Genomic DNA, 57,671 nt, shown 5'->3' on the forward strand with positions numbered 1-57,671 from the left:
GCGGCCCTCGGACCTGACCCGGGCGATCGTCTCTCGCAGCGCCTCCGGCACGAGGCCCTCGGCATCGGTCGCGACGTGCGAGACGTCGGCCTGGTAGGCCTTGAAGACGCCCAGGGCGCCCACGTAGCTGGGGGACTCGGCCAGCACGACGTCGCCAGGGTTGACGAAGAGCCGGGTGACCAGGTCGAGGGCCTGCTGGGAGCCGGTGGTCACGACGACGTCGTCGGCGCTGCCCCGGATGCCCTCCATCGCCATGATCTGCATGATGTGCTCGCGGATGGCCGGGGTGCCCTGCCCGGAGCCGTACTGCAGGGCCATCGCCCCGCCGTTCTGCGACATCACGCGGTCGATCGCCCCGGTCACGAGCTCGCGCGGCAGGGCGGACACGAACGGCATGCCGCCGGCCAGGGAGACGACCTCGGGTCGGCTGGCGACGGCGAAGAGGGCTCGCACCTCGGAGGCGCTCAGGCCGGCCGTGCGGTCGGCGTACGAGTCGTACCACGGGTCGAGGTTGGTGCCCTTGTCGGTCATGTGCGTCCCTGTCGGTCAGAGGTGGTGCCGTTCAGGATATGCCCGGAGCGGTCCGGAGACGGCGAGAGCCCGCCCAGCGGGTGCTGGGCGGGCTCTCCGGCGGTGCGTCGACTCGGGGTCGACCTACGCGAGGAACTCCGCCAGGTCGGCCTCGAGGGCCGGCTTGGGCTTGGCGCCGATGACGGTCTTGACGACCTGGCCGCCCTTGTAGACTTTCATCGCCGGGATCGACGTGATCTGGTACTGCATCGCGGTCTGCGGGTTGTCGTCGACGTTGAGCTTGACGATCTCGATCTTGTCGGCGTGCTCGGCCGCGATCTGGTCGAGGATCGGCGACACGGCGCGGCACGGGCCGCACCACTCGGCCCAGAAGTCGACCAGGATCGTCTTGTCGGACTTGAGGACGTCGGCCTCGAAGGAGGCGTCGGTGACTGCCTTGGCGCTGCTCATGGTGGTTCCTTTCGTCAGGGGGTTCGTCAGGTGTGCGGGCGGGCCGACGTCGTCGACCTGCGGTCGCGGGTCAGGCGGAGACGGGCTCCGGGGCGACCGACTCGGCGGTGTCGATGCCCTCGGCGGCGCCCTCGGTGTGCTCGGCTAGAAAGGTCTGGTCGAGGCTCGCCAGGAAGTGCTCGGCGTCGAGTGCCGCGACGACCCCGGAGCCGGCCGCGGTGGCCGCCTGGCGGTAGGTGTCGTCGACGACGTCGCCCGCCGCGAACACGCCGCGGAGGTTGGTCTTCGAGCTGCGGCCCTCGACGGCGATGGTGCCGCTCGAGGTGAGGTCGACCTGGCCGTGCACGAGGTGCACGCGGGGGTCGTTGCCGATGGCGATGAAGAGGCCGTCGAGGTCGAGGTCGCTGGTGCTGCCGTCGACAGTGTCGGTCAGCTGCACGCCCGTGGCCTTCTCGTCGCCCAAGATCGCCGTGACCTGCTTGTTGAACAGGAACTCGATCTTGTCGTTGCCCTGCGCCCTGTCCTGCATGATCTTCGAGGCGCGCAGCGTCTCCGAGCGGTGGATGACGTAGACCTTCGAGGCGAAGCGCGTCAGGAACGTCGCCTCCTCCATGGCCGAGTCGCCGCCTCCCACGACCGCGATCTCCTTCTGCTTGAAGAAGAAGCCGTCGCAGGTGGCGCACCAGCTGACGCCGCGGCCGCTGAGTCGTTCTTCGTCGGGCAGGCCGAGCTTGCGGTACGCGCTGCCGGTCGCGAAGATCACGGTCAGCGCCTCTTCCACGGTGCCGCTGCCGAGAGTGACCTTCTTGACGTCACCGGTCAGGTCGACGCTGGTGACGTCGTCGAGCAGCACCTCTGCGCCGAACTTCTCCGCCTGCTCCTGGAGCTTGAACATCAGCTCGGGGCCCTGGATGCCGTCGGGGAACCCGGGGAAGTTCTCGACCTCGGTGGTCTTCATGAGCTCGCCGCCTGCCTCGACCGAGCTCGCCACGATGAGCGGCTCGAGACCGGCACGCGCCGCGTAGATGCCCGCCGTGTAGCCGGCGGGGCCGGAGCCGATGATGATGATCTGGCGCATGGGCACCTTCCTCAGTGACGTTCGTGGATGACGGGAGAGGAACCGCGGGCTGTGCGCCCGTCTAGCCCTCGCTCGACCGTCTGGTGCAACACATCCTAGGGTCGGCGCATTCCGGCGGCCCGGGGCTCGCAGACGGCGCTCAGCGACCGGCTCGCGCGCGGCTCGTGCGCTGGTCGCGGGCAGGTCAGCGGCGAAGGAGGCGCGAGGCCAACGGGCGCACCCGGCGGATCACCGGGGCGGTCAGGTCGGTCAGCTCGGGCAGGCGGATCAGCGCCAGGAGGCCGAGGTACACGGCCGCCATGACCAGCCCGGCGACGGCGACGGTCAGGATGCCGGCGATCCGGCCCGACTGGGCGAAGCCGTCCGGGCTGAAACCTCCCAGAGCGGTGACGACGACCAGCCCGACGGCGCCGGCGATCAGCGAGAAGAAGGCGAACTGCAGGTAGCGGCGCAGCACCCAGCGGCCGTCGATGCCGCCGAGGCGGCGCTTGACCAGCACGAGGGCGACGATCGTCTGGGCCGAGCCGGCGATCGAGGTGGTGATCGCGATGGCCACGGCGACGAGCTCGTCGGGCACCACGGCGGACGAGATCAGGGTCCCGATCACGAAGATGCCCGACTGGACGATCTGCATGAAGAACGGCGTCCGCTGGTCGTGCAGGGCGAAGAAGACGCGCTGCACGACGAACAGGACGCTGAACAGGACGAGCCCCGGCATGAAGCCGAGGATGACCTGCGCCATCTGGCTCGCCCCGGTGAAGCTGCTCTCGAAGAAGCTCGCGAACGGGTAGGCGACGACGCACATGGCGACTGTCGCGAACACCATGAACATGCCGATGGTGCGGAGCGACTGTGACAGGTCGGTGCGCACGGCGCGCAGGTCGCCGCGTGAGGCGTGCCCGCTCATGCGCGTGAAGTACGCGGTCGCGATCGACACCGCGACGATGCCGTGGGGCAGCATGAAGAGCAGCCACGAGTTGGCGAGCACGGCGTTCGAGGCGCCCGTGCCGCTGCCCTCGGACGCGACGCGGCTCTGCACGAGGCCGGCGAGCTGCGTCACGAGCACCATGCCGAAGAGCCAGCCGGCGGCCTTGCCTGTGGCCCCGAGGCCGACCCCGCGCCAGCGGAAGTCCGGGCGGAACGACAGGCCCGCCCGGCGCCAGAAGAGCAGCAGGAAGCCCGCCTGCGCCAGGACGCCGAGGCTGGCGGTGCCGGCGAGGACGGTGATGCGGCCGGGCGTCCAGACGTCGACCACGGAGTTCTCAGCAGAGCCGCCGAACAGCACCATGAACACGACGAGCCCCGCGATCGCCACGACGTTGTTGATCACGGGCGCCCAGGTGAACGGCCCGAACACCTGTCGCGCGTTCAGCACCTCGCTCAGCAGCGAGTACATCGCGTAGAAGAAGATCTGCGGCAGGCACCAGTAGGCGAACGCCGTGGCCAGGGCGATCGCGTCGGAGGTGTAACCACCTTGGCCAGTCGACCCCGCCTGCTGGGCGTAGAGGCGCACGAGCAGGGGCGCGAGCAGGGTGCCGACGAGGCCGACGGCCGCGAAGACGATCGTGCCGAGCGTCACGATCTTGTTGATGAAGCGCTGGCCGCCGTCGTCGTCGTGGGTGGCGGCCCGCACGATCTGCGGCACGAGCACCGCGCTCAGCAGGCCCCCCGCGATGAGGGCGTAGATGTTGTTCGGCAGCTGGTTCGCGAGGGCGAACGAGTCGGCCGCGCGGCTCGCCGACTGGCCGATGGCCGCAGCCAGCACGGCCGTCTTGACGAAGCCGAGCACCCGGGACACCATCGTGCCCGAGGCGAGCAGCACGCTCGCGCGGCCGAGGCCGCCCTGCTGTGCGCTCACGGGCTGACACCGTTCTCGGGGGTGTCGCGGCGGACACCGGTCTCGGTGGTGTTGACGCCGGTGGCGTCCGACGTCGTGGCGGGAGCAGTCGCCGCCGCCGTCTCCGTCTCCGCCGCCGCCGCCTTCTCCTCGCGAGCGAGGCGCCGCTTGTGGAACGTCCGGTAGATGCCGCCGCCGAAGAGCACCAGGAAGCCGACGGCGAAGACCCAGGTGATCGCGGTCTCCCAGCCGGCCTGCACCGAGATCGACACGGTGGACGGCGTCGAGATGGCGACCCCGGTCGAGCTCACGAGGCTGAGCGACACGTCGACGGTGCCGTTGGCGACGGACTGCACGGGGACGCGGACGCGGGCCTGAGAGTCGGACGCGATGGTCACCTCGATGCGGTTCTGGTCGACCGACAGCAGCGAGTTCGACGGCTGCACCATCAGGTAGACGGTCGCCGCCGACGAGGTCGAGTTCTGCACGTAGAGGGGAAGGGAGGTGCGGTCGCCGAGGATCGACAAGTCGCTGCCCTGCACGATCGAGACGAGCCCCGACGTGGCGACCGACTCGGCGTCCGCGGCGGCCACCTCGGTGGCGAGCCCGTCGGGGTTGGCCCGCCACGCGTGCGAGGCGAGGGCGAGCGTCCGCAGGCGCGCGGGGCCTGTCACCGTCTGCGGCTGCTCTAGGGCGGTGGAGAAGTCGGAGACGCGGCGGTCCGCCGTCGCGAGCGTGCGCATCAGGGCGGCTCGTGCGTCGTCGACCGGCTCGTCGACGACGGTGGCGGGCGTCGGGGCGGTGGCCACCGCCTCCTGCAGGGTGCTCGCGGTCGACCACGGGAGGTCGCGCAGCGCGGCCAGCGTCCGGGTCAGGTACGCGCTGTCGGGCGACCAGCCGCGGCCGAGCGTGGCGAGGAGCGTGCGGGCGTCGCTCGGCCGCTCGCGGGCGACCGTGGCGACGCTGGCGGAGAGCTCGGCCATCGCGGTGGCCCAGGCCGCGTCGTCGGAGGCGCCGGCCGCGTCCGAGAGGAGCGTCGAGAGGACGTCGTCGGAGACGAGCCCCGTGGTGGCCCCGAGCTGCGTCGCCGCGTTCTCGGTCGCACCCGTCGAGACGTCGACGTTCGAGCTGGAGAGGATCGTCGAGGTGTAGCCGCTCGCGGCCAGGACGCCCAGGTCGGCCGCGACGACCGTGTCGGCCTCCGGCCAGGCGATGCCGGTGGACGACCACGGCCAGCTCAGCAGCGACTCGGTGGTGGGCAACGGCGGCGCGGCCGTGGGGTCGTCCCCCTGGCCGGAGCCGTCGCCTCCCCCGGTGCCCCCGGTGCCGCTGCCGTCGGCGGGCGGGTCGACCGACGAGGGGTCGGAGGTGCCGCTCGGCGAGGGCTCCGGCGTGCTGCTCGGGGTCGCCTCGGCGAAGAGCGACGGGTCGACGAGGGCGTCGAACGAGACGGGCGTCGGGATCGACGCCGCGCCTCCTTGGCTCAGGCCCGCGACGTCGGCGTCCGCGTACGCGAGCGGGAACATCTCGAGTCCGGACTGCTGCAGCTGGTCGAGCCACTCGAGCGCGGACGGCGGCGCCGAGGTGCCCAGCAGGCGGACGGACGCGATGATCATCGGGTCGACGGCCACGGCGGCCTGCGAGCCCTGCACGGCCCGCAGCTGGCGCGTCAGGGTGCCGTCGATCGACGTGTAGGCCGCCAGGGCGCTGGCGTCGAGCACCCCGTTCTCGGTCTCGGGCGTCGTGATCGGCACCGCGACGGCGACCTTCGTCGCCTGGAAGCTCTCGGCCGGGAACCACGCGACGCTGCTGCGCGCCTGGGCGAGCTGCGCGCCGTCGTCGTCGACCAGCCGGGCGCCCAGGGCACGGGCGCCCCAGCCGTAGCCGCCGAGGGCGACGGTCGCCGCGGGCACGGTCACGGAGCCGACGGTGCGCGACTGCCCCGACGGGACCTCCGGCACGTCGACGCGCGTCAGGGAGGTGCCGAGGTAGTCGCTCCCGCTCGTCGAGTCGGGCGACAGCCAGCTCGCCAGCTTGGCGCGGGTGATGAAGGCGTTCCGGTCGAGGTAGATCCGGGCGACGGACGCGGGCAGGTCGTCCTCGGTCGTGTTGGTGACGACGACGTCGAGCACGAGGTCGCGATCCGGCACGAGCACGCCGGACTCGGCGGGCGCCAGCGAGAGCGTGACGGCGTCGTCCGACGCGCTGGAGGGCGCTGACGCCGCGGCAGCCGGCGAGGCGCCGAGCCCGCCGAGCCCGCCGAGCGCCGGGCCGGCCACGGCGGGCAGCCCGACGACCACGACGAACACCGCCGTCAGCGCGGCGAGCAGGGCGTGGAGTCGTCTCATAGGCAGGGTGCGGCCGGCACGGGACGGCCGACGAGCATGCCGAGTCTAGGCAATCGAGACCGTCCGGTCGCGGTGGGCGCCCCGAGACGGGACCGTCGACGGACGGGCTCAGCCCTGGGGAGGAGGCGGTCGCCGCCCGGTCAGCCGGGCGCACTGTGGCAAAGTGGTCGGTCATGGACACCGTCGCCTCCGCAGTCGAGCGACTGGACCGACTGGCCGCCGCTCCCCGCATCGAGAAGCTCGCCGCCGCGTTCGCCGCGGCCGGCCACGAGCTCGCCCTCGTCGGCGGTCCCGTCCGCGACGCGTTCCTCGGCCGGCAGGTCAACGACTTCGACTTCACGACCGACGCCTCCCCCGACGAGATCCTCGAGATCGTCGTGCCCCTGGCCGAGGCGCACTGGGACGTGGGGCGCCAGTTCGGCACCATCGCGGCCCGCGTCGACGGCGAGGTGGTCGAGATCACGACCTACCGCAGCGACGTCTACGACGGCGAGACCCGCAAGCCCGTCGTCGAGTTCGGCGACACCCTCGAGGGCGACCTGGTGCGCCGCGACTTCACCGTCAACGCGATGGCCCTGCGCCTGCCGGAGCGCGTGCTCGTCGACCCGTCGGGCGGTGTGGAAGACCTGCTGGCCGGTCGTCTCGCGACGCCCGGCAGCGCGGTCGACTCGTTCCGTGACGACCCGCTGCGGATGATGCGCGCCGCACGTTTCGTCGCACAGCTCGGGTTCTCCGTCTCGGACGAGGTGCGCGAGGCGATCTCGGCCCGCGCCTCCACCCTCTCGATCGTCTCGGTCGAGCGCGTCGCCGACGAGCTCTCGAAGCTGCTCCGCACCGACACGCCCCGCGACGGCATCCGGCTGATGGTCGACACCGGCCTCGCCGACCACGTCCTGCCCGAGCTCGCCGCGATGCGCCTCGAGATCGACGAGCACCACCACCACAAGGACGTCTACGAGCACAGCCTCACGGTGCTCGACCAGGCGATCGGCTACGAGCGCGAGCGGCACCCCGGCGAGGCGCCCGACCTCACCCTGCGGCTGGCCGCGCTGCTGCACGACTGCGGCAAGCCCGACACCCGCAGGCTCGAGCCGGGCGGGGTCGTGACGTTCCACCACCACGACGTCGTCGGGTCGAAGCTGGCCCGCAAGCGCCTCAGGGCGCTGCGCTTCGACAACGACACGACCAAGGCCGTGTCCCGGCTGATCGAGCTGCACCTCCGGTTCTTCGGCTACACCGAAGGCGCGTGGACCGACTCGGCCGTGCGCCGGTACGTCCGCGACGCCGGCGACGAGCTCGAGCGCCTGCACATGCTGACGCGCGCCGACGTGACGACGCGCAACAAGCGCAAGGCCGATCGCCTCGGCTTCGCCTACGACGACCTCGAGGCCCGCATCGCCGACCTGCGCGAGCGCGAGGCGATCGACTCGCTCCGTCCCGACCTCGACGGCGACGACATCCAGCGGGTGCTCGGCATCTCCCCCGGCCGCGAGGTCGGCGAGGCGTACCGGTTCCTGCTCGAGCTGCGCACCGAGGAGGGGCCCCTCGGCAGCGAGGTCGCGACCGACCGGCTGCTGGCCTGGTGGGCCGCGCGCGCCTCCTAGGCCGTACTGTCGGGTCGTGCGCACCCGACCCAGCTCCGTCACGATCGCCGCCGCCGTCTGCGTCCTCGTGGTCGCCGGCTCCGCCGTCGGCATCGCCGCGTTCGGCGCCTCCCACTCGTCGTCGCGCCCGACGGCGTCGCCCGGCCGGGACGGGCACACGGTCGTGACCGTCCGCCTGTGGGACGAGACCGTCGCCGCCGGCTACGAGAAGTCGTTCGCGACCTTCGAGCGCGACAACCCGACGATCGACGTGGACGTCGAGGTGGTGCCCTACGCGGAGTACGCCGCCGACCTCGACTCGGACGTCGACGCCGGCACCGCTCCCGACGTCTACTGGCTGAACAGCGCCGCCTACGCCGACAAGGCCGAGGCAGGCGACCTGCTCGACGTCGACCAGGTGCTCGGCGCCTCGGCCCACCGCGCCTGGAGCCCCGAGGTCACCGAGCAGTACACGCTCGACGGCCGGCTCTGGGGCGTGCCCCAGCTCAGCGACGGCGGCGTGGCGCTCTACTACAACGCCGACCTGCTGGCCGCGGCGGGCGTCGACCCCGCGGCGCTCGACGACCTGACCTGGGCGCCGGGCGGCGGCGAGGGCGACACCCTGCTGCCGGTGCTCGAGCAGCTCACCCGCGATGCCCAGGGCCGCAGCGCCGCGGATCCCGCGTTCGACGGCACCCCGGTGCAGTACGGCTACAACGCCGGTGAGGACCTGCAGGCGATCTGGCTCGACTACCTCGGGTCGAACGGGGCGAGCCTCGAGAACGCGACGGGCACCTCCTTCGAGCTGGACACGCCGGAGGCGCAGGCCGCGTTCCAGTACGTGGTCGACCTGGTGCAGCAGCACCGCGTCGCTCCCCCGGCGTCGCTCACCAACGCCGACCCCGACTACAGCCGCGACCAGTTCACGTCGGGCCACATGGCGCTGTTCCAGTCGGGGCTGTACAGCCTGGCGCCGGTCGCCGCCGCGTCCGACTTCACCTGGGGCGTCGCGCGGATGCCCGCCGGGCCCGAGGGGCGCGTCAGCGTGTCGAACGGCATCGTCGCGGCCGGCAACGCGCACACGTCGCACCTCGACGCCACGGCGCGGGTGCTCGCCTGGCTCGGCTCGACCGACGGCTCGCGGTACATCGGCGCCGAGGGCGCGGCCGTGCCCGCAGTGCTCGGCGCCCAGGCCGCCTACTACGAGCACTGGTCGGACCAGGGCGTCGACGTCGCGCCGTTCTTCGACGTCGTGTCCGCGGGACGCTCGATCCCCGCCCCGACCGGCATCTGGGGCCACGCGCAGCCGGTCGTCGACCCGCTGCTCGACGAGATGTTCCTCGGCACGACGACGGTCGAGGAGGCGCTGGCCAGGGCCCAGGAGGCGGCGACCGCCACGCTCGAGGACGACCCGGCCGCGGGCGGTCGCGGCACGCCTCGCTGATCGGACGCCTGGCTGTCCGGCATTGTGCGGGGCGGGCCGACCGGCTACGCTGGGAAGGTTGCGTCTGCCCCCGGGTGGGCGCGACGTCATGAACACCCTCCTGCTGCAGAACGTCTGTAGCCGCGAAGTCCGAAGGAGGTGGGTTAGTCATGCACCAGTACGAACTGATGGTCATCCTGGACCCCGAGATCGATGAGCGCACCGTCGCCCCGAGCTTGGACAAGTTCCTCAACGTCATCCGCAACGACGGCGGCACGATCGACAACATCGACATCTGGGGTCGTCGTCGTCTCGCCTACGAGATCAAGAAGAAGACCGAGGGCATCTACGCCGTCGTCAACATGACCTCGAACTCGGCCGCCACGGTCGAGCTCGACCGTCAGCTGGGTCTCTCCGAGGCCGTTCTCCGCACCAAGGTGCTGCGCGCCGAGGAGGCCATCGCGATGGTCGCCGAGGCCAAGAAGCTCTCGGAGGAGAAGGCAGCCCGCAAGGCCGCCAAGGCACCCGCCGCAGCTCCGGCCGCCGCTGCTGAGCCGGCTGCCGCCGGTTCCGCGACGCCTGCCGGCTCTGCGACGCCCGCCGCTCCTGCGGCTCCCGCCGCGCCGAAGGCTGCCGAGTAGCCGATGGCAGGCGAGACCGTCATCACAGTGGTGGGCAACCTCACCAGTGACCCCGAGCTGCGCTACACGCAGAACGGGCTCGCGGTCGCGAACTTCACCATCGCGTCGACCCCCCGCACGTTGGACCGCGCGTCCAACGAGTGGAAGGACGGCGAGGCGCTCTTCCTCCGTGCCAGCGTCTGGCGCGAGTTCGCCGAGCACGTGGCGTCGTCGCTGACGAAGGGCTCGCGCGTCATCGTGCAGGGCCGTCTGAAGCAGCGCAGCTACGAGACGAAAGAGGGCGAGAAGCGCACCAGCTTCGAGCTCGACGTCGACGAGATCGGCCCCTCGCTCCGCTACGCGACCGCTCAGGTCACGCGTGCGGCCTCGTCCCGCGAAGGCGGCGGCGGCGGCTCCTTCGGGGGCGGCCGTGGCGGCGGTCAGCAGGGCCAGGTCGGCGGCGGCCAGCAGTCCGAGCCGTGGGGTCAGTCCGCACCGGCTCAGGGCGGCGGCCAGCAGGGCGGCGGTTCCCAGGGCGGCGACGTCTGGAACACCCCCGGCGGCGGCGGCACCTACAACGACGAGACGCCTTTCTAGGCCTCGTCGCACCTCACTTCTTCTTCATCTGAACTCGAAAGCAGAAAAACAATGGCTGGAAAGAGCAGCGGCGACCGCCGCAAGCCCCTCCGCGGCAAGGGCGGCAAGAACGCCGCTCCCGCGAAGGCGATCCGCGTCGGCGTCATCGACTACAAGGACGTCGCGACCCTCCGCAAGTTCATCTCGGAGCGTGGGAAGATCCGCGCCCGTCGCATCACCGGCGTCTCCGTCCAGGAGCAGCGCCTCATCGCCCGTGCCGTGAAGAACGCCCGCGAGATGGCGCTCCTCCCCTACGCCGGCTCCGGCCGCTGATCAGCGGCGAACGGAAGAAAGAGCAACCATGTCCAAAGTGATCCTCACGCACGAGGTCTCCGGCCTCGGCTCGGCCGGTGACGTCGTCGACGTCAAGAACGGCTACGCCCGCAACTACCTCGTCCCCCAGGGCTTCGCCGTGGCGTGGTCGCGTGGCGGCGAGAAGCAGGTCGAGCAGATCCGCACCGCCCGCACGACCCGCGAGCTCAAGACCATCGAGGAGGCGCACGACCTCAAGGCCCGCCTCGAGGCCCAGAAGATCCGCCTCACGGTCAAGACCGGTGCCGACGGCCGCCTGTTCGGCTCCGTCCGCCCCGGCGACGTCGCGGACGCGGTCAACGCCCAGGGCGTCGCGACCATCGACAAGCGCAAGGTCGAGATCCCCACGGCGATCAAGCTCGTGGGCGACCACGAGGCGACCCTGCGCCTGCGCGAGGACGTCGTCGCCACGATCACCCTCACGGTGGTCAGCGCGAAGTAGTCCCGCCCTGCGTCAGCAGCCAGCAGCACCGCAGCACAGCAGAGCGGCGGCCCCCTCGGGGGTCGCCGCTCTTCTGCGTCCCGTGGGGCCCACAGGGGCCTGCGGGAGGCGGGGGACAGACCCCGAACAGGGGGTTACGGCAAGCTGAACGCGGCCTGCGCTCGTACCGGGCACCGCACCTCCTTGTCAACTTCTCTGTGCACAGCCAGAAGTCAAATCGGGACTCTCAACCCACGGTTCAAGGAACTTTCTACACACAGGCTGACGAAAAAGAAAGTGCAGGTCAGAGGACCCTCGACCGCGTGAAGTATCTTTTTGTCCACAGGACGATCCACAGTTGTCAACAAGCACCCCCGGCGTTTCTCACCGGTTCTCCCCAGAGTTATCCACAGGTGCATTTGCTGTGGAGAACTAGGTGTCCATAAGGTGTACCGCGCTCGCCAGACGGGGGTCGCGGGGGCTCGGCACGGGGATGTCGGTGGCTCGCTGTAGAACCGTCCTGGACGACGTCCGTCGCCGTCCGGCACGCACCCGAACACCTTGCAGGAGGTCCCATGTCGATCGCTCACCTCGGCCTCGCGAGCGGCACCTCCGGCGACAGCGACCGGCAGCAGCGCAGCGACCGCGGCGGCATGGGCACCGGCATGGACCGGGTGCCCCCGCACGACCTGCTGGCCGAGCAGAGCACCCTCGGCGGCATGCTGCTGAGCAAGGACGCCGTCGCCGACGTCATCGAGACCGTCCGCGGCATGGACTTCTACGTGCCGAAGCACGAGGTCATCTACGACGCCGTCCTCGGCCTGTACTCGCACGGCGAGCCCACCGACGTCATCACGGTCAGCGACGAGCTGATGAAGACGGGCGACCTGTCGAGGGCAGGAGGCGCGGAGTACCTCCACACGCTCACCGGCGTCGTGCCCACGGCCGCCAACGCCGGCTACTACGCGTCGATCGTCGCCGAGAAGGCGGTGCTGCGGCGCCTGGTCGAGGCCGGCACCCGCATCGTGCAGATGGGCTACGCGAGCGAGGGCGAGGTCGTCGACCTGGTCAACAACGCGCAGGCCGAGGTCTACAACGTCGCCGGGGGAGTCCAGACCGAGGACTACGTGCCCCTGAACGAGGCCGTGACGGTCGCGATCGACGAGATCGAGGCGGCCAAGGGCCGTGACGGGCAGATGACCGGCGTGCCCACCGGCTTCGCGCAGCTCGACGCGCTGACGAACGGTTTCCACCCCGGCCAGCTGATCATCGTGGCCGCGCGACCGGCGCTCGGAAAGTCGACGCTGGCGCTCGACCTCGCGCGGGCAGCGTCGATCAAGCACGGCCAGGCCTCGGTCTTCTTCTCGCTCGAGATGGGGCGCAGCGAGATCGCGATGCGCCTGATGTCGGCCGAGTCGAGCGTGCCGCTGCAGAACATGCGCAAGGGCACCGTCGACGCTCGCGACTGGACGAACATCGCGCAGGTGCGCGGTCGCATCAACGACGCGCCCCTCTTCATCGACGACTCGCCCAACATGACGCTGGTCGAGATCCGTGCGAAGTGCCGCCGGCTGAAGCAGCAGCACAACCTCAAGCTCGTGGTGATCGACTACCTGCAGCTGATGACCTCGGGCAAGCGCGTCGAGAGCCGCCAGCAGGAGGTCTCGGAGTTCTCGCGTGCCCTGAAGCTGATGGCGAAGGAGCTGCAGGTGCCCGTGATCGCGCTGTCGCAGCTGAACCGTGGCCCCGAGCAGCGTGCCGATAAGAAGCCCGCCATCAGCGACCTGCGTGAGTCCGGCTCGCTCGAGCAGGACGCCGACATGGTCATCCTGCTGCACCGCGAGTCCGCCTACGAGAAGGACAACCCGCGCCAGGGCGAGGCCGACTTCATCGTCGCCAAGCACCGCAACGGCCCGACGGACACGATCACCGTGGCCTTCCACGGCATGTTCTCGCGGTTCGTGGACATGCCCAGCTAGTCACGGTTGTGTGTGGATTCTCACGCGAATCTGCCACTTCTCAACTTTGTTTGCCACACCTGAGGCACACGATGCTCATGGGAAAGCCTAAGTTCCCCTCCGCTTCACGGCAGCGAAGATTGGCGCATCTAGAACGACCGTGCCGCGCCGGACCCGGCTATGCTCGTCCCCCGTCCCTGTCACTCTTGAGCCCAACCGTCTGCATTGATGTAGCCACGGCTTGCTCACCGTCGGAGACGTTCTCGTCTGAATGTCAGTCAGCTGCTTGCTGACGCAGGTCGTCGGGTTGGAGGGTGAAAGCAGCCCACGTGTGGATACCCTTCGCGGAGAAGCGACTTGGACCGGTACCCAAGCCGGTGAGCCACTACGATGTGCATAGAATCCTGAAATGCCTCGTAGACCCAAGTACAGGATCAAACTTCCTTAGATCAGGACGATCTCGTCGGAGCCAAACCACTCATTGTCAGCGGCAAACGAGTGCACCGCTGCCGGGTCATTCGAGTAGGCAACGATGGCCAGACTTTGCATGGCTCGGCTACACGTGACGTACATGAGCCGTCGCGTGCGGTCCAAGGACGTGTCCCTTCCAGCCATCTGGTTGTCGGTGTCGGCCTTCGTGAGGGGCTTGGCTCCAAGGAGCTTCTCGTAGCTGAACATAAAGCCACGAGCTTCGAAGTCGCTAATCACCACCATTACCCGTGGGAACTCGAGCCCCTTGACGCCCTGGTGGGTGGCGAACGGCGATGCGCCCTTGATGTAGGTGCCGTAGTTAATTAGTTCACTGAAGGGGGCGGCGAGGGCGGACTGCCAAGCAGCGGTCTCCGTGGTGACGGTGTCGTCACCTCCAGACGACTGTCCTGTGACGAGTGCCGTCTGCACGGCCGGCGCAAGTACGAAGACGCTTGTGTCGTTTAGCACCATAGCGACCTCGCGCAGCGTGGGAGTTGCGTTCGCATTCCAAAGCCCGGTCAGCCGGTCGACCGCCAATTGGCAAGTCCGAAGAACTTCTCGGAGTGTTCCCGCTTGTTGGGAGGCGTCCTCGAGGACGCGTGTGGCCATGAGTGGAGAATTTTCGCGGACGATTCGAGCAATGCGAAAGTTGTCGTTCTGGCGGTGAGCCTCCATCAGAGGCTTGATTTGCTTCAGGAAGACCTGAAGGCCTGAGATCGAACCATCCAAGAGGCTCGTGCGCTCTGAGTCGAGCGAAGACAGCGCGGAGAATAGCTCCGCGAAGCCAAGGCGTTGAGCTGCCATGTGGTGTTCGAGAATTAGGCGCTTGACAACCCGGCCATCGGTTGAGTCGGTGTCTGGCTTGGTTGCAGTGGACCATCCAGGGTCGTGCGTGATCACCGCCATTTGCTGGGCTACAGCTGACTCAATTGTTTCCACGTCGGAGCTAGAGGGCGCGATGAACAGGCGGACAATACCGTTGCCTCGGTCGGCTCGGGCTTGCTGTGGGTGGTCGTCGACATCGGCTCTAATGCGGTTGCTTAGTCGGACAATGCGTTCGGGGCTCCGGTGGTTCATGACTTTCACCGGTGTGGCCCATGTGGCTGGCACGGCTTCTCCGATGTCTGTCTTCCCGTCGGTGTATATGCGTTGCATCGTGTCGCCAAAGAGACCCAGGACAAACTCCCCTTCATGTGACGCAGCCACCAGCATGAATGCTTCCAGGAGAGTCTTGTTCGTATCCTGACTTTCGTCGATGAACAGAATTGGGTGTCGCGTGATGAGGCTCTGTCCGAGTAGCGGCTTGGTCGTCAGGAGGTCCGCGGTGAGGCTAATCACCTGGGCGTGGTTTAGTGCTTCTCGACCCCGGTTCTCTCCTGCGGGATTGTAGGTAAAGCGTCGAACCTCGTCGAGAGTAGAGATGCGGTCCCGTGCGCGTTGCAGACGGTGCACGCGGTCCATCTCCTTCTTCGAGCCGGCCTTGCTCGACTGAGATTCGAGCTCGGTGATGGTCGCTTTCAGTTCAACTTCCACGCAGTGTCGGATGTCCTCCTGAAATTCCCGAATGAGATTCCAAGCGAATGAGTGGATGGTCGACACCCTGACGAGCGGATCGAAATCGAGCCTGCTGGAGATCTCAGTGGCGGCGGCATTGGTGAAGGTGATGACGGCGAGCTGCTGCCCCCGAAGGGCCAGCTCACGTCCGCGCGAAGTCGTTCCATGTCGTACGGCGTTCACAAGAGACCGCGTCTTGCCCGAACCGGCGCCGGCATATAGGAAGAAGGAGCGGGGCGCCTCCGGTGCCAGACACTCAGCTATCTCAACATCGACGTGGTCATCGACGGACGGGTCAGTCGGCATGTTCTGCAGCCTCGAGAGTGAGAGCTTCCGGCTTGGCGAGTCGCGTCGCTAGCCAGGCGAGACCCTCCTCGATGTACTGGGGCGGCGCGATCGTGTCGAATGCGGGGTCAGCGAGCACGTCGAGGGCTAGTTCTGCTTTGTTGCCGGTCTTCAGATGCTTGTGCAAGTCACTGGCGGCGGCCGTGACATCAATACTCGTCAACAAGGTTTCCTTGAACTTTTTCGTGAGACCTGCGCCTTTCAGTGTCCCGAAGTAGGTGACGTTTTCGAAAGCGAGAGCGTCCTCGAACGTCGTAGGCAAAACTTCGTCCGTGTTGGCTCTTGGCAAATTGGTCGTCACTGGTACTTGATAGGCAAACCTGACGGCGAATTGGTCATCACCCGTCAGCTCTTTAGTGTCAGCTAGGGCGCCTAGGAGAATGTCAATATCATCTCCCTGGTTCCGCCACTGTCTTAGCGTCGGGTTCCCTGTCTTCTGGCCGACGCTGCGAGCAGTCGGGGTGCTCTTACCTTCCAATTGCGGATCGATATCCGTAATCACGAGTGTCGGGATTTTCAGTGCTTCGATCAGAGGGCGCAAACGGTGAGCATGGCTTCCTCCTATCTCCAGCATGGTGACGTAGGCGTGGTGAACAGCCGGGTGTCGTTTTTCGATGAAGTGCGGTATTAGCATTCGCTCGGCCGGTCCCTCGACCAGGATCAAGGCATCGGCAAAAAAGACGTCCGCGTGCTGAATACGCAGGTACCGGGTGACGAACTGCTGTGTTTCTGTTTTTGACCCAAAAATGCTCCCTATGTTGATCACAGCTGACGTGGGAACAGGAACCTGAGTGCCCGCCTGCAGCCTCCGGAAATAGCGAAGGCTCTCGAAGGGAAGCTCGTGGGCAATGTGGCTGGAGTGTGTACTAATGACGAGCTGGGTGGTGAGGACAGTCTTGTCGCCCAGATCGGGATGCTTCCTTAGCACCTCAAATGCTTTCTTTGCGAAGACCTGTTGCACCTGGACGTGCAGGTGCGCTTCGGGTTCCTCGACAAGTACCAGGTGGATCGGTTCGATCGGGTACTCATGATTTGATTTCGCCGCTTTGCCGACGCGCATCCATCGGTCCCTAAAGCTCATTAGGCGGAAAACCATGGATATGAGGTTCTGGTAGCCGAGACCGTTCTGCCCTTCCGGCAGGTGCATGTCCCGGGTTGCCGGCCTGCCCGCGATATCCAAGGCGAAGGACACAGCGGACTCGTGATCCAGGCTTTCGGATGCGCTCAGCTTGGACGCCACACGGATCCTAGGATCAGTGACACCCGGGTAATTAAGTGTGGCCATCTCATGGAAGGCGATTTGGAAAGCTTCCTCCAGGCGAACGTCGAATTGCCGTTGAGCAACCGAAATAGTCTCGAGCGCGTTGAGATCTTCCAGATCAGGGTGATCAGAGGGGTCGAGGTGGTTTGCGTAGTACTCGCCGAGCTGCCTAGACAGCCGCGCCGTCTCAGAGATCCGCCGCGTCGTACCATCACCGCTGGGCTCGGTGACGTCACCCAAGCCGCGCTGGGCGTTGATCTCGTCAATACGCACTATGTGCTCCAGTGGGTTCGACGGCAAGGGGTCGGCGCCAGGAGGCAATGGCTGAACCCGGGCGGCGTCCCCCTCCGGTTCCTGAAGCTGGGACGGGTCGAGCACGTAGTACCGGAGCTTCATGTGCTTGTGGAAGTCGCGTGAAAGAAAGTCGACGAGATTCTCGGGCCACAACGGCAAGTCGCCGGGCTTTGCTGGTTCGCCGCTCTCGCCGTCGCCGTCGCCCTCGTCCGCGGTTTGGCTTGTGCCCGTCGGGCGCTTCTCCCGCCACTGCTCTCTCAACGAATGTCTCGTGGACCAGACTTCGCGGAAACTTCGAGCTAGTTCGACCTCATCCTCTGGCTCTAGGGCAATGCGAACACCGACCAACCCGCCCGTCCAATCCAACGTCGGTATGAGGGGGCTGACTCGATGGACTTCTCGGTCCTCCACCTCTAGCCACACATCCAGTGACGGAAAAAGACGATCCCATGTGCCGGGTTCAATGGTTGTTGTCGCATCGGAGGCGACCCAAGCTTGACCAATCTCGTTGACGTCGTGCCAGTGGGAGAGGGTGAGATCGTTCTTGCCGAACGCCCGAATGCCATCCTTCAAGAAGGATCGGAGCGCGATGAGTGCCGACGTCTTACCGCTGTTATTCGCACCGACGAGCAAGGTTGTATCTCTGGACAGATCCAGACGCACAGACACAAGCTTGCGGAAGTTGCGGATTTCGATTGCTTCGATGCGCATAACTCATGCTGACATGGGAAAGGCTGAGGGCCATGTTCAAAGGACAGAAAAATAAGACTTGGTGCGCTGTGAACAAGCAATTTCAAGCGTTTTGCATGCCCTGACTGTTCGAGGCATTCCAATTGTGCTCAAAACAGTCGAATCTTCCGTATCAGCGCGACTCCTACCCCTGGGAACACGAGATGTCTTGTCGGCCGGCCACTCGAGTAACTCATTCTTCGGCAACCTGCTTCGTGACCATGTCTGACACCCGATCAGTCGCCGGATAGCACGGCCCCTGACCGGGTCCGAAGTGCCTGAAGGACCCGCTCATCCGGCTCGTCTCGGAGCGATTCGCCACGGAGCCAGCCCTCAGCTTCCCCCAGCGCTCCACTGGGCCTGGAACCAACATCCGAAACGGACTCACCATGACTCGCATCGGCACTTCTGACCTGCCCGCAGGGACACGTCGACGGGTACCGGGCCGGGCTCATCCTCGACGAGGCCCATCTAAAAGCTCCGGTCCACGAGATGCCCGCCTTAGACATACTGCCCGCGCGACTGCAACCAGGCGGCCGGATAGACGAGCTCAATCTCACGTCCTTTCACGCGCTCCTCGAGCGCGGCGTGCGGTCAGTCGTGGGACTCGGAAAGTCGGCTGGCATCTCGGCCGAGACGGTCCCGCTTGTCGTCGCTGCACGCCCTCCGAACTACCGCACCCAACATTCATCCGACGCCGATTGGTCCGCCCTGCGTCATGACATCCGAGCGAGCAAAGTCGTCAATATCCCCGACAGCCTCGGCGCAGCCAAAACTGTCCCACCGGGTTGGGCTGATACTGAAGCCCTGTAGGGCTAAATAGGCCTCTCGGGTAGGAGCCATAGTCTGACGGACTAAGGGCGGCGTTTTCAGAGGGGGATTGATGATTGATATGAGAGTCGTGCGGAGTGACCTCTCGGAAAAGGGATGGTCACGGCAGAAGACGACCCTCGACGAGGTGCGGCGCGCTGCAACTTTGGACGGGCTGCGCGGGGCCGGCAGACCTGGCTCGAGTGAACGAGTCCTTGTGCCTTACGAGTCGGCCAAAGCTCCCCGACGTTCCCTGAGCGCGGTGTACGGATTAGGTAAGCAGCCGCTACATACGGACGGCGCGCACTTGCGTGTCCTTCCCGACGTCATTGTGCTTCATTCCGCCATGCCCTCGACGACACCTACCGTGATCTGGACCCCCAGCCGGCGCGGGGAGAACGTGATCCCGTCTGCTGCACGGCAGGGCGTCTTTACGGTTCGGGGCAGCGGCGAGAGCTTTTTGGCCTCAGCTTTTGACGAGAGCGGTCTCCGCTTCGACCCTGTTGTCATGAGTCCCGGGGACGCGTTCGCCCGCCAGACCGCCGAATACTTCCAAGACGCTCGCTCGCGTGCGCATGTTCACGAATGGGACGAACCCGACATTGCCCTTGTCATAGCTAATAGAAAGGCCCTTCACGCGCGAGACGACGTCTCAGACGCTGAGAGGCGGACAATAACCCGAATCGCCTACACGTGGGGATCGACGGAATGACGACACCTTGGGACTCCGAGGCGCTTTGGCTCAAGTCGCGGATGTTCGTCAATCGGGCCATGGACCCTGATCGTGAATTCGAAGAACAGGCTTTTTGGGCTGCCGCAGCGCTTGAGCTCCTCGGCAAGGCCGCCCTGGTGAGAATCTCTCCCATGCTCATCGCCCACCCCGATGACGACGGGCGAAGCATCTTGCTCGCAAGCGGGGCCGTCGACTACACAGGCATCTTTGGCAGCGTTCAGGCCAAAGCGATCTGGTCGCGCTGTGCGCGAGTATTCCGCACCTTCAACGAAGCAGAAGCTAGAAAAATAGCAGCGGGTCGCAACGGATACATCCACTCCACGGGGGTGGGATTTGATGCCATCCCACAGGCCGTCTGGTGGCCACGCTACTGGGCACAAGCCTTCATCCTCGTCGAACACCTCGACCGGACAATCGTCGACCTCGTGGGTCCAAGTCGGTCTCTATTGGTCACGAAGTACCTGGCCGAGAACAAGGAGTACGTCGCTCAGAGGCTCGCAACATTGAAAGAGCGTGCCAATTCCCTTCTCAGTCGACACAGGTCCGGTTCTCTGAGTGCTCGACTCGAAACAGAATGGCAACGATTTGACCTGGCGACTTACCTCTATACGGAGCCCCGAGAGTGTGTGGCCTGCGGTGCCACGGGTGAGGTCGGCGGGGACGAAGTCATCGAAAGCCACATGGAATACCCTGAATACTCAAGCTTTGACCCCGAGGACCAATTTTCTGATCCTCGTTCTATCACCTTGGACATTGCCCCATTCGAGTTCAACTGCCCCGTATGCCATCTCGTCCTGGACGAACCGGAATTGCTCGACGAGGCCGGACTGAGCGACCCCTTCCAAGCCGAAGGCGATCCCGAAGACATGTACGACGACGGCCCCGAATACGAGAACGAGTAGGTAGCCGATACGCAGTGGTCATGACGAATGTGATCATCATCAACACCGAGTGCTCCGGACTTTAGGCCCGGCTACCGGGCCCGGCGTCAACCATTCTCTTGGCCAATATTATCGAGCCTGCAAAGCTCGCCTAGTGGAAACTGTCTGGTACTCCTTTCTCCCGCAGGTGCTTGTGGCGATAGCTTCCGTGGCTGCCCTTGGCACGTCTCTCTGGAAAGAGCGGCATCCGCTGGCTTCTATCGAACGGCTGACTCAGCTGACAGACAAGATGCGGCCAGGTGCGACTCGAGATGGCCTTGCCGACTACCGGGACCAACGCGCGAGTCTTTGGCTCCTTGAAGAGCGAGCTCCTCGAGAGGGTGGGTTGTTGGGCCTCGGTAGATGGCTCGTAGCCGGATCTGCCGTGGCTTTTGTCACTTGGCTGATCCTTGCTGCACTGGCCCCCACCTCCACCGGGACCTGGACCGCGTACGTCATTGGACTCGTGCTCATCTTTGCCTCGACGTGGGCTTTTCGGAAACGAAGAAAGCACCGCCGCGCATGGATTGAGCAAGAAACTCATTGGCGACGGCTACCCCTGCCCGTAGAAGCAAGTCGCGTACGCACCTAGTCGAGCTTTATAGGATCGCGAAGAACGCCACGCACGGCACGTTCAGCGGTTGCAGTACTGGTATGGCGGCCAGTCCTGCCCACGCCTTTGGGAGAACCATGCACACTGGGGCGCAAATCTTCTTCTGGTCGCCCTCTATGCGGAAGACTGGTTAGAAGCGGCCTCTCGATCTACGGTTCTGTCAGCAGATCAAGCCACGACCCAGGGAGCAGCCTGAGGGTCTTCGCGCAAGCGTTCTCGAAGCACGGAGCTATCGACACCTAACTCCTGCGCACACCATGCACGCACTATCAGCGTGCATTCGCGTTCCACGTTGAGGATTTGTAAGTCGTCGGGCAGCTGACGATTTGCATGCTTGATTCCGTTGTAGACGCTCGCGGCACGATCATCCCAACCGGCGCTTTCGAACGGCAGCAAGTCTCCGATGTCGTCCAGTATCCGCCTGGCTCGTCCCGCAAAGGAAACGCCGCTGGCCTCCTTCGACCCCATGCCGTCTCGTTGCAACAGCTCGTACCCAAGCGCTTCAAGCCCTGGTCCTACTTGAGCCAACACAGCGGCCGGACTTGCGGACCGCAAGGAAATGCTGCTGACGATCGGGTCGATCGCCCGCTGGAAACGGTCCCGCAATTCAAACCATTGCCTCAGGCCGCGAATACCCAGCTCTTCGTAGGTCACTAGGTGCCGGCGCTCGGCGAAGGGGGGATCGTCCCGCACTCGGCTCGATGCAACTAGACGCCACGTGGGGCGGGTTCCAAAAACCTTGTCCTCCGGGTGGAGGACTGAATAGGTGATTACGTTCTCATCACTCCAGGCGGATATGACGAGCAAATCGCGCAGGGCTTTTGGGGCACGTAGGTGAGTAGCCCATTCAGCGGGCTCAGTAGTTGTTGTCTGCACCCAGAGAGAGCTTCCCAGTGTGATCTCGTCGGGATCTATAGGCTCCTTGACTATTGCGACGGGCTGCAATGCCATCCGCATGCCGCCCCATACCCCGAGATCGATGTCTTCGGACAGTTCCTTTCGATACGCGAGCGCCCCACTCGAATTTTCCTCATGAACCCATGAATGGGCTCGCACCCAAGATCGCAAATGCGAGACAGTCGACCTCAAGCCAGCGACGGAGTCGAAATCAACCGGTGCCGGTGCGCCAAAGACAGCCTCTTGTACAAGAACTCGTCCCGTTCCGGGACCACCTAAGTTCGTTGTATAACCGCCTTTGTGGCACCCCAGAAGGCCGACCACTCCTCGAGCATCTCGGAAGGTAAGCCGTCGCGGAGGGACGGGCTCAGGCTCGTCGACGGAACTCGGAAAATCCCGTGATGAACGGAACCACCCTACAAATGAGCCTGAGTCGGACGAAGGCCACCAAACGGTCAAGACAATGCCTTCGCTGGTGCGCTCCAGGCTGACGCTAGATTCAGCCGAGTCCTCGCCTAAGAGCTGGCCAAAGCGACGATCACCGATGGCGAGCGTGTTTCGACTCATTAGCGGATTCACCGACCTTTACCTGGGTGGACAATTCGAAAGTCTAGAACGAGCGTTAAAGTGCTACGCGAAACGCACAAAATGCGTTGCGAGCGGCGGTGCTAAAGACCACACGAGGTCAGCATATTCGCGGAGACGGCTGGCCTCATTTGACTCGTCCCGCTCATCTTGAGCTAACGCATCCTAGAAGTCCGGCGCGGGATACTTTGGCAGAATTTCAGCGAGAACGGGCTTGGCACGTCTGTTGAGAAATCCAGACCAGAACAGGGCTGGGTTGGCAGACTCCTTTGAGAAACCACATTGTGTCCTTCGCGAATCAGTTTGTCGCAAGTCAAGACCGCAGTTGTCGGGACTGGGTGTTGCGTCCCAAGTGAATTTTCCAGGCGGTGGACGCGCAAAGGGTTGGCACTTCGAAGAAGCCCACGCCCAGCGGGAGCCAGAATGCGGTACCAGCCGCCACCTAACGGGTTAGCGACCGCCCGACGGCTCTTGGCGAGCTCGATGGGAAGCTACCCGAAGCCAGGCTACGCGCGGCCCCCGGACGGCCCCTCTCGCGAGCGGCCGAGGAAACGATGCGATCTTGGGGAAAGCGTGGCACGCACCGGGTCGATCGCGTCGGCGATATCAAATGCGATGACTTAGCGGCCGCGGTGACGCGGCTCGTGTCGCCCTAGGCAGAACTCAAGTTGCGAGAGTCAAAGTCTGGACAAGGTCATAGCCACAGCCTGGGAGCCCGACCGGCACGTGCCACGCAGAAAGTGAGTGTTCGTTGAGATCAGCTCCTCGTAGAAGCATGACCACGAAGAGCCCGTACGATGACGTCGATGTCTACCGCCATGAAGAGCACGGCGAGGTGTGGTGGGGCGCGGAAGTCGGCCTTAAAGACGACCTCAGCATGGGCTTGGAACGCGAAGCAGACATAAAGCTGCCCTGCTGGGTTGACCTTCAAGGTCAGCAGTAGCGGAACCGGTAGTGCTAGCGCGGTGAGCTCTTCGGCCTAAGGTCGCTCCGGTGCGCATGAATTCTGCGGACGAGGAGTCCTGAGGTGGGCAGCAAACGGAGCGCTCATCGCACATTCACCATCGGCAACCTGCAGCGGACGCGTATCCCGTGGGCCCATTGTCCTTACAAAGTGCCGCCCAGGTCTTCGGTCCCGCGACCCCGTCGGGAACGAGGTTGTGCGGAGTGTACTTCTGGTAGTAGAGCACGGCGTCTTCCGTCTTGCGACCGTAGATGCCGTCGGGGGTCCCCGCCGGGTAGATCTTGGCCCCGTTGAGCATGTACTGCAGGTAGAGCACGCAGTTCCTGTCGTTGCCGGCCCAGCCGGGCCCGAAGTTGCGCGTAATGCAGGCCCCAGCTGCTTCCGCGGGTGCGGGCGAGGCGACAGATGGTGTAACTACGACGCCCAGTGCGACGGCCATCAGGACGACTCGCGACATCAAGTGCTTCTTCATTCTCTTCTTCCCCATGTTGACTCATCTCGGATGTCGCTCCGTGCCCGCGATCGCGACGGCACCGTCACGACCCCGAGGACTCATGCGGAGCGCTCACGGCACCAAGAGTGGCAGATCCCCGCCACGAAGTCGGTCGGCTCTTTTGGGGACCACACTTGCGCCACGAGATCGACGTCGCGTCAAACCTTGCTGTTGCTGCTGTGCCTGGGCTCCCCGAAAACCTGGGGGGCTTATGCGCCGTATTTGAGGAGCAGGCTCGCCAAGCCCGACACCACCGACCCCGACATGCCTTACGCCGCCCGAGACGACAAGCCCTGGGCCGCGCCCAGGTGGCCGAGGCTCCAACCCGACGGTCGCTACGCCATCGGCACGGGCCTCAACGCGCGGCTCGGATGGTGCACGATCAAGATCCAAGAGGGCAGCAGCAGCCCCAACGGTTACGAAGCCCTTCTGTCGGGGGACTCCGGCAGCCCCGGGCAGGCCTTCTGGGTCCCGTTCGTCCGCGGCACAGTACCTCGGCCTTCAGGCGAACAGAAGGTGTGACGTCGGCAAGAGGAATTGGTCAGACTTGCATGCCAAACGGATCGCCCCTAGCTTCAGACGCAGCTGGGGCAGTCGCGCCCCGCACATTTGGGGGATGTTTTGGGGAAGAGCTCTGCTGAAGGCAATCAGCGCGCGAACGGCCGGCGTGCCGAAGGATGTGACCCTGCTGGTGCCCTCTCGCGGAGAAGTGTTCTCAGTGCTGGTGGCGTTCTAGCCGCCACTTATATGGTCACTGGCTCGCCTGTTCCCGCTTTCGCTTCACCGCCCGCCGGCGCGATAGCCGCCAACGATCCACAGCCCATTACGGTTGCCATTCGTGCGATAGAACGCAAGGTATTCGGATCAGACTTCAGCACGGCCGTGTCGCACTCAGATGTCCTGGCCTTCTCGGTATCTGGTGACGCAACCTATCTCGATCGGGCCCAGGTGTCTATCCTTTTCGACCCTGCCGCATCGACCTGGAACGGAGCGCCAGCGACGCTTTACCTGCAGACGCGGATGCAAGTTGCCGACGTCGCCCTAGCGCAGGTGGGACCGCTCCAAGAGATAACCTTCTCCCTGCCGTCCTTCGAACATGACGCCGGCTTGGCCACCTTGGAAATTTCTATCCCGCTCCGTTTCATCGCTGAATATCCGAATGACGCCGTAGAAAATATTGCGCCTACTCAGGTGACCGTGAGCCCCAGGAATCTCCCTCTGAGCCCCGTGCGGGCAGCCGCCGCTTCGCCTCAAGTCCTCGGAAATGGCCTCGCGTGGGGCGTCTCAGTCGTTGCGGCCTGGACGACACTTGGTCAAGTCTCGTCCGCGCAGGGGTCCACTTACGCCTATCCGAGCTTCATCCGGCTAACTCCGAGCGGCCCGGGAGCCATCCCCACCGGTACGTCTCTGGGCCTTCGGTGGGACCCCTTCGTTTTGGATGACTTAGTGGTGGCAAGCGCCACCTTCGACGATGACGGAACAGCCTTGGCGGTCAGAACAGTCTTGACCGAGGCGGGGTCACTGGAGTGCCACCTCGATGGGGCTATCGCACCATCTCGTACGGCATCCCTCACTCTCCAAGCATCCCCGCGGTCTAGGCCGCGCATTGGGGATTCAGTGACTTACGCCCGCGTCGACCTGGTCTCGCCCGCAGCTTTCGCTTCCATGCAGCGGCGAACCGGCCTGGAGGAAGCAGTCTCTGTGACCTCCTCTGGCACACCACGGTTCAGCAGCGCTGCATCAGGTAAGAACTAGGAGGACTCATGGCTGACATCTGGGTAGCTAACGCACAAACGTGGATTAACAACACTTACGGAAATGTGTCGGGCATTGCCACTGTGACGGTTGATGGGTCGTCGGGCTGGCAAACGATGTATGCCCTTACTAGGGCGCTGCAGTACGAGTTGGGCATCACTGCCCTCTCCGATAACTTTGGAGCCGGAACGACCTCAGCATTCCAGCAAAAGGTCCGCGTCATTTCTTCGACCACCACAAGCCGAATCGTAGGAATCCTGCAGTGCGCGCTTTGGTGCAAGGGCTACGCAGGGGGCACCTCGTTTGGTCAATGGAGCGAGACGGTTGGCGCTTCCGTCTCTACCGTCAGAAGCAACCTGGGCCTCTCCGCCGCTTCGACCGTCGACGCCAAGCTTATGAAGTCGCTTCTGACCATGGACGCCTATACGGTCGTCAACGGTGGCTCGGCGCGCGTCCGATCAGGGCAGCAGTGGCTCAACAGTATGTATTCGACCCGAGCCGATTTCTCGCTCATCCCGTGCGATGGCCTCTACACGAGAGACGTACAGCGCGGCATCGTCTACGCCATCCAGTACGAATCAGGCATGGTGGACGGTACGGCCAACGGCAACTTCGGGCCCGGCACGCAACAAGGCCTCAAGTCCTACGGCAATCTGACCTCCGGAGCAACCGACGGGACACGCAAGTTTGTTTCGTTGTTCCAAATTGCTCTCGCAGTGAACGGCTACGACGTCGAACGAAGCGGAACCTTCGCCGCCGCAACAAGGACATCCACCCTGGACTTTCAACGATTCATGGAGCTGTCCGCTTCAGGGGCGGCAAACTTCGACACCTGGGCGGCATTGCTTGTCAGCTCGGGCAACGTCGAGCGAAGCGTCACTGGTATGGACACCAGCACAGAGATAACCCAAGCTCGGGCCGACCAACTCTGGAACCTCGGCTACCGAGTAGTCGGGCGTTACTTGACGGTTACGGGTAAGGGGCTCTTTCTCGGAGAACTGGACCGCATCCTCAACAAGGGATTCAAATTCTTCCCCATTTTCCAGAACTTCAACAATGGCCCTCAGTACTTCTACTTTTCCGCCGGGCTCGACCACGGTACCCAGGCGGCTCGGCGCCTAAGGCAGTTCGCCTTTCCGGCGGGCACCACAGTCTTCTTCTCTGTCGACTACGACGCCATCGACGCCGAAATAGATTCCCTCATCAAGCCCTACTTCGAAGGAATCCGAGCTGGGCTCGCCACGTCAAGGCGGGTCAACTACAAGGTTGGCATTTACGCCACTCGCAACGTCTCCGCTCGAATGTCCCAACTCGGCTTGGCAGATGAGATCTGGGTAAGCGGCATGTCCACCGGATTCAGCGGCAACCTCGGATTCCCGATGCCAGCCAGTTGGAGCTACACCCAGGTCGTCGAACTTCACGACATCAACATCGACAAGAACGTTGTCTCGTCCCGCGCAAAGCCCCTATCCCGAAGTGAAGTCCCTTCGACTCCAGACGACACCAACCTGTCAAGGACTTTCTGGTGGAGCCTCGTCGCCCAGGAGCTGCTGGCCGAGCAAGCCATCGGCCTTCGTCCCGTTGTCCCGAGCGCTCTGGCCGGGGAATACGTTCTCTTCTTCCTCATGAGCCGCTCCTACACGGGAGCCATGTGGGAGAACTACCTCTGGTTCCCAGAGCGCCTAGCTACCTCTGCGACTCGCGACGCCGTCGCACTTACGCGGGGGTCCTACATGCAGACCGCCGGCAATGTAGTGGACCTCTCGGGAGCTTACGTGGGCGGTGTTCCCGCAGACGGGGGAGCCTCGAGCCTCGAGCACATGGCAGCCACAGCTCAAAGCGTCAACTACTACGGCGACCACGCTAATTCCGGAAAGGTCGACATGGGCGACCTAGGCGGATGGGCTCTTGATTTTGTCCAGCTGTGGGCTAACGCCAGATACAGGGCTGCCGACGTCTCCTTGGCAAGCTACGTGACCACCAACCTCGGGGGGAACACCGAAGCCACCGGATTCTCGCTAGGAGACGTCATCGCTGATGCCGATGGGTGGCTCCTTGGAAGCCGCCTCAGGAGCGGACTTCCGTTCGGCGAAGCGGTGCGGCAGACACTCGTCATCGGTAGCGATTGGCGCCTCCGGGTGCGAGCCTTCTTGCAAGGCCGGTTCGGCGCGACGGCGACCTCAACACAGCTATTGGAAACGAATATTAGGGACGTGTTTACGTCAAGTTGGCCGACCACGTTGGTACCCCGAGAGCTTTTCCTCAGGGGTGCTGATCTCCCGACCGCGTCTCAACTCAATGAGTTCGCCACAGCCGCCGTCAATCGCTACCTGGTCCTCGCTGGCCTAAAGGCCAGCTGAAGCTGTGACTTCTACTCGAACCCAAGCAGTTCCGCCTCGAGCACTTGGCCATGTTCTCGGTGCCATTCTCGTGGTCGCCGCCGCACCGGCGCAGTATCTGCTTTTCACATTTACTTTCACTGCAGTAGCTCCGCTTTCTCGCGACAATGGGCCAGACTTCCTGACCGGGGAGCAGGTCTCTCAGTACGTCGTGATCGTCGCAGTTCTAGGAGTCGTGTATCTGGTTCCCTCATGGTTTACCAGGCGCGATGCCGCATATTTCCCGCTCTGGGCTCTCGTAGCGACCCTGTCGGTGTGGGTCGTCGGATTGCTCCTTCTGGCGTGGCTGCTGCTGGTGACATCGGGCTCGCCGGAACTCGTGGGCTTCCGAGCAATCGCATATTCCGTAGCCAGATACGGAGCTTCGATTCCTCTTCTCATTCTTCCCATCGCATTGTTGGTGCTTGCCACCAGATTGAAGGGGAGAACTATGCAGCTACCGAGTCTGATTTTGACCGTGATCGCTTTCGTTCTTGTCTCGAGTTCACCTATCGGAGCCCTGTTGCTGGCCAGGACATACAGCTAAACGAGGCTCACATGAGGGCTAGCGTCGTCTTGAAGGCCCAAATCCTCTTCACGCATTTGCTATGCCTCGATGGCTAGGGACCATAGGGGTGCCCGCGCGAGAATCACTTGGGTTCTTATGAAGGGCGGCAGCGATACAGCGTGTTCCAGTGAGCTGGCGGCTTCCACGGACAACCTCCTCGACGCGGGAAGCTTGTTCAGCGATTTCTTCCTGCTGAGTCAAGGCGGCTGCCACAGCGTGAGGCGCAGCAACGTAGGCCTGGACCATCCGACGTCACAAAGGTCCGGCCTGTCGGTCGCTCGGGAACGGCGGCAGTGATCGGAACGGTGCCTTCGCGTCTCCAGAACAGCTCCCTGAGGCCACGCCGCCGTATTTCTTCTCAACTCAACTGTGTTTGCAAGCTTTTCTGGACCAGGCGTTTGCAAGCCTGGTCGGTAGGCGGGGTTTCTTAGACCAAGTAATTGCTCAGCGACACGTGTTGTCGTCTGCAACTCAGTTTTAGAGATGCTGCCCAGATCGTCATTGACCGGCTGCTGGCAACCGGGCGCAGACGGCGGACCTAGTTCGGGCACCGCCAGGCCCGCGACGATCGTGCGCCTACAGGCCGCGTGGATGTCCCCAAACGACGCCCCTGTGCCGAGATGAGCGTCGGGGTGCCCCTCGCTTCTCGTCGGATAGGCCACGGCCATGAGGACCGATGATGTGGGCCGTTGCTACAGGGCCGAGGGCGACGAATCAGAGTGTCACGGGACGCAGCTAACGTCAGGGGAGGTGGTGCGCCACCCGCCGAACCCAAGTTGGGCTTGGCGGTTGGTTCTATTGCTGTGATGATGAGGAGCCCAAACCTGAGAAAGGCGCGTTTTGTGACTGCTGGAGACCTAATTGCTGCTTACGCGTATGAAGTCACGCCTCAACAACAGGCCCCATTCGCTGGTGGATTGATTCCAGTCACCGATGCGCTTCAGGATGCTGTTGAGTCGCTAAGAATGCCGTCAAGATCTCTGTTCTAGTTGGACCTACGTTGCCGCATTTCCGCGCTGAGAACGGGCAGTTGAACCGCCGTAAGGAACTTGAGGCGTTCTCCTCAGTTGGGTGATAGCTTCACGCACACGGGTGCGTGGGCCGCCGAGCCACTTAACGAGTTCATGATCGTTCAGGCGCTCACCCGGCTCGGAGGTGCCGTCGACACGTCGTCCTGGCCGCGTCAATCTAGGGCCACGCGGGCGTGCAGCCCCAGCCGGTCGAGGAACCTCTCGTCGTGGCTGACGACCACGAGGCCGCCGCGCCAGGCCGCGAGCACCTCGACGAGGTGGTCGGTCGTCGCCATGTCGAGGTCGTTCGTCGGCTCGTCGAGCACGAGCAGCTGGGGGACCGGGTCGGCGAGCACCAGGCCCGCGAGGGCCACGCGGAAACGTTCTCCTCCGGAGAGTGTGGCCGTCGTCCGGTCGACGACCGATCCACGGACGCGGAGACGCGCGAGGGCGTTGCGCAGCTCACGGTCGGGCACGGCGGGAGCGCGGGCGACGTGCTCGAGGACGGTGTCGTCGTCGTCGAGCAGCCCGTCGCGGCGCTGGGGCAGCCAGGCGACCCGTTCGGTGAACGACGTCGCCCCCGTGTCGGCCAGGGGGTGCGGCCTCGCGCCGGGAGCACCGACGAGCTGCTCGAGCAGCGTCGTCTTGCCCGTGCCGTTCGCGCCGACGACCGCGATCCGCTCCGGCCCCTGCAGCACGGTCGTCCTGCCCCGCACGGTCAGCTCCGCGAGGCGTCGCCCCGCCGGGATCGCCGGATCGGGCAGGTCGACCCGGACGGTGTCGTCGTCCCTCACCGCTCGTGAGGCGACGTCGACCTGGTCCCTGGCCCGCGCCTCCGCGTCCCCGTGCCCCGAGCGCAGCCGGCCCGCCGTCGCCTCCGCCTTGTTCCTCCGCGCGTGGGCGATGATCGCAGGCATCGACTCCGCCGATCGTCGCCCGGCGCGCGCCCGCCGGGCGATCGTCGTCTCGGCCTCAATGCGCTGGCGCCGTTCGGCGCGCAGCAGCTGATCGGCGTCGCGCAGGTCGCGCTCGGCCGCCGACCGCTCGACGGCCAGGCGCTGCTCGAAGTCGGACCAGGTCCCGCCCGAGGTGCGGATCGAGCCGTCGTGCAGCTCGGCGATCTCGTCGACGTGCTCGAGGAGCTCGCGGTCGTGGCTCACGACGACGAGCGTTCCGCGCCAATGATCGACCAGGTCGAGCAGCAGCCCGCGCGACCGCAGGTCGAGGTCGTTCGTCGGCTCGTCGAGCACGGCGACGGGCCGGTCGCGCAGCCGCACGCCGGTGACGGCGGTGAGGACAGCCTGCCCGCCCGACAGGGTCGCGACCGGACGGAGCAGGTCTCCGGTGTCGAGGTCGAGCCCGACCTCGCTGAGGGCGGCGACGGCCCGGCCCTCGAGGTCCCAGTCGTCGCCGAGGGCGTCGAAGTGCCGCGGGTCGGGGTCGCCGCCGAGGATCGCGTGCAGGGCGTCGAGCCTCGGTCGGATGCCGAGCAGGTCGGCGACGGTGTCGTCCGGACCGCACCGGAGGCGCTGCGGCAGCACGTCGACCGGTCCGGTCGTCGAGACCCTCCCGCCGGTGGGGGCGAGATCGCCCGTGACGAGGCGGACGAGCGTCGACTTGCCGGCGCCGTTGGCCCCGACGAGGCCGGTACGTCCCCGCCCGAAGGCCGTGGTGACCCGGTCGAGGACGACGGCCCCGTCGGGCCAGGCGAACGAGCAGTCCGTGAGGACGACGGACGGTGAGGGCGTGGTGGTGCTGAGGGTGGAGGGCACGGTGCTCCCGGGGGTGATGTCGGCGCACGACACCACCGCGCTCACGGCCGGAGGCGGGGGAGCGTCGGCCTCGCCCGGGTCAGCGGGCGGGCACGGGCGGAGTCAGTGCGAGGGCAGCTGCTGCGTCGTGGACGCAGTACCGGTGCTGGTGCGCAATGGGCCGTCTTCCGTGCGGGGAGCCCCCGTGTCCGCGAGCCGTCCGGTCGGCCGGTGAGGTGGCCGCACCGACGTCGCGGCTCGCGACGAGGTACGCGCCGATGCTAGGCGCAGGGTGCGGAGCGGCGCAAGGGCGTGGTTCCTGGCGCGAGGGCGACGAAGCGAGTGCCCAGCTCGGCCGCGACGGCGCCGTCGTCGATCCTCATCAGGTCGGCGGAGACGGGGTCCGCCGCCGCCCGCGCGAGCAGCCCCGACCGCAGCGAGAACCACTCCCTGTCGTCGGGCAGCGAGTCTCGGGAGGACGTCCCGGGACGCGCGCGGACGCGCGTTCTACCCGTGCTACCTTCACTGGACCTGGGAGCACGACCGACGCACGGACGCGACGGCAGAGGATCCCGCCGGAGGATCCGCATGAACACGTCGTCACCCCGTCCTGCGCGCCTTCGCGCCCTCGTCGCGGTCCTCGCCGCCGCCTCCGTCGTCGGCAGCGTCCTCGTCGGCGCTCCGGATCCCGCCCGCGCCGCGGACACCACCGGCACGATCCACGGCAGCATCAGCTTCGACGGCGCCCCCGCCCCGGCGGCGGGGTCGATCGTGGTGACCCTCACCGAGGTGAACCGCGGCTGGACCACGACCGTCCGGGCCGACGCCGCGGGGGAGTGGACCGCGCGCGGTCTGCAGATGACCTCGGCGAGCGGCCTGTACAAGGTCGGGTACGAGGACACCTCGCGTGTCTTCGCCCCGGTCTGGTGGAACGGCGCGGGGGCGGTCGACCCGTGGGCGCTCTCGTACGGCGCCGCCTGGCCTGTCCGCGTGACGCCCGAGGACCCGGACGCCACGGCCGACGTGGACCTCCCCGCCGGGGCGTTCCTCTCCGGACGGGTGGTGCGGGCGACTCCTGCTGCCCCGCCGGCGCCGGGGACCGTCCCTCCGTTGCGTGTCCGAGAGTTCACGGTGTCGTACGACACCTACTTCCGCGCCTACCCCGAGGGTCCGGACAGCCCTTACTACAGCTTCCAGCGCGACACGGCTGACGACGGCACCTTCACCCTGGGGCCCCTCCCGCCCGTCGGCTACCGCATCGCCGCCCAGGGCGGGTTCGTCGGGGGCGACCGGAGCGACCCCAACCGCCCGGTCGTCCTGCACCTCGCCCCCGGTGAACACCGGGACACGGGCACGACGACGACGTGGGCGCGCGCCGCGATCACAGCGAAGACAGCGTGCGCCTCCTGCGACGACGTCGAGTTCGACCTTGTCTCGGCGGCAGGGACCAGGATCCCGCCGTCCAGCTTCCAGGCCGCCTCGGGCGCCATCTGGTCGGTGCTCCCCGACACGGTGCACCTCGAGGCGAACCGACGAGGTGCCGACGGCAGGACCACCCGGTTCTGGTCGGGTCCCGGGGTCACGGTCGTGGAGGGACAGGCCGTCGCCATCCCCGCCGAGTACGGGGGCACCAAGGCCGGCGACCTCGTGAGGACCCCTGGCTCGCCGGTGGTGCGCGTGGTGGTGGGCGACGAGCGCTTCGTGCCCCTCGCCTCCTTCGGCCCTGCCGTCGACGTGGGCCTCGGGCGGTCGGTGCGGACCGTGAGCTCGGAGGCGTTCTTCGAGACGCGGTCCGGCGAGGAGCCGACGCCTCCGCTCACGCAGCGCATCGACTGCGGCGACGAGACCTTCTTCGCCGGCTCGGGAGCGGCCTGGCCCGTCGCCCGGTCGCTGGTCGCCGGCCTGCCCGCCACGGTGCTCCGGGCCGACGACGCTCTCTGCTCGGCTCTTCCCCGCGGCACGGGGACCACGACCCGGGCGCTCTTCGTCAAGTCCGCGTCGGACCCGACGATCTGGCAGCTCGACGCCGCCGGGGCCAAGCACGCCGTCAAGGCGCTGTCCACCGTGACGCAGCTCAGCGCACCGGGGGAGGCGCGCTGGCTCGTCGTCGACCCGGGCTTCCTCGCGTCGCGACCGACCGGGTCGGACGTCCTGCCCGCCGGGTCGCTCGTCAAGACGGCCTCCTCGCCCCGGGTCTACTTCTCCGACGGCCAGGGCGGACTCGTGCCCCTCGTCTCCTTCGGCCAGATCTCGGCCATGGGCCTCCCCACGACCTTCACCACCGTCCCCGACTCGGTGGTGGCCGCCTCCACCGTCGCGAGCGCTCCGCTGACGGCCGTCGTCCGGTGCGGATCGCGCAGCTACGTCGCCGGGTCGCAGACGCTCACCCCGGTCGCCGCGGAGCTGGTCGCCGGGCTGACGGCCACCGTCCTGCCGGAGCCCACGTGCGCGGCCCTGCCGCGCGCCGCCTCGGGCCTCGACACGGCGCTGTTCGTGAAGACCGCCGGGTCGCCGGCCCTGTGGCTGGTCGACTCGACGGGCGCCAAGCGGGCGGTGTCCGCCATGAGCACGGTCACCCAGCGGAGCGCCCCGGCGGCGGCGCGGTGGCTCGTCGTCGAGGACGGCTTCGTGGCGGGCCTGCGCGTCGGTGCCGAGGTGCTGCCGGCCGGCGCCCTCGTCAAGGGCGCGTCGTCCCCGGTCGTGTACTGGGCGGACGGCGCGGACGGTCTCGTCCCCCTGCCGTCGTTCGCGGTCGCGGCCGACTGGGGCTCCACCTCCTGGCGGGTCGTTCCCGACGCCGTGGTCGCCGGCTCGACGATCGCTGCGGGACCCTTGGCCAACGTGGTGCGCTGCGGGACGGCGGCCGATGCCCCGGCCCTGCTCGCGGGCAGCGGGGCCTTCTGGCCGGTGAGCCCCCGCGTCGTCGCGGGACTGCCGTCGACGACGGTCCCGTCGTCGACGTGTGCCGTGCTGCCCCGGGCGGCCGGCAGCTTCGACGCGGGCGTCGTCGTCGGGACGCGCACGAGCCCCGTCCTGTGGTCGATCGACGCCCGGGGCACGAAGCACGCCCTGCTCGACATGCGCTCGGTCGCGCAGCTCGGAGGGGGCAGGTGGGCCGTCGTCGACGCCGGCTTCGTCTCGTCGCTCCCCACGGGAGCGGACGTGCTGCCGCCCGCGTCGCTGGTCAAGACCGCCTCGGGGCCCGCCGTCTTCGTGAGCGACGGGCTCGGCGGCCTCGTGCCCCTCGCCTCCTTCGACACGGCCTCCGACCTGGGGATCCCCCTCGCCCTCCGGACGGTGGCGGACGAGGTCGTCTCGGGATCGACGATCGCCGCCGCCCCTCTCGCCCAGGTGGTGCGGTGCGGGGCAGGCGGCGAGCTGGCCCTCGGCGGCTCGGGCGGTCTGTCCCGGGTGCCTGCCGCGCTCGTCGCCGGGCTGCCCGTCACCGAGCTCCCGGCGTCGACCTGCGCCGTGCTGCCGCGCACGACGCCCATGAACAGGGCGCTGCTCGTGAAGAGCCGGGTCGACCCCGTCATCTGGTCGGTGGACGCAGGAGGCGTCAAGCACGCCGTGAAGGACGGCGCGGCCCTGGCCCGGACGACCAGCCCGGACGCCCCGGTCTGGGTCGCCGTCTCGACCGGTTTCCTGCAGTCGCGGCCGACGGGGGCGCCCGTCGTCTGACCGTCTCGGGCAGCTCGTGGCCCGCGGGGGCCGCGGTGAGCCCTAGTGCGCGGCCGACTCGACCGTCAGCCCGCGGATTACCGCCGTCACGGCGACGACCTGCGTCCGCACGCCGTCGGGATCGACGGCCGCCTGGCCGACCGCGCCCACGTGGGCGGCGACCACGGCCTTCGCCAGGAGGGCCGGCTCGACGACGGGCTCGCGTCCGTGGACGGCGGCGAGGGCGACGAAGCGAGCGCCCAGCTCGGCCGCGACGGCGCCGTCGTCGATCCTCATCAGGTCGGCGAAGACGGGGTCCGCCGCTGCGCGCGCGAGCAGCACCGACCGCAACGAGAACCACTCCCTGCTGTCGGGCAGCGAGTCCAGGAGGTGGCCCACCGCCTCCTCGAGGGAGCCCTGCCGCCCCTCACCTGACGTCTGTGCCTCGAGAGCGGCCCAGAGGCGGTGCCAAACGCGGCCCGCCTGCTCCTCGTGCAGCGCGAGGTAGAGCTGGTCGACGCCGGTGAAGTTCGAGTAGAAGGCCCCGCGGGTGAAGCCCGCCCGCGCACAGAGGGACTCGACGCTCTGGCTGATCGTGCCGCTCTCCTCGAACAGGCCGGCCGCGGCCGCCAGGAGGCGACGCCGGGTGTCGGTCCGTCGCCGCACCGAGGGGGTTTCTGCGTCGCTCACGGGACGAGCCTATGCGCCCCGGCCCGCACCTCCTGCAGGTTGGATGCAGTTCGTATCGAGTACGGTTCGTATCGAGTACGGACCGCATCGAAGGGATCAGGGTGACGAAGAGGACGCAGGACGGATCGCGAGACGGATCGCAGGACAGGACGCGTGGCAGATCGGCGGGCAGGAGGTGGTGGCTGCCGACCGCAGCCGTGGCGCTGGTCGGCGCGGCGGTCGCCTGGCTGAACCAGGCTCCGTGGTGGGGGTGGCTGCTCGTGGCCGTGACCGTGGCGGCGGCCGCGCTGCTCTCGCGGACGTGGCGGCGTCGACGGTGGTTCGTCCGCGGCGCGGCTTGGGTCGGGGTGGCTGCCCTCACCGGCGGCGTGGCCCTGGCGGCAGGGCCGATCGTCGGCACCCGCACTCTCGACGGCCCCCACACGGACCCTGTGACGACCGCCCAGGGCGACGTCGTCGGCGTGCACGACGCGAGCGCCAGGGTGGACGCCTTCGCGGGCATCCCCTACGCCGCCCCGCCGGTCGGCGACCTGAGGTGGGAGGCGCCGCGACCGGCCCCTGCACGATCCGAGACCCTCGTCGCCGACGACTTCGGCACCTCCGTCGTCCAGGCCGAGCCCAGCTTCGTGACACGGGCCGCGACCCGCGTGCTCGACCTGCCGCTCGAGCAGACCCTGCTGGGCGGGTACGCGACCGACGAGGACAGCCTGCGGCTGAACGTCTGGAGACCGTCGGAGGCGCCTCCTGCGCCCCTGCCCGTGCTCGTCTACCTGCACGGCGGCGGGTTCGTCGCGGGCTCGGGCGCACTGCCTGCCTACGACGGGGCGGCCCTGGCCTCCACCGGCCGGGCCGTCGTCGTCACCATCAACTACCGGCTCGGGGTGTTCGGGTTCTTGGACAGCACAGCGTTGGCCGGCGACGAACTCGGCGGCAGCACCCCCGGCAACCAGGGGCTGCTCGACCAGCTCGCCGCCCTGGAGTGGGTGCACGACAACATCGGCGAGTTCGGCGGGGACCCTGGTCAGGTCACGGTCGCGGGGGAGTCGGCGGGCTCGGGGGCCGCGTGCATCCTGGGCGTCTCGCCTCTGGCCACCGGCCTCGTCCACGGGCTGATCGGCGAGAGCGGGGGGTGCCTCGGCTCTGCGGGCGACCGCGACGAGGGCGACCTCTACGACGACGCCGAGCACGCGCGCGACGCCGCTCGCGGCCTGAGCGACGCACTCGGCGGCGCGACCCTGGCGGAGATGCGGGCGATGCCGGCGGAGCGCGTCGCGAAGGCGGCAGCCGCCGCGGACCTCACGACGCACTGGTGGCCCGTCGTCGGCGACGCCGTGCTGCCCGACACCCCGTCGGCGATCTACGAGGCCGGGCAGCAGAACGACGTGCCGCTGTTGCTCGGCAGCAACGCCGACGAGACGTCCCTCGACCTGATCGGCGGGGTCGACTCGGACCCCGCGACCTGGGCTCGCGAGGCCCGCGACGAGTACGGGGACGACGCCGACGAGTTCCTCGCGCTGTACCCGGGAGGCGACGAGAAGGAGGTGGTCGCGTCACGGATCCGGTCCGGCACCGACCAGTCGATGACCGCGCCGATGCGGAAGTGGGGCCTGACGGCTGCCGCCTCGGGGACGTCGCCGGTGTATCCCTACTACTTCACGCGCGTTCCCCCGGACCCGGACCTCGAGCGCTTCGGCGCCTATCACGGGTCGGAGGTGATGTACGCGTACGGCAACCTCGGCGCCGACGGGGACATCGACTACACGACCGTCGACCGTCGCCTCGAGTCGGAGATGACGGGGTACTGGCTCGACTTCGTGACCCGGGGCGACCCGAACGGGTCGGACCGTGAGCGGTGGCCGACCCTGCAGGAGGCGCCCGACAGCGTCCTGGAACTCGGCGACGCCACCTCCGTCACGTCACGCCCGTCCGCGGAGGCGGTCGACTTCTGGCTGCGCCGGGAGGGCTGAGGCCGCAGGGCCGCCACCGGTCTCGGTGACGGCCCTGCGGGGGTGCGGCGGAGGAGCCGGGACTCAGCCCCGGGCGACCTCGAGCGCGATCGAGGGCAGGAGCTCCATGCCCTTCGAGATCGAGGAGGCGTCGTTGGCGGCGCCGCCGAACTCGATGCCCACGCGGTCACCGCCGTCGTCAGGAGCGACTGCCACCTCGGTGACGCCCGCGGCCTCCAGACGGTCCACGACGTCGGCGGCGAAGGTGGCCGCCTCGGGGTTGCTGCGGTCGAGCTCCCAGGGCGGTGCCGGCTCGAGCGGGGCGCAGAACGCCTCGGCCTGCTCGCCGACGGCCGTCTCGGCCGCGGTCGCGGGCCGCGTCAGCGACGACGAGTCCGTGGTCTCCGTGGTCGCGGTGCCCGTCGAGGTCGTGGCCGCCGGCCCCGTGCGGTCGGCGATGCAGCGGAGGTACAGGTCGTTGGCCGGGTCGGCCGCGGCGAGGTAGGCGAGCGACTCCCTGGCGGGGGTGCCGTACTCCTGGACGGCCGCGGCGTCGAGGGCCGTGGTGACCTCGTTCGCCGCCGTGCCGGCCGACGTCGTCGACGAGACCTGAGCCTGGGTGCTCGCCGCGCTGGTTGCACTGGTCGCGCTGGTCGCAGGAGCCTCGGCGGCCTGGGCGGACATCGAGAGGCCCGCGACGGCGGCGCCTCCGAGGACGAGGGCGCCGCCGACGACGGTGCTGATCTTGGTGAGGGACATTGCGGTCCTTTCGGTTGGGGAGATCCCAGCGTCGAGCAGGAGTGTGAAGGACCTGTGCGCTCGCCGTGCCGGTTCGATGAGAAGAGCCGCCGCGGTGAGATGCCGGGCCACACGGCCCCCTAGCGTTGCCTCGTGGCGAAGATCGTGGTGGCAGAGGACGACGAACTGCAGGGGGAGCTGCTCCGGCGCTACCTCGAACGTGAGGGGCACGAGGTCGAGGTGGTGTCTGACGGCGTTCGCGCGATCGAGCGCGTGAAGGACGGTCGCGCCTCCTTGTTGGTGCTCGACGTGATGCTGCCGGGCCTCGACGGCCTGCAGGTCAGCACCCGCCTCCGTGAGGAGGGGGCGGAGCTGCCGATCCTGATGGTCACCGCCCGCGTGGCCGAGAACGACCTGCTGCTGGGCCTCGACCACGGCGCGGACGACTACCTCACGAAGCCGTACAGCCCGCGCGAGCTGCTCGCCCGGGTCCGGGCCCTGCTGCGGCGGAGCGCTCCCCAGCGTGTGGACGGCGTGCTCCGCGCCGGGGCGATCGCCCTCGACCCGGCACGGCGCGAGACACGGACCTCCGGCCGGCTCGTGGACCTCACGCGTGCCGAGTTCGACCTGCTGAGGGCGCTGATGTCCGCCGCGGGCAGCGTGCTCAGCCGGGGGCAGCTGCTCGTCGCCCTGCACGGGGACGGCCGCTACATCACGGAGCGGACCATCGACGCGCACGTGAAGAACATCAGGGCGAAGCTCGAGCTCGACCCGGAGGCGCCCTGCGGCATCGAGACCGTCTACGGCGTCGGGTACCGCTTCTCCGCGACCGGGGAGACGGGCCCCCGTGCGTCGTAGCCTGCTCGCCCGCTTCCTCGCGATCGGCATCGTCATCGTCACCCTCTCGATCGCGGGCACGACGTGGATCGTCTCGACGGCGGTCACCCGCAGGGACGCCGTCCAGATCGACCAGGACGCCCGCATCGACCAGGACATCGTGGCCGAGGTGCGGAGCTGGGCAGGCCGGGAGCAGAGCTGGCAGGACGTCGGGACCGAGCTCGACCGGCTCGGCGACCGGTTCGATCGGCGCCTCGTCCTCCTCGACGTCGACGGGCGGACCATCGCCGACACCGACCCGACGCGGGCCGTGCCCGAGCTGCCCGGCGCGCCCGTCGATCCGCTCTCGGAGACCTTCGCCGACACGCTGAGCCCGATCAGCACGACGGTCGCGGGCGCGCTGGTGCTCGACGAGTCGCAGGCACGGTCGTCCCGCGTCGCGGCGGAGGCCGTGGCCGCCTGCGCAGGGCTGCCGTCGTCGTCGGTCTCGCTCTGGCCGAGCGGCCGGGCTGTCGTCTCGGGCGCGTTCCCGCCCGGCTGCGAGACCGCGGCCTACACGGCGCCGCTCGGCCCGGAGCAGGCGGCCCTCGACCTGCTCACCGCGCAGACCAACGAGTGCCTCGCCGTCCAGTCGATCACGCCCGTCAGCGCGGTCCAGCTCGACCTGGTGTCGCCCGGTGCCGCGGAGGGGATCTCGCTGCGCGTCGTGGGAGGCGACGAGGCGATCCCGCTGGAGACGCTGCAGCGGACGAGGAGCTGCGTCACGCGGGCCTGGACGACGATCAACGAGGACCTCGTCCCGCCCCGCGCCTACCTGGTCAGCTCGCCGGTCGACGGCGCCCGGCCGTCGCTGGACTCGCTGACCACCGACTCGCTCGCGCGGATCGCGGCGGTCGTCATCGGGCTCGTCGCTCTCAGCGGCGCCCTGGTGCTCGTCGCGAGCGGCCAGGCGGTCCGTCGCATCCGTCGCCTGCAGCTGGTCACCGAACGACTCACGGCAGGGCAGCACGCTGCCCGCGCGACGGAGTCGGGGCAGGACGAGATCTCCCGACTCGGGAGCGCGGTCAACCAGCTCGCCGACGGTCTCGAGCAGGCGCGGCAGCAGCGCGACCAGCTGACGGCCGACATCGCCCACGACCTCAGGACCCCCCTGACGAACATCCGAGGCTGGGCCGAGGCCTGGGACGACGGGGTGGTCTCGGACAAGGACGAGGTCGTCAGGGTGATCGGGCGCGAGGCCCTGCACCTCGAGCGCCTCGTCGAGGACCTGCGGACGGTCGCGTCGAGCGACGCGGGCGAGCTGAGGCTGCAGCCGCAGGAGGTCGACCTCGCGGCGTTGCTGCGCGAGGCCGTCGACGCGCGGCGGCTGCAGCGGCCGGTGGTCGACTACCGGGGGCCGCTCCGCGCGGTCGTCGTCGCGGATCCCGTGCTCATGCGACAGGTCGTAGGCAACCTGCTCGACAACGCCCTCGTGCACGGTCGCCCGAGCACGGTGGTCGTCAGCCTCCTGCTCGGGGACGGCGCCGTGCAGGTCGACGTCGAGGACGACGGGGTCGGCATCCGAGAGGAGGACCTCGCCTCTGTGTTCGACCGCCTCTGGCGGGCGGACCGGTCACGCAGGCGCGACGGGCCAGGCCACGGCCTCGGCCTGACCATCACCCGACGGATCGTCGAGCTGCACGGGGGCAGCATCGACGTCGCGAATGTGCGGCCGCACGGAGCGCGCTTCACTTTCCGCATCCCGGCGGGCGCCGGTGAACGCGTCGACCGCGTCGACCGTGACCGCTGACCGCTGACCGCTGACCCGTGACCCATGACGGTCAGACCGGCTTCAGAGCCGAGATGATGACGACGACGTCGGAGCCGTAGCGCTCGTCGGCTTGCCGCTGCAGCGTTCCGTCGTCGAACGCGACCGTGACGTGGAGTCGTCCGGCTTGCTCGCCGGCGGTGAGGGTCCCCGCATCTGACGTGGTTCCCTCGACGTAGTCCGTCAGGGCCTGATCGACCTGCGGCGCCTTGGCCGGGTCGGCCGGTGGGAGAGGGGGAACGGGATCGACCGCCTCCGCGGAGTCCACTGCGAGCGTCGGCGGTCGGGTCAGGGTCAGAGCCCTGCCGTCCCACGTGCCGACGACGTCGAAGTCGCCCCAGGTGACACCGGAGACCGCTCGTTCCCCGTCGACGGTCGCCCAGTCCCAGCCGACCACCTGAGGCCCGGAGCACGTCGGGGGATACGACTCTCCGACCAGGCCGAGGCAAAGCATCGGCCCGTCTTCATCGCCCCGGTCGAGAACCGTGCTGGTGGCCGTGAGTTCGTCGGCTGCGGTGGCTGCGGTGGGTGCGGCCACGCTCGTCGACGTGGGCGTCGGCGCAGGTGCGGCGCAGCCGGCCAGTGGCAGCAGGAGGACGACCGCGGTCGCCGGGCACATGTCCTTCGTCCTCATGACCCGATCATGGTGCCTCGGACCGCCGGCCCGCAGATCGAGTTTCCTCGTGGACGTGATGACCGCCTCCTCGGATCCGACCGATGTGTCGAGACGTCTGCCATCCTCAGACCATGAGCGACGAGGAAGACCTGCCGAGACCTCGCCCCGTCGAGGTCCGTGAGGTCGTCGAGCCCCCGTCGCCGTGGCCGTCCGTGAAGGAGGTCGTGACCAACCTGCTGCTGGTCTTCGGCGGCGGCGCCCTGATCTGGCTCGTCGTCGACCGTCTCGGCGCGCCGACATGGGTCGCCTTCGTCGCCCTCATGGGCATCTGGGTGGCGGGCACGGTGGCCGTGCGCCTCCTCCGACGACGCCGTTCGGCGGCGGCGGCGCCCAACGCGTGACCTACGGCTGATCGTCCCCGAGGGGAGGAGGCGCCACCACGGCCGCGGGGACGGTGTTGCGGCACAGCGGCCGACCGTCGACGACCTGGTCGTGGTCGGCTTCGTACCGGCACTCGCTGCAGGTCGCCGGTGCGTCGTCCGCCGACCCGGCATGCTCCTCCCAAGGGTGGTCGCAGTCGGGACACGACGTCGTCCGCAGGTGCCGACGCAGGGCGCGGCCGGGATGACCCGCCGTCTCGCTCATGGAACCAGTATCGAGCCTTGAGGTCGCCGGACGGTGAGTGCCCGAGAAACACCCTTCAGGGGACGAAACACCCGTGGGCCCGGGGGTGTTTCGTCCCGGGGAGGGTGTTTCTCCGGCGGGCACGGAAAAACCCCATCCCGCTCACGTAGCGGGATGGGGTTCCACCGGGATGCCGGCCCTACGAGGTACGGCGCAGCACCGGCGCGGTCGACACCGTGCGGGAGAGAGTTACTCGGTGGCGACGGTGATCTTCGCGACGCCGACGAGCATCTCGTCCTGGACGGCGTCGGTGTTGAAGGTCTGGTTCAGCAGTGCGGCGGCGTCGGGGCTGATGTGCACGGTGGTGCCCTCGAGGACGGCGTTGGTGCCTTCCATCTGGAGGGGCTTCAGGGTGCCGCCGTAGAGGTTGAAGAGGTAGGCGTCTTCTGCTGCGACGGTGCCGTTGGCGGTGACGGTGCCGTAGAGCTTGCTCTCGCCCGGGTCGATGCGGAAGTCGGTGAGCTCGACGACGGTGCCGTCGGCCGCGGTCAGCGACAGGCCGGAGCCGTCGTGGTCGATCTCGCCCTGGACGTAGGGGCGGACGTCGCTGGCGGGGTCGTAGTAGTCGACGTTGCCGCCGGTGATGGGGAAGGAGAAGGTGCCGTCGGTGAAGCCGGCGGTGCCGACGACTCCGGGGGTGAGGCCGAGGGTGCCGAGGGCGTCGACGAAGGACGCGTCGACGGCGACCTGGGTGTCGACTCCCTTGCTGAGGTCGGGGAGCGAGGCCAGGGGCTCGGTGGACGCGGCCGACGAGGAGGACGACGGGGCAGCGGACGACGACGAGGTCGAGCCGGCGTCGCCGGAGGAGCACGCGGCGAGGCTGAAGATGAGGGCGCCGGAGGCGACGATGCCGAAGGCGGACTTGGTGATGGTCTTGCGTGAGATGTTCACGATGGTTCTCCTTGTCTGTGGTTCCCGGTGGGGAGTTGACAGGGGTTCGCCACGGTCGCTGGATGGGTTTGGTGCGTTACCTGACCGTTACCTCAAGCTGACCAGCCGCGGCAGCATTCAGGAATCGGCAGCGCACGGGTCCTGAGTCGTGCACAGATCAGGACGCACGGGACCTGAGTTGCGCGACTCAGGACCCATGTTCCTGAATGAGGAGAGAGGGCAGGGCGTCAAGGGTCGAGCAGGACGCGCATGGCCTCCGTGAGCACGCGGTTGCCGGCTCGCAGCGCCGCGACCTCCGCCTCGAGGGCGGCGATCTCGTCAGTGTGCGGCACCGGAGCGCGGGCAGCGACGGGGGGCGGGGCAGGAGATGCGGGCTGGGTCTCGACGTCCGGTCCGGCTTCGTGGTCCGGCTCGGCGTCCGCCTCCGGCTCCGGCTTCGGCTTCGACTGGTGTTCTTCGTCAGGCTCGACGTCCCCGTCCGGCATGACCTCGGGTGCCGGCTCGATGCGCGTCGTCACGACCTGCGAGAACTTGGGGCGCGGCTTCCGGGCCGGCTTCTCGGGCTCGGGCGCCGCCTCCTCGACCCAGGCGCGCAGCGTCTGCTGCGGGATGCCGAACTCGTCGGCGACCACCGTGAGCACGTTGCGGTCGCCCGGCTTCGTCGCCCTCCGCTCGAGGACCCGCGCCGTCGCCGCCGCGCGGGTGTCGTCGTCGTACCACTCGTCGAAAGGCATGCGCCGAGTCTAGGGACGGCGACGCGCCCGGGGCGGCGGCGCCCCCGGGCCGTCTGCGCCCTACGCCGCGATGTCGAAGACGACGACCCGCGCGGCCGAGTCGCGCAGGAACCCCGCGACCGGCAGGTGCTCGGGGTGCGGAAGGTACGCGTCGAGGGCGGCACGGTCGCGGAAGCGGACCACGAGCATCCAGTGGAAGCCTCCCTCGAGGCCCTCGCCGCTGACCGTGGGGCCGCTCGAGACGGACAGGACGCCGTCGATCGTCGTCAGGTGCTCGTCCGACAGCGTCGAGGCCTGCTCGGTCGCGTCGACCCCGTCGTTCCACTCCGCCAGCACCACGTGCAGCAGCTCAGCCGTCTCGGCCATGTCCTGTTCCTCTCGTCGGCGGCCGGGTCCCGGCCGCGTCCCAGCCTGGACCCCGAGGAGGTGCGGCGCCGGTCCCGTAGGAAGAGGGAGTCTCGGGCGTACGACGAGCGAGCACCGACGGGCGCGCTGGCCGGGGGACGAGTGCCGGGCCGAGCGAAGCTGGGAGCCAGCCGGAGGTGCGTGACGGGAGGGGAGCGGGACACGACTTGATGGGGAGTCCTGCACCGCGCCTCCCCCGGGGAGATCGCGGAGGAGCGGGGCCGAGACCAGGAGGAACCCGTGAGCGACAAGGGCAGCGCCGACAAGGGCAGCACCGAGAAGGACACCGCCGACGAGCGCGTCGACGAGGGCCGCACCGGACCGCGCCTGCGCGACCAGCTGAGCAGCCGGGCAGACCAGCTGGGCAGCCGCGCGATCGAGCCGATCGTCAAGGCCGTGCGCGGCGAGATCGGCAAGGCCAAGGCCGAGGTCGCCGACCGTGCCAGGAGCGCGCGGGCGGGACTCGTCCTCGTGGGGGTCGGCGCCGTGCTCGCCCTCGTCACCGTCGGGCTTCTCGCGGCTGTCGCCGTGGCCGCCCTCGCCGTGGCGCTGCCGCTCTGGGCCGCGACGCTGATCGCCTTCGGCGTCTTCGCGATCGCCTCGGCCGTCGTCCTCAAGGTCGGCATCTCGGCGCTGGGACGCGGCGTCCCGCCCGTCCCGAAGGACACGATCGCCGAGCTCGGGTCACGGCGCAGCGAGGCTCAGCCCGCGCGCGACTGAGCTCACGCCCACGAGAACACCCGACAGCATCACCACACCTGAGAGAACCGGACCCATGGCACGTCAGACCCCCGTCAGCCGCTCGACCTCCGAGCAGCGCACCCAGCACGCCGAGACCTGGTCGAGCGGCGCCCGCTACGCCTCCGAGGCCCTCGGCGCGTTCCTCCTCGTGCTCGGCGGCGTCGGCACCGCCGTGCTCGCCTCGTCGTTCCCCGACGACGGCAACGCGGTCGGCGTCGGGTTCCTCGGCGTCGCGCTCGCCTTCGGCCTGAGCGTGATGGGCGGCATCTACGCCGTCTGCCACATCTCGGGCGGGCACTTCAACCCCGCCGTCACGGTCGGCTTCGCCATCGCCGGACGCACCGAGTGGCGCCACGTGCCCGGCTACGTCGTCGCCCAGGTCGTCGGCGGCCTCGCCGGCGCGGGAGTCGTCGCTGCGGTCGTGGCCGACGGACCCTCCGGTGCCTTCGCCGCCGCTCGCGAGTCGGGCTTCGCCTCCAACGGGTTCGGCGCGCTCTCGCCCGGCGGCTACGGCCTCGGCGCGGTGCTGCTGATCGAGGTCGTGCTCACCGCGGTCTTCGTCGGCGTCATCCTCTCCGTGACCGCGAAGAAGGAGTACGCCGCCCTCGCGCCCGTCGCGATCGGCCTCACGCTGACCCTGATCCACCTGGTCAGCATCCCGGTGAGCAACACCTCGGTGAACCCCGCCCGCTCGATCGCCGCGGCCGTCGTCGCCGGGCCCGACGCGCTCGGCCAGGTGTGGGCGTTCATCGTCGCGCCCCTGGTGGGCGCCGTCGTCGCGGGGGTGGCCCACCGCCTCCTCCGCCGGCCTGCCCGCAAGGGCTGACACGTCGGCGCTGACCCGCGCCTACGATCTCGGCGACACGCACGGCACCCGCCGCGACGTCCCCCGCACACACCGTGACACCCCCGCACAGACACCCCAGCACAGACGCCCGCGAAGAGCAGGCAGACGAGGAGACACCCATGAGCGAGTCCTTCAGCGACAAGGCCAAGCGCGCCGCCAGCCGCGCCCTCGACGAGGCCGAGCGCCGCTATGCCGCCTCCGGCGACCGTGACGGCGACGGCAGCACGGACGGCGGCAGCGGCAGCACCGACCGGCCGAGCGGCACCGACCGGCTGGTGCAGAAGGCGAAGGAGGCGGCGTCCGAGGTGCTGGACCGCGCCCAGGACCGGGGTGAGCGGTTCGCCGACAAGGCCGGCCGCGCCACCTCGGACGTCGTCGACCGCACGGTCGGCTCGCTCGACACGGACGACGAGGGCGCAGGCGTCGCGGCCTTCGTCCGACGGAACGCACGGCGTCGGCCCGTCGTCACGGTCGTGGCCGCGGTGCTCGTCGGCGTCGCCGTCGGCAAGACGATCAGCCGCTAGTCGCGGGGGCCGGTGCCGGGGCCCGGGGATCCGGGGGCCTGGGGGCTCGGCTGGTCCAGGGCGCCGAGCCCCCGTGCGTCTCGACGTCGGGTCGGGTCCGACAGACGAGCTGGAGCAGGCGGGGTCCGGGCCTGACGGGGATGATTTTTCCGCATCCTCCGGCTTCTGACAAGACCCAGGATCGACGGATGCGCGTTCCCGACCCCGGCCGGCATGTGCGGGACTTGCCCGCGCCTCCTAGGGCTTGGGCTCGGGCGCGGACGCGGACGAGCGACGGACCGGGTCCTCGTCGACGACGTGGTGCCGGCCGAGCGGCAGCATCATCGGCGCGCCCGTGGTCGGGTCGGCGACGACCCGGCTGTCGAGGCCGAAGACGGCGCGGACGCAGTCCTCGGTGAGCACCTCGTGCGGGGTGCCCGCGGCGTGCACCCGGCCGCCGGCCAGCGCGACGAGGTGGTCGGCGTAGCGCGCGGCCAGGTTGAGGTCGTGCAGCACCATCACGACGGTCGTCCCGCGCGACCGGTTCAGGTCCGTCAGCAGGTCGAGCACCTCCACCTGGTGGCTCACGTCGAGGAACGTCGTCGGCTCGTCGAGCAGCAGCACGTCGGTCTGCTGTGCGAGCGCCATCGCGATCCAGACCCGCTGGCGCTGGCCGCCCGAGAGCTCGTCGACCGAGCGGTCGGCGAGCCCGGTGGTCTCGGTCGCCTCGAGCGCCTCGGCGACGGCGAGGTCGTCGGCGGAGCTCCAGCGCGAGAGCAGGCCCTGGTGCGGGTGCCGCCCCCGGCCGACCAGGTCCGCGACCGTGATCCCCTCGGGCGCGACGGGCGACTGGGGCAGCAGGCCGAGTGTGCGGGCCAGCTGCCGCGCGGGCGTCCGGTGCACCTCGGCCCCGTCGAGCACGACCTGCCCCGCGCGCGGCTTCAGCAGCCGTGACATCGAGCGCAGCAGCGTCGACTTGCCGCAGGCGTTCGCCCCGACGATCGCGGTGATGCGCCCGGGCGGCACGACGAGGTCGAGGTCGTCGACGACGACGCGGTCGCCGTAGCCGAGCGTGAGTCGTCGGGCGACGAGCGAGTGGTCGGTTGTCACAACGAGCCTCCGGCACGGTTGGTGCGGACGATGAGATGGATCAGGTAGGGGGCGCCGAGCACCCCGGTGACGACCCCGACGGGGAACCGCGTGCCGAGCGCGAACTGCCCCACGACGTCGGCCACGAGCACGAGCAGCGCCCCGACGAGTGCCGACGGCACGAGCAGCGAGCCGTGCGGACCGACGATCCGCGCCGCGATCGGCCCCGCCAGGAAGGCGACGAACGCGATCGGCCCGCAGGCCGCGGTCGCGAACGAGATGAGCCCGACCGCCGCGAGGATGACGACCAGCCGCGTGCGGTCGACCCGCACCCCGAGCGCCGCGGCCGTGTCGTCGCCGAGCTGCGTGACCGAGAGGTCGCGCGACCGCGAGAGCAGCACGGGCGTCAGCACGACGAGCGCGACCAGCACCGGGACGACCTGCGGCCAGCTCGTGCCGTTGAGGCTCCCCGTCAACCAGCGCAGCGCCTCCTGCAGGTCCCACTGCGCCGCGCCCGACAGCACGTACGCCGTGAGGCTGTCGAGCATCGCGGCGACGCCGATCCCGACGAGCACGAGCCGCGTGCCCGCGACGCCGCCCTTCTTCGACAACAGGTACACGAGCACCGCGACGGCGAGCCCGGCGGCGATCGCGAAGGCCGAGACCTGCGCGTCGTCGAGCGACAGGGTCACGATGGCGAACGCGGCGGCGGCGCTGGCGCCCGAGCTGATGCCGATGATGTCGGGGCTCGCGAGCGGGTTGCGCAGCATCGTCTGGAACGTCACGCCGCCCAGGCCGAAGCAGAGCCCGGCGGCGATCGCGAGCACGGCCCGCGGCAGGCGCAGACGGCCGACGGTGAAGGAGGCGCCCGGCACGTCCTGACCGAGGACCACGCCGAGCACGTCGCCGGGCCCGTAGAAGGTGCGCCCGACCATCAGGGTGAGCACGAAGACGAGCAGCACGGCGGCGGCCAGCAGGCCGATCACGGCGCGGCGGCGGCGACCGCGACGGGCGCGGCCGCGGGCGACGTCGGAGGCGACGCTCGCGATGCGCGCCGTGCGGGCCGTGCTCGCCTCGCGGGCTGCGTCGACCCCGGCAGGCGAGGAGGCGCCCCTCGCGGAGCGCACGTCCGCGCCGCTCACAGCGCCCTCAGCTTCGCGCGCCGGACGATCCAGATGAAGAAGGGAGCCCCGATCAGGGCCGTGACGATCCCCACGTCGATCTCGGCGGGCCGGGCGACGACGCGTCCCACGACGTCGGCGGCGGTGAGCAGCACCGCGCCCCCGACGGCCGAGAACGGCAGCAGCCAGCGGTGGTCGACGCCGGTCAGCAGGCGGCAGGCGTGCGGCACGACGAGGCCCACGAAGCCGATCGGGCCGGTGACGGCGGTCGCCGCCCCGCAGAGCACCACGGCGCCGAGGGCCGAGAGGCCGCGGACGACGGCGACGCGCTCGCCGAGACCGGCCGCGAGCTCGTCGCCGAGGGCCAGCGAGTTGAGCGCCTTGGCCGAGAGCAGGCAGACGACGAGCCCGACAGCGAGGAAGGGCAGCACCTGGCCGAGGCTCGAGAACGTGCCGCCGCCCACGCCGCCGATCTGCCACGAGCGGATGTTCGCCGAGATGTCGCCGCGGGGCAGCGCGACGGCGGTGATGAACGAGGCGAGTGCGGCCGAGGTCGCGGCTCCGGCCAGCGCCAGCTTGAGGGGAGTGGCGCCTCCTCGTCCGAGCGACCCGACCGTGTAGACGAACAGGGCCGTCGCGGCGGCGCCGACGATGGCGACCCAGACGATGCTGGTCGCAGCGCTCAGGCCGAAGAACGCGAGGCCGGTGACGACCGCCAAGGAGGCGCCCGTCGTGACCCCGAGGATGCCAGGGTCGGCCAGCGGGTTGCGCGTCACCCCCTGCATCACGGCCCCGGCGACGGCGAGGGCGGCTCCGGCGGCGACCGCGAGCAGGGTGCGAGGGATCCGCTTCGCGACGGAGGCGCGGTCGAATCCGTCCGTCGCGCCTCCCAGTGCTGCCAGCACGTCGTCGAGCGACACCGAGCGCGAGCCGATCGTCAGCGACAGCACCATGACGACGACGAGCACGCCCAGCAGCGCGAGCAGCCACGCGGCACGGAGACGCCTCGGACGGCGCACGGCGGCGACGTCCGAGGCGGTCCCGGAGGTGGTGGTGAGGCTCACGCTGGTGCTGGCTGCCCGTTACTTCTGCGACGCCTCGGCGAGGAGGTCGGCGTACTCGGCGAGGATCCACGAGATCGACAGGGGCGTCGGGTTCGCGGCGGTGCCCAGCGGGCCGGTGCTCGGCAGGGCGACGATGGCCTTGTTGGCGACGGCCGGCATCTGCGACAGGACGGGGTCGCCCTCGAGGGTCTGGACGAGCTCGTCGTCGCCGTACGTGACGATCACGTCGACGTCGTCGAACGTGTCGGCCGTCTCGGCGCTCTGCGTGAGCGAGAACAGGTCGGTCGAGTCGGACGCCTCCTGGATGCTCGCGGGCTGCTGCAGGCCGAGGTCGTCGAAGAACTGCACGCGGGTGTCGTGCGTCGTGTAGAAGCTGACCTCGCTGAGGTCGGTCGTGTCGACGTGCGTGAGGAACATCGCGGTGGAGTCGGTCAGCTCGGGGTGCACGTCGGCGACCTCCGCGATCTCGCCCTCGAGGTCCGCGACGAGCTGCTCGCCCTCGGCCGCCATGCCCATGCCCTGGCTGTTGAACGCGATCATGTCGCGCCAGGAGGTGCCCCACGCGGTCTCGGGGTAGGCGACGACGGGAGCGATCTCGCTCAGCGTGTCGTAGTCCTCCTGCGTCAAGCCGGAGTACGCGGCCAGGATCACGTCGGGCTCGGTGTCGGCCACGGCCTCGAAGTCGACCCCGTCGGTCTCGTCGAACAGCACGGGGGCCTCGCCGCCGAGCTCGTCGAGCTTCTCGCTGACCCACGGCAGGATGCCGTCGCCGTCGTCGTCGCCGAAGTCAGCACGCGCCATGCCGACCGGGACGACGCCCAGCGCGAGGGGCACCTCCTGGTTGGCCCAGTTCACCGTGGCGATCCGCTCGGGCTTCTCGTCGATGGTCGTCGTGCCGAGCGCGTGCTCGATCGTGACGGGCGTGAAGTCGCCGCCGCCTGCGGCGCCGTCGGTGCTGCTGCCGCCGTCGGTGCCGGTGCCGGCTCCGGTCGAGCAGGCGGTCAGGCCGAGTGCGAGGACGGAGGCGGCGCTCAGGGCGAGGAGGCGCGAGGTGCGGGACATGGGGGCCTTCCGGAGGTGGGGCAGAGGGAGGTGGGGCGAGGCGGTGCGGACCTGCCGCGGCGCGTGCCACGGCTGCGGGAGGCGTGACGGATGTGCTGCGGGCACGACGGATCGCCCGGTGTCGGGAGGGCACGCCGAGCGCGTGCCGCGTCGACGGACAGCCCCTCTTGCCGGTGCTGTGCGGCTCGGGGGCTCTCACGGGTGATCGCCGTGTTAGGTGTGCCTTACCTTATCTGCGACGACGGGTGTCGGCAACCCGTCCTGTTCCGCAAATGCCGACTGATCGCCGCCGACACGCCGCGTGGGGAGGTGCATCCCGGGCGTGTCAGTCGGAATTTGCGGGCGTTCGGCCTCCGGCGAGCCCAAACCGAGACAGATCCTGCTCGGCGCGGCGGCGCGACCGGGCAGCTGCGGATCGCGCGGCACGGATCACTCTCCAATGACGGGCACGGCCAGCGGGGGTAGGGGCGGGGTGGGGAGGCCGCGGAACGCACTTCTTCGCGATGCCAGCCGCGCGCTCTCGACGTGAGGCGACTCAAAAGCGACGAACCTCCGCGGAACATCGCGTCGCCTTGTCGCTGTCGCGGAGGTGTGCCTGCTTCGCGCGTGGATGACAGCTGAAGGAGGCGGCGGCCCGGACACAGCAGAGCGCCGCATCCCCGAGACGAGGAGGCGGCGGCCCGGACACGGCAGAGCGCCGTGTCCCCGAGACGGGGACGCGGCGCTCTGCGGCGGTGCGGGGGAGGCCGAGCGGTGCGGGCTAGTGCGCCGCGCTGTCGTCCTTCTTCGAGGCGGAGGAGTCGTGCGCGTGCGTGATCGGCTCGCCCTCGACGGTCTCGCGCTTCTTCTTCTCGGCGTCGCCGCGGGTCTTGGCGAGGCTAGCCACGGTCGCGACCGTGATCGTCGCGCCGATGAAGAGCAGCGACAGCCAGATCGGGATCTCGGGCACCCAGAGCAGCGGCTCGCCGCCGTTGATGAAGGGCACCTCGTTGACGTGCAGGGCGTGGAAGACGAGCTTGACGCCGATGAAGGCCAGGATGACCGCGAGGCCCTGCGACAGGTAGACGAGGCGCTCGAGCAGCCCGCCGATCAGGAAGTACAGCTGACGCAGGCCCATCAGCGCGAACGCGTTGGCCGTGAAGACGATGTACGCCTCGTTGGTGAGGCCGTAGATCGCGGGGATCGAGTCGAGCGCGAAGACGAGGTCGACGAAGCCGATCGCGATGACGCAGAGCAGCAGCGGCGTGACGAAGCGCTTGCCCGAGATCTTGACGGTGAACTTGTCGCCGTTGAAGTCGTCGTGCACCGGCAGCACGCGCCGCGCGACGCGCACGAACATGTTGTCGGCCGCGTTGCCGCCGTGGTCGCCCTTGAGCTGCTGGTAGGCCAGCACGAAGAGCAGCGCGCCGAAGATGTAGAAGACCCACGAGAAGTTCTCGATCAGCGCGGCACCGGCGGCGATGAAGCCGGCGCGCATGATGAGGGCGATGACGATGCCGATCATCAGCACCTTCTGCTGGTACATCCGCGGGATGGCGAACCCGGTCATGATCAGCAGGAACACGAAGAGGTTGTCGATCGACAGCGCCTTCTCGGTCAGGTAGCCGGCGAAGTACTCGCCGCCGAAGCCCCAGCCGCTCGTGAAGCCGATGCCGACGCCGAACAGCAGCGCGAGGCCGATGTAGAAGGCCGACCAGCGGGCCGACTCGCCGATCGTGGGCTCATGCGGCTTCCGCACGTGCGTGAAGAACTCGTAGACGAAGAAGGCGATCGTCACGCCGATGGTGACGAGCCAGGTGGTCGTGGTGATGTTCACGGGAGGTCTCTCCGCAGAGGTCGGGCTGTGAGGCAGCGGGCCCTGCGCACGAGTGGCGAGGGGGTACTGATCGACAGTAAGGTCGCCAGCGCTGTCAGCGTGCCCCCAAGCAGCCCCGACAGTGCTGTGAAGCTGCGGTCCCTGCAAGCTTCAGGCGGTAGGGCTCTCGACCCCCGGGGCCTGACCCGAGGAGGCGGCGACCCGGTCGATCTCGGCGGTCACGCCCCCGAGGACCTTCGTCATGTACGGCCCCCACAGCAGCCGGACCACGGCACGCACCAGCAGCCCGCGGCCGGGCTTCGCGTCGAACGAGTACTGCCAGCAGACGCGGGTGCCGGAGCCCTCCTCGTCGTGCCGGTCGAGGGGCTCGTACCACCACTCGGCGCGGCCGCGCTCGACGAGCGAACGGAGCGGGCCGCGGAAGTCGGTCAGCTCGTAGACGAACAACGCCGGACGTGCCACGGTCACGAGCGTCTCGACGAGCTGGCCGCCGCCCGAGAGCTCGAGTCGGCGGGTCTGGCCCGGGGCGTCCCAGGGGCCCGTCTGTCCGTGGACGGCGACGACGGCGGGCAGGGGGCCGGAGCGCGGGTAGAACCCGACCGGCGTCATCGGGGTCCCGATCTCCCACGCCCGCTCGAGGGACGCCGTCGTCACTCCCTCGCGGATCGCGCTCGCTGTGGTGGTCATGAGGATGGTTCGGAGTCACCCGCTCGGGGGACTGGTCGGTCTGCGGGGGCCGGCAGCCCGCCTCCTCGACTCGGCCTGCGGGGCTGCCGCGCGCCTCCTCGGCCGGGGTCTCCGCCATCACAGAGCCGCCCGGGAGAGTGCTGGGAGCCGCGCACCGCACCACGTGGTTCGTTCTGCCTGTCAGCCGTCGCACCCGCGGGGCCCCACAGAACGGACCACCATGACAGGCCGAGTCGCCGTCTTCGCCCCTTCCCCCGTGCTCACGGTCACCGTCGAGGACCACGGCGCCGGTGCCGACGTGCACGTCCACGCGGGCGGTCAGGGGCTCTGGCAGGCCCGCATGCTGCAGACGCTCGGGGCCGAGGTCGTCGTGGTCGCCGCGCTCGTCGGCGAGACGGGCGCGATCGTGGGGCACCTCTGCGACGACGAGGGCGTGCCGCTGCTCTCGGTGCGCCGGGACGGCCGCGGCGCTGCCTACGTGCACGACCGACGCGACGGCGAACGGGACGAGCTCGTCGAGACCGCCGGCGACGAGCTCACGCGACACGACGTCGACGAGCTGTACGGGCTGGCCCTGCGGGCAGGTCTCGAGTCGGACGTCACGCTGCTCAGCGGACCGGTCGGCGACGACACCCTTCCCGCCGACGTCTACCGACGCCTCGCCGCGGACCTGGGCGCGGTCGACCGGGTCGTCGTCGCCGACCTGTCCGGCGAGCGGCTGGAGGCAGTGCTCGAGGGAGGCGTGGACGTGCTCAAGGTCAGCGACCAAGAGCTCCTCGCCGACGGGCTGATCACCGGGAGCACCCCCGAGCAGATCGTCGAGGCGATGCGCGACCTGCGGCTGCGCGGCGCGTCGTCGGTGGTCGTCACCTGCTCGGACCTGCCCACCTTCGTGCTCGACGGGCCGGGTGCGCGGGTGTTCGAGGTGAGCGTCCCGTCGATGCAGGTCGTCGACACCCGCGGCGCCGGCGACTCGCTCACCGCTGGCGTCGCGGCCGTGCTCGCCGCGGGCGGCGGACTCGAGGAGGCGGTGGTCACGGGGACGGCGGCCGGCGCGCTGAACGTCACCCGGCACGGGCTGGGCTCGGGCGACCCGGACGCGATCGCGGCGCTGCGCACGGTCGTGACCGTGCGCGACCTCTAGCCCGTCCGGCTCGGCGGGCGCGGCGTACCCTCGACGGCATGTCTGGAGAGGAGGGCGCCCCGGCGGCCCGGGGCGACTCGGCACGCAGCGACCAGCCGCGGAGCGACCCGCGCGTCGCCGCCGCGCGCTACCGGGCCGAGGGAGAGCGGCCGCCCGACGACGCCCCGCGCGACACCCGCACCGCCGCCGAGATGCGCGCCTGGGCCCGCACCGCGATCGACCTCGCGGTGCAGCGCGGCGAGTTCGACGACCTGCCCCTGGCAGGCAAGCCGCTGCCCGGCCTCGCCGGCGGCACGGTGGACCCCGACTGGTGGATCCGCGGCCTGATCGAGAGGGAGGGGCTCACCGGCCTGGCGCCTCCTGCGCTCTCGCTCCGCACCGAGCACCAGCAGCTCGACGACGTCCTCGACGGTCTCGGCACCGAGGCCGCCGTGCGCTCCCACCTCGACGACTTCAACGCCCGGATCGTGGAGGCGCGGCGCCAGCTGACCGGCGGACCTCCCGTCGTGACCCCCACCCGCGACGTCGACGACGAGCTCAGGAGGTGGCGCGAGCGTCGCGAGGAGCGCCGTGCGGCCCGCGCCGCAGCAGTCCCGCCAGCCCCGCCGACCTGGCGCGAACGGCGCGCGCTGCGCCGCGAGCTGAGGAGGCGGCGGGGCGACGGGTGAGACGTCTCACCCGCCGCCGCTGACCCGGATGAACCTGGGAGCGGACTCGGCTCGGGGGACGAAGCGCGATACAGTCGAACGTTCCCTCCTGACCGACCTACCGTGAGGACCGCCCGCGTGACGACCACCGCCTCCCCGAGCCCGTCAGGTCACGACGCGCACGGACGAGGCGGAGACGCCGCCCCGCTGCTGCGTCCCCGAGGTCGTCGTCGGGCCGAGGCCGCCGTGCTGCCGCAGAGCTGCCGGGCCTCGTTCGTGCAGCCCGAGGCGCTGGTGGACGCGTCCGTCGCCGCAGCCGAGGCCGCCGTCGTGACGGTGCCGGGGCTGAGCGGCCGTCGAGCTGCTCGAGCCGCGCTGTCGGCCCGTGTCGAGCGCCGAGGGGTCCTCGCGCTGGCACGTCGTGAAGCGCGTTCCGACCGGCCGTCGGCCCCTGCCCCCGTCTCGCGCCGCCTCGTCGGGATCGTCAAGAAGGTCTCCGTCGTCGCCGCCCTCGCGGGCTTCGCCGCCAGCGGCACGCTGCCGCTCATCGCCGGGTCCGACCAGCAGGCGCAGGCCGCCGCGGGCGGCTCGGGCTACTCGGCCGCCGCCTCCGCGAGCGGCCAGCAGCACCTCTCCGTCGACGCGACGGTCGTCTCGGACGACGTCGAGCGCGACCAGTACTCGGCGACGTCGATGATCGACGCCCAGACCCAGCTGCTGCAGAACCACACGGCGGCCAGCTCGAGCGAGTGGGACGGCCGGACGACCGCCTCCTACCTGGCCGACCCGCTCTACGACACCCTCGACCGCAGCCAGGTGCTCGCCGTCGCGATGCAGTACATCGGCACGCCCTACGTGCACGGCGGCGAGGACCCGACCAAGTTCGACTGCTCGGGCCTGATCACCTTCGTCTACGCGCAGTTCGGCGTGAAGTTGACGCACTACGTGCCCACCCAGGACACCGAGGGCACGCGCGTCTCGGCCGCCGAGGCGGTGCCCGGCGACCTCGTCGTCTTCGACAACCTCGCCCACGACGGCATCTACGCGGGCAACGGGATGATCCTCGACGCGCCGAAGCCCGGCGGGTTCGTCAGCGTGCGGCCGATCTGGGACTCCCCGCACCACTTCGTGCGCATCGGCGCCTAGCGCGCGGCTCGCCGCTCGCCGCTCGCCCGGACCCGCTGGACCCGCGCGCACCCTCGTGCGCGCCGCGGGGTGCGCGCGGGTTCGACGGGTGCGGGCAGCACGCGGCAGCACGCGGCAGCCTCAGCCGCCGAGCTGGCCCGTGAGGCGACCGTGGAACGAGCCGCTGCGCTCGTCGAGGCCGACGAACTCGACGTCCAGGCCGTGTGCGGCGAACTTGGCCTCGACCGAGTCGAGCGCCGCGACGCTCGAGGCGTCCCACACGGAGGCGCGGCTCAGGTCGACGAGGACGGTCGCGCCGTGCGCCGCGTCGTCGGCGTCGTCGGCGTAGGAGAAGTGCTCGACGAGGTCGTTGCTGCTGCCGAAGAACAGCGGGCCGACGACGTCGTAGCGGACTCGCCCGGCAGCGGCCGCCGAGCTCTCGCTGTCCGCAGGCACCTCGACGGTCCGCTCGACCCGGATGACGTGCGCGATGCGCCGGGCGAAAAGCACCATGGCGAGCAGCACGCCGACGGCGACCCCGATCGCGAGGTTGTTCGTCGCGACGACGACCCCCACCGTGACCACCATGACCAGTGTCTCCGGCACGGGCATGCGCCTCAGCGTCGACGGCCGGACGCTGTGCCAGTCGACGGTCGTGATCGCGACCACCATCATCACGGCGGCGAGGGCGACCATCGGGATCCGCGCCATCACCGAGCTGAGCCCGGTGACCAGCAGCAGCAGGAACAGGCCGGCGGCGAGGGTCGAGACCCGGGTCCGCGCGCGGCCGATCTTCACGTTGACGACGGTCTGGCCGATCATGGCGCAGCCCGCGATGCCACCGTAGGCGCCCGCGGCGATGTTCGCGACGCCGAGGGCCCACGACTCCTTGCCCTTGTGCGAGGGCGTCTCCGTGATGTCGTCGACGAGCTTCGCGGTGAGCAGCGTCTCCATCAGGCCGACGAACGCGACGCTGAGCGCCGTGGGCAGGATGATGCCGAGGGTCTCCGGGCTGAAGGGCACCAGCCACGGGGTGAGTCCCGGCAGGCCGCCTCCCATCGGTCCCTCGTCGCCGACGGTGTGCACGTCGGTCAGGCCCGCGGCCACGACGATCACGGTCACGACCACGATCGCCACGAGCGGTGCCGGGACGACGGTCGTGAACCGCGGCAGCAGCACGACGATCGCGATCGTCAGCGCGAAGAGCGGGTAGACGATCCACGGCACGTCGATCAGGTGCGGCACCTGCGCGACGAAGATCAGGATGCCGAGCGCGTTGACGAAGCCGATCATCACCGAGCGCGGGATGAACCGCATGAGGCGGGCGAGGCCGGCGGTGCCGAAGACGATCTGGATGACGCCGGCCAGCAGCACGGTCGGCAGCACGTACTCGACGCCGTGGGTGCGCACGAGCGGCGCGATCACGAGGGCGACCGAGCCCGCTGCGGCGGTCACCATCGCGGGTCGGCCGCCGAGCAGCGACATCACC

General features: G+C 68.7%; 43 protein-coding genes and 1 pseudogene (2 of these 44 cut by a window edge). 21 read left to right on the forward strand and 23 right to left on the reverse strand.

Features of this window, described 5'->3' with window-relative positions; translation table 11 throughout:
• From JOE35_RS01100 to JOE35_RS01120, 5 genes are all read right to left on the reverse strand, one after another.
• Nucleotides 1-531, reverse strand: the 5' portion of a protein-coding gene (locus JOE35_RS01100; RefSeq protein WP_209559440.1) for a PLP-dependent aminotransferase family protein. 777 nt of this gene lie to the left of the window's left edge; the window shows 531 of its 1,308 coding nt (coding positions 1-531); its start codon is at nucleotides 529-531; its stop codon lies off the left edge, out of view.
• Nucleotides 532-654: 123 nt separating this feature from the next.
• A complete protein-coding gene (gene trxA / locus JOE35_RS01105) occupies nucleotides 655-981 on the reverse strand; it encodes a thioredoxin (RefSeq protein ID WP_146902060.1) in 327 nt (108 codons plus the stop codon).
• A gap of 70 nt (nucleotides 982-1,051) precedes the next feature.
• On the reverse strand, nucleotides 1,052-2,059 hold the full coding sequence (gene trxB / locus JOE35_RS01110) for a thioredoxin-disulfide reductase (RefSeq protein ID WP_123547389.1): 1,008 nt from the start codon (nucleotides 2,057-2,059) through the stop codon (nucleotides 1,052-1,054).
• Nucleotides 2,060-2,243: 184 nt separating this feature from the next.
• Complete coding sequence (gene murJ, locus JOE35_RS01115) at nucleotides 2,244-3,917, reverse strand: murein biosynthesis integral membrane protein MurJ (protein ID WP_307802884.1); 1,674 nt, start codon at nucleotides 3,915-3,917, stop codon at nucleotides 2,244-2,246.
• Nucleotides 3,914-6,244, reverse strand: a complete 2,331-nt coding sequence (locus tag JOE35_RS01120; RefSeq protein WP_209559441.1) for a DUF6049 family protein — start codon at nucleotides 6,242-6,244, stop codon at nucleotides 3,914-3,916. The genes murJ and JOE35_RS01120 overlap by 4 nt, the downstream gene beginning before the upstream one ends.
• Before the next feature lie 173 nt (nucleotides 6,245-6,417).
• Here JOE35_RS01120 and JOE35_RS01125 point away from each other — a divergent pair, with 173 nt between their 5' ends.
• The 7 genes and pseudogenes from JOE35_RS01125 (at nucleotide 6,418) to dnaB (ending at nucleotide 13,218) form a co-directional block, all read left to right on the forward strand.
• On the forward strand, nucleotides 6,418-7,848 hold the full coding sequence (locus JOE35_RS01125) for a CCA tRNA nucleotidyltransferase (RefSeq protein WP_209559442.1): 1,431 nt from the start codon (nucleotides 6,418-6,420) through the stop codon (nucleotides 7,846-7,848).
• 16 nt (nucleotides 7,849-7,864) lie between these two features.
• On the forward strand, nucleotides 7,865-9,271 hold the full coding sequence (locus tag JOE35_RS01130; RefSeq protein WP_307802885.1) for a sugar ABC transporter substrate-binding protein: 1,407 nt from the start codon (nucleotides 7,865-7,867) through the stop codon (nucleotides 9,269-9,271).
• Between the two features lie 149 nt (nucleotides 9,272-9,420).
• Nucleotides 9,421-9,783: pseudogene (gene rpsF / locus JOE35_RS01135) on the forward strand (30S ribosomal protein S6); the annotation flags it as partial.
• Nucleotides 9,784-9,894: 111 nt separating this feature from the next.
• A complete protein-coding gene (locus tag JOE35_RS01140) occupies nucleotides 9,895-10,467 on the forward strand; it encodes a single-stranded DNA-binding protein (protein ID WP_209559444.1) in 573 nt (190 codons plus the stop codon).
• A 51-nt stretch (nucleotides 10,468-10,518) separates the two neighbouring features.
• Nucleotides 10,519-10,779 (forward strand): 30S ribosomal protein S18, encoded by a 261-nt coding sequence (rpsR, locus tag JOE35_RS01145; protein WP_055964231.1) that lies wholly within the window; start codon nucleotides 10,519-10,521, stop codon nucleotides 10,777-10,779.
• A gap of 28 nt (nucleotides 10,780-10,807) precedes the next feature.
• A complete protein-coding gene (gene rplI / locus JOE35_RS01150) occupies nucleotides 10,808-11,260 on the forward strand; it encodes a 50S ribosomal protein L9 (protein WP_194614185.1) in 453 nt (150 codons plus the stop codon).
• Nucleotides 11,261-11,814: 554 nt separating this feature from the next.
• The gene (gene dnaB / locus JOE35_RS01155; RefSeq protein ID WP_209559445.1) at nucleotides 11,815-13,218 is read left to right on the forward strand and encodes a replicative DNA helicase; all 1,404 of its coding nucleotides are present in this window, start codon (nucleotides 11,815-11,817) and stop codon (nucleotides 13,216-13,218) included.
• 423 nt (nucleotides 13,219-13,641) lie between these two features.
• On the opposite strand, the gene JOE35_RS01160 is transcribed toward dnaB, so the two are convergent.
• The gene (locus JOE35_RS01160; protein WP_209559446.1) at nucleotides 13,642-15,528 is read right to left on the reverse strand and encodes a UvrD-helicase domain-containing protein; all 1,887 of its coding nucleotides are present in this window, start codon (nucleotides 15,526-15,528) and stop codon (nucleotides 13,642-13,644) included.
• Entirely contained in the window at nucleotides 15,518-17,833 is a 2,316-nt protein-coding gene (locus JOE35_RS01165) for an AAA family ATPase (RefSeq protein ID WP_209559447.1), read from the reverse strand. The genes JOE35_RS01160 and JOE35_RS01165 overlap by 11 nt, the downstream gene beginning before the upstream one ends.
• Before the next feature lie 1,536 nt (nucleotides 17,834-19,369).
• Between JOE35_RS01165 and JOE35_RS01170 the strand changes: the two genes are divergently transcribed.
• A complete protein-coding gene (locus JOE35_RS01170) occupies nucleotides 19,370-20,296 on the forward strand; it encodes a hypothetical protein (RefSeq protein ID WP_209559448.1) in 927 nt (308 codons plus the stop codon).
• A 799-nt stretch (nucleotides 20,297-21,095) separates the two neighbouring features.
• Here JOE35_RS01170 and JOE35_RS01175 read toward each other — a convergent pair.
• Entirely contained in the window at nucleotides 21,096-22,391 is a 1,296-nt protein-coding gene (locus JOE35_RS01175) for a reverse gyrase (RefSeq protein ID WP_374099688.1), read from the reverse strand.
• 793 nt (nucleotides 22,392-23,184) lie between these two features.
• Here JOE35_RS01175 and JOE35_RS01180 point away from each other — a divergent pair.
• Nucleotides 23,185-23,352, forward strand: coding sequence for a hypothetical protein (locus JOE35_RS01180; RefSeq protein WP_209559450.1), 168 nt, complete (start codon nucleotides 23,185-23,187; stop codon nucleotides 23,350-23,352).
• 115 nt (nucleotides 23,353-23,467) lie between these two features.
• Here JOE35_RS01180 and JOE35_RS01185 read toward each other — a convergent pair whose 3' ends face one another.
• Nucleotides 23,468-23,860 carry a peptidoglycan-binding protein gene (locus JOE35_RS01185; RefSeq protein ID WP_209559451.1) on the reverse strand — a complete coding sequence of 131 codons (393 nt, stop codon included), beginning with the start codon at nucleotides 23,858-23,860 and terminating at the stop codon, nucleotides 23,468-23,470.
• A 1,769-nt stretch (nucleotides 23,861-25,629) separates the two neighbouring features.
• Between JOE35_RS01185 and JOE35_RS01190 the strand changes: the two genes are divergently transcribed.
• Complete coding sequence (locus JOE35_RS01190) at nucleotides 25,630-27,981, forward strand: glycoside hydrolase domain-containing protein (protein ID WP_209559452.1); 2,352 nt, start codon at nucleotides 25,630-25,632, stop codon at nucleotides 27,979-27,981.
• Nucleotides 27,982-29,750: 1,769 nt separating this feature from the next.
• Here JOE35_RS01190 and JOE35_RS01195 read toward each other — a convergent pair.
• A complete protein-coding gene (locus JOE35_RS01195) occupies nucleotides 29,751-31,349 on the reverse strand; it encodes an ATP-binding cassette domain-containing protein (protein WP_209559453.1) in 1,599 nt (532 codons plus the stop codon).
• A 567-nt stretch (nucleotides 31,350-31,916) separates the two neighbouring features.
• Between JOE35_RS01195 and JOE35_RS01200 the strand changes: the two genes are divergently transcribed.
• Nucleotides 31,917-35,009: a hypothetical protein gene (locus tag JOE35_RS01200; protein ID WP_209559454.1), complete on the forward strand. Its 3,093-nt coding sequence runs from the start codon at nucleotides 31,917-31,919 to the stop codon at nucleotides 35,007-35,009.
• Nucleotides 35,010-35,051: 42 nt separating this feature from the next.
• On the opposite strand, the gene JOE35_RS01205 is transcribed toward JOE35_RS01200, so the two are convergent.
• Nucleotides 35,052-35,678 (reverse strand): TetR/AcrR family transcriptional regulator, encoded by a 627-nt coding sequence (locus tag JOE35_RS01205; RefSeq protein ID WP_209559455.1) that lies wholly within the window; start codon nucleotides 35,676-35,678, stop codon nucleotides 35,052-35,054.
• Between the two features lie 101 nt (nucleotides 35,679-35,779).
• Between JOE35_RS01205 and JOE35_RS01210 the strand changes: the two genes are divergently transcribed.
• Nucleotides 35,780-37,645, forward strand: a complete 1,866-nt coding sequence (locus JOE35_RS01210; RefSeq protein WP_209559456.1) for a carboxylesterase/lipase family protein — start codon at nucleotides 35,780-35,782, stop codon at nucleotides 37,643-37,645.
• A 63-nt stretch (nucleotides 37,646-37,708) separates the two neighbouring features.
• On the opposite strand, the gene JOE35_RS01215 is transcribed toward JOE35_RS01210, so the two are convergent.
• Nucleotides 37,709-38,383 (reverse strand): hypothetical protein, encoded by a 675-nt coding sequence (locus JOE35_RS01215; RefSeq protein ID WP_209559457.1) that lies wholly within the window; start codon nucleotides 38,381-38,383, stop codon nucleotides 37,709-37,711.
• A gap of 132 nt (nucleotides 38,384-38,515) precedes the next feature.
• On the opposite strand from JOE35_RS01215, the gene JOE35_RS15960 reads away from it, so the two are divergent.
• Together JOE35_RS15960 and JOE35_RS15965 are read left to right on the forward strand one after the other, a co-directional pair.
• The gene (locus tag JOE35_RS15960; RefSeq protein WP_209559458.1) at nucleotides 38,516-39,220 is read left to right on the forward strand and encodes a response regulator transcription factor; all 705 of its coding nucleotides are present in this window, start codon (nucleotides 38,516-38,518) and stop codon (nucleotides 39,218-39,220) included.
• Nucleotides 39,210-40,988: a cell wall metabolism sensor histidine kinase WalK gene (locus tag JOE35_RS15965; RefSeq protein WP_209559459.1), complete on the forward strand. Its 1,779-nt coding sequence runs from the start codon at nucleotides 39,210-39,212 to the stop codon at nucleotides 40,986-40,988. The genes JOE35_RS15960 and JOE35_RS15965 overlap by 11 nt, the downstream gene beginning before the upstream one ends.
• Nucleotides 40,989-41,019: 31 nt before the next feature.
• On the opposite strand, the gene JOE35_RS01230 is transcribed toward JOE35_RS15965, so the two are convergent.
• A complete protein-coding gene (locus JOE35_RS01230; RefSeq protein ID WP_209559460.1) occupies nucleotides 41,020-41,544 on the reverse strand; it encodes a hypothetical protein in 525 nt (174 codons plus the stop codon).
• A gap of 209 nt (nucleotides 41,545-41,753) precedes the next feature.
• Between JOE35_RS01230 and JOE35_RS01235 the strand changes: the two genes are divergently transcribed.
• Nucleotides 41,754-42,023, forward strand: a complete 270-nt coding sequence (locus tag JOE35_RS01235; protein WP_209559461.1) for a hypothetical protein — start codon at nucleotides 41,754-41,756, stop codon at nucleotides 42,021-42,023.
• 472 nt (nucleotides 42,024-42,495) lie between these two features.
• Here the strand turns inward: JOE35_RS01235 and JOE35_RS01240 are convergent, their stop codons facing one another.
• The 3 genes from JOE35_RS01240 to JOE35_RS01250 all read right to left on the reverse strand — a co-directional run bounded on the left by JOE35_RS01240 (nucleotide 42,496) and on the right by JOE35_RS01250 (nucleotide 44,297).
• Nucleotides 42,496-43,197: a hypothetical protein gene (locus JOE35_RS01240; RefSeq protein WP_245186014.1), complete on the reverse strand. Its 702-nt coding sequence runs from the start codon at nucleotides 43,195-43,197 to the stop codon at nucleotides 42,496-42,498.
• A 227-nt stretch (nucleotides 43,198-43,424) separates the two neighbouring features.
• On the reverse strand, nucleotides 43,425-43,931 hold the full coding sequence (locus tag JOE35_RS01245; protein ID WP_209559462.1) for a hypothetical protein: 507 nt from the start codon (nucleotides 43,929-43,931) through the stop codon (nucleotides 43,425-43,427).
• A gap of 60 nt (nucleotides 43,932-43,991) precedes the next feature.
• A complete protein-coding gene (locus tag JOE35_RS01250) occupies nucleotides 43,992-44,297 on the reverse strand; it encodes a Dabb family protein (protein WP_209559463.1) in 306 nt (101 codons plus the stop codon).
• Nucleotides 44,298-44,576: 279 nt separating this feature from the next.
• Between JOE35_RS01250 and JOE35_RS01255 the strand changes: the two genes are divergently transcribed.
• The 3 genes from JOE35_RS01255 to JOE35_RS01265 all read left to right on the forward strand — a co-directional run bounded on the left by JOE35_RS01255 (nucleotide 44,577) and on the right by JOE35_RS01265 (nucleotide 46,448).
• Nucleotides 44,577-45,056 (forward strand): phage holin family protein, encoded by a 480-nt coding sequence (locus JOE35_RS01255; protein WP_307802886.1) that lies wholly within the window; start codon nucleotides 44,577-44,579, stop codon nucleotides 45,054-45,056.
• Nucleotides 45,057-45,111: 55 nt separating this feature from the next.
• The gene (gene aqpZ, locus JOE35_RS01260; RefSeq protein ID WP_209559464.1) at nucleotides 45,112-45,903 is read left to right on the forward strand and encodes an aquaporin Z; all 792 of its coding nucleotides are present in this window, start codon (nucleotides 45,112-45,114) and stop codon (nucleotides 45,901-45,903) included.
• Between the two features lie 140 nt (nucleotides 45,904-46,043).
• Nucleotides 46,044-46,448: a hypothetical protein gene (locus JOE35_RS01265; protein ID WP_209559465.1), complete on the forward strand. Its 405-nt coding sequence runs from the start codon at nucleotides 46,044-46,046 to the stop codon at nucleotides 46,446-46,448.
• Between the two features lie 237 nt (nucleotides 46,449-46,685).
• Here the strand turns inward: JOE35_RS01265 and JOE35_RS01270 are convergent, their stop codons facing one another.
• From JOE35_RS01270 to JOE35_RS01295, 6 genes are all read right to left on the reverse strand, one after another.
• Nucleotides 46,686-47,537 (reverse strand): ABC transporter ATP-binding protein, encoded by an 852-nt coding sequence (locus JOE35_RS01270; protein ID WP_209559466.1) that lies wholly within the window; start codon nucleotides 47,535-47,537, stop codon nucleotides 46,686-46,688.
• Entirely contained in the window at nucleotides 47,534-48,565 is a 1,032-nt protein-coding gene (locus JOE35_RS01275; protein WP_374099717.1) for a FecCD family ABC transporter permease, read from the reverse strand. Before JOE35_RS01275 ends, JOE35_RS01270 begins: the two co-directional genes overlap by 4 nt.
• 89 nt (nucleotides 48,566-48,654) lie before the next feature.
• Nucleotides 48,655-49,701: an iron ABC transporter permease gene (locus JOE35_RS01280; protein ID WP_307802889.1), complete on the reverse strand. Its 1,047-nt coding sequence runs from the start codon at nucleotides 49,699-49,701 to the stop codon at nucleotides 48,655-48,657.
• Between the two features lie 18 nt (nucleotides 49,702-49,719).
• Nucleotides 49,720-50,763 carry an iron-siderophore ABC transporter substrate-binding protein gene (locus tag JOE35_RS01285; RefSeq protein WP_209559468.1) on the reverse strand — a complete coding sequence of 348 codons (1,044 nt, stop codon included), beginning with the start codon at nucleotides 50,761-50,763 and terminating at the stop codon, nucleotides 49,720-49,722.
• Nucleotides 50,764-51,523: 760 nt separating this feature from the next.
• Nucleotides 51,524-52,579 (reverse strand): TerC family protein, encoded by a 1,056-nt coding sequence (locus JOE35_RS01290; RefSeq protein WP_209559469.1) that lies wholly within the window; start codon nucleotides 52,577-52,579, stop codon nucleotides 51,524-51,526.
• Nucleotides 52,580-52,729: 150 nt separating this feature from the next.
• Nucleotides 52,730-53,266, reverse strand: a complete 537-nt coding sequence (locus JOE35_RS01295; RefSeq protein ID WP_209559470.1) for an SRPBCC family protein — start codon at nucleotides 53,264-53,266, stop codon at nucleotides 52,730-52,732.
• Between the two features lie 220 nt (nucleotides 53,267-53,486).
• Here JOE35_RS01295 and JOE35_RS01300 point away from each other — a divergent pair, with 220 nt between their 5' ends.
• The 3 genes from JOE35_RS01300 to JOE35_RS15970 all read left to right on the forward strand — a co-directional run bounded on the left by JOE35_RS01300 (nucleotide 53,487) and on the right by JOE35_RS15970 (nucleotide 56,203).
• Nucleotides 53,487-54,410: a PfkB family carbohydrate kinase gene (locus tag JOE35_RS01300; protein WP_209559471.1), complete on the forward strand. Its 924-nt coding sequence runs from the start codon at nucleotides 53,487-53,489 to the stop codon at nucleotides 54,408-54,410.
• A gap of 38 nt (nucleotides 54,411-54,448) precedes the next feature.
• Entirely contained in the window at nucleotides 54,449-55,078 is a 630-nt protein-coding gene (locus tag JOE35_RS01305; protein ID WP_209559472.1) for a DUF1992 domain-containing protein, read from the forward strand.
• Between the two features lie 117 nt (nucleotides 55,079-55,195).
• Complete coding sequence (locus JOE35_RS15970; RefSeq protein WP_209559473.1) at nucleotides 55,196-56,203, forward strand: C40 family peptidase; 1,008 nt, start codon at nucleotides 55,196-55,198, stop codon at nucleotides 56,201-56,203.
• A gap of 120 nt (nucleotides 56,204-56,323) precedes the next feature.
• On the opposite strand, the gene JOE35_RS01315 is transcribed toward JOE35_RS15970, so the two are convergent.
• Nucleotides 56,324-57,671, reverse strand: the 3' portion of a protein-coding gene (locus tag JOE35_RS01315) for a SulP family inorganic anion transporter (protein WP_209559474.1). It continues 212 nt past the right edge of the window; the window shows 1,348 of its 1,560 coding nt (coding positions 213-1,560); its start codon lies off the right edge, out of view — the gene reads right to left on this strand; it ends in the stop codon at nucleotides 56,324-56,326.

Origin of the sequence: Frigoribacterium sp. PvP032 (assembly GCF_017833035.1) — a bacterium.
Classification (GTDB): Bacteria; Actinomycetota; Actinomycetes; order Actinomycetales; family Microbacteriaceae; genus Frigoribacterium.

Bases quoted from the DNA above. Each gene is read 5' to 3' on its own strand.
- JOE35_RS01165 (WP_209559447.1), bottom strand. From the start codon at position 17,833: ATGCGCATCGAAGCAATCGAAATCCGCAACTTCCGCAAGCTTGTGTCT.
- JOE35_RS01215 (WP_209559457.1), bottom strand. From the start codon at position 38,383: ATGTCCCTCACCAAGATCAGCACCGTCGTCGGCGGCGCCCTCGTCCTC.
- JOE35_RS01160 (WP_209559446.1), bottom strand. From the start codon at position 15,528: ATGCCGACTGACCCGTCCGTCGATGACCACGTCGATGTTGAGATAGCT.
- trxA (WP_146902060.1), bottom strand. From the start codon at position 981: ATGAGCAGCGCCAAGGCAGTCACCGACGCCTCCTTCGAGGCCGACGTC.
- JOE35_RS01170 (WP_209559448.1), top strand. From the start codon at position 19,370: ATGACGACACCTTGGGACTCCGAGGCGCTTTGGCTCAAGTCGCGGATG.
- JOE35_RS01300 (WP_209559471.1), top strand. From the start codon at position 53,487: ATGACAGGCCGAGTCGCCGTCTTCGCCCCTTCCCCCGTGCTCACGGTC.
- JOE35_RS01140 (WP_209559444.1), top strand. From the start codon at position 9,895: ATGGCAGGCGAGACCGTCATCACAGTGGTGGGCAACCTCACCAGTGAC.
- JOE35_RS01235 (WP_209559461.1), top strand. From the start codon at position 41,754: ATGAGCGACGAGGAAGACCTGCCGAGACCTCGCCCCGTCGAGGTCCGT.
- dnaB (WP_209559445.1), top strand. From the start codon at position 11,815: ATGTCGATCGCTCACCTCGGCCTCGCGAGCGGCACCTCCGGCGACAGC.
- JOE35_RS01125 (WP_209559442.1), top strand. From the start codon at position 6,418: ATGGACACCGTCGCCTCCGCAGTCGAGCGACTGGACCGACTGGCCGCC.
- JOE35_RS01175 (WP_374099688.1), bottom strand. From the start codon at position 22,391: ATGAGTCGAAACACGCTCGCCATCGGTGATCGTCGCTTTGGCCAGCTC.
- trxB (WP_123547389.1), bottom strand. From the start codon at position 2,059: ATGCGCCAGATCATCATCATCGGCTCCGGCCCCGCCGGCTACACGGCG.
- JOE35_RS01190 (WP_209559452.1), top strand. From the start codon at position 25,630: ATGGCTGACATCTGGGTAGCTAACGCACAAACGTGGATTAACAACACT.
- rplI (WP_194614185.1), top strand. From the start codon at position 10,808: ATGTCCAAAGTGATCCTCACGCACGAGGTCTCCGGCCTCGGCTCGGCC.
- JOE35_RS01245 (WP_209559462.1), bottom strand. From the start codon at position 43,931: ATGCCTTTCGACGAGTGGTACGACGACGACACCCGCGCGGCGGCGACG.
- JOE35_RS01180 (WP_209559450.1), top strand. From the start codon at position 23,185: ATGACCACGAAGAGCCCGTACGATGACGTCGATGTCTACCGCCATGAA.
- JOE35_RS01305 (WP_209559472.1), top strand. From the start codon at position 54,449: ATGTCTGGAGAGGAGGGCGCCCCGGCGGCCCGGGGCGACTCGGCACGC.
- aqpZ (WP_209559464.1), top strand. From the start codon at position 45,112: ATGGCACGTCAGACCCCCGTCAGCCGCTCGACCTCCGAGCAGCGCACC.
- JOE35_RS01265 (WP_209559465.1), top strand. From the start codon at position 46,044: ATGAGCGAGTCCTTCAGCGACAAGGCCAAGCGCGCCGCCAGCCGCGCC.
- JOE35_RS01120 (WP_209559441.1), bottom strand. From the start codon at position 6,244: ATGAGACGACTCCACGCCCTGCTCGCCGCGCTGACGGCGGTGTTCGTC.
- rpsR (WP_055964231.1), top strand. From the start codon at position 10,519: ATGGCTGGAAAGAGCAGCGGCGACCGCCGCAAGCCCCTCCGCGGCAAG.
- JOE35_RS01295 (WP_209559470.1), bottom strand. From the start codon at position 53,266: ATGACCACCACAGCGAGCGCGATCCGCGAGGGAGTGACGACGGCGTCC.
- JOE35_RS01185 (WP_209559451.1), bottom strand. From the start codon at position 23,860: ATGGGGAAGAAGAGAATGAAGAAGCACTTGATGTCGCGAGTCGTCCTG.
- JOE35_RS01285 (WP_209559468.1), bottom strand. From the start codon at position 50,763: ATGTCCCGCACCTCGCGCCTCCTCGCCCTGAGCGCCGCCTCCGTCCTC.
- JOE35_RS01200 (WP_209559454.1), top strand. From the start codon at position 31,917: ATGAACACGTCGTCACCCCGTCCTGCGCGCCTTCGCGCCCTCGTCGCG.
- JOE35_RS01250 (WP_209559463.1), bottom strand. From the start codon at position 44,297: ATGGCCGAGACGGCTGAGCTGCTGCACGTGGTGCTGGCGGAGTGGAAC.